57 protein-coding genes and 1 tRNA gene (2 of these 58 cut by a window edge) are annotated in these 57,671 nt (G+C 35.3%); 24 read left to right on the forward strand and 34 right to left on the reverse strand.

What is annotated here, in order from left to right:
* The 3 genes in view from ACIEHO_RS12830 to ACIEHO_RS12840 are tightly spaced (at most 57 nt apart) and all read left to right on the forward strand, a layout consistent with a single transcriptional unit that may run on beyond the window.
* Positions 1-837: the 3' portion of an SLC13 family permease gene (locus ACIEHO_RS12830; protein WP_406972329.1), read on the forward strand. 603 nt of this gene lie to the left of the window's left edge; the window shows 837 of its 1,440 coding nt (coding positions 604-1,440); its start codon lies beyond the left edge, outside the window; it ends in the stop codon at positions 835-837.
* Between the two features lie 57 nt (positions 838-894).
* Positions 895-1,341, forward strand: coding sequence for a Na(+)-translocating NADH-quinone reductase subunit F (locus ACIEHO_RS12835; RefSeq protein ID WP_406972331.1), 447 nt, complete (start codon positions 895-897; stop codon positions 1,339-1,341).
* Between the two features lie 15 nt (positions 1,342-1,356).
* On the forward strand, positions 1,357-1,719 hold the full coding sequence (locus ACIEHO_RS12840; RefSeq protein ID WP_406972333.1) for a nuclear transport factor 2 family protein: 363 nt from the start codon (positions 1,357-1,359) through the stop codon (positions 1,717-1,719).
* Between the two features lie 60 nt (positions 1,720-1,779).
* On the opposite strand, the gene nqrF is transcribed toward ACIEHO_RS12840, so the two are convergent.
* From nqrF to ACIEHO_RS12870, 6 genes are read right to left on the reverse strand one after another with little or no spacing between them, the layout of a single operon-like run.
* Positions 1,780-3,090 carry an NADH:ubiquinone reductase (Na(+)-transporting) subunit F gene (nqrF, locus tag ACIEHO_RS12845; protein ID WP_406972335.1) on the reverse strand — a complete coding sequence of 437 codons (1,311 nt, stop codon included), beginning with the start codon at positions 3,088-3,090 and terminating at the stop codon, positions 1,780-1,782.
* A 1-nt stretch (position 3,091) separates the two neighbouring features.
* Positions 3,092-3,811, reverse strand: a complete 720-nt coding sequence (gene nqrE / locus ACIEHO_RS12850) for an NADH:ubiquinone reductase (Na(+)-transporting) subunit E (RefSeq protein ID WP_406972337.1) — start codon at positions 3,809-3,811, stop codon at positions 3,092-3,094.
* A 33-nt stretch (positions 3,812-3,844) separates the two neighbouring features.
* Entirely contained in the window at positions 3,845-4,492 is a 648-nt protein-coding gene (locus tag ACIEHO_RS12855; RefSeq protein ID WP_406972339.1) for an NADH:ubiquinone reductase (Na(+)-transporting) subunit D, read from the reverse strand.
* Between the two features lie 5 nt (positions 4,493-4,497).
* Positions 4,498-5,250 carry a Na(+)-translocating NADH-quinone reductase subunit C gene (locus ACIEHO_RS12860; RefSeq protein ID WP_406972341.1) on the reverse strand — a complete coding sequence of 251 codons (753 nt, stop codon included), beginning with the start codon at positions 5,248-5,250 and terminating at the stop codon, positions 4,498-4,500.
* 1 nt (position 5,251) lies between these two features.
* Positions 5,252-6,475: an NADH:ubiquinone reductase (Na(+)-transporting) subunit B gene (locus tag ACIEHO_RS12865; RefSeq protein ID WP_406972343.1), complete on the reverse strand. Its 1,224-nt coding sequence runs from the start codon at positions 6,473-6,475 to the stop codon at positions 5,252-5,254.
* Positions 6,475-7,830, reverse strand: coding sequence for a Na(+)-translocating NADH-quinone reductase subunit A (locus ACIEHO_RS12870; RefSeq protein WP_406972345.1), 1,356 nt, complete (start codon positions 7,828-7,830; stop codon positions 6,475-6,477). The genes ACIEHO_RS12865 and ACIEHO_RS12870 overlap by 1 nt, the downstream gene beginning before the upstream one ends.
* A gap of 170 nt (positions 7,831-8,000) precedes the next feature.
* Here ACIEHO_RS12870 and ACIEHO_RS12875 point away from each other — a divergent pair, with 170 nt between their 5' ends.
* Together ACIEHO_RS12875 and apaG are read left to right on the forward strand one after the other, a co-directional pair.
* Positions 8,001-9,251, forward strand: a complete 1,251-nt coding sequence (locus ACIEHO_RS12875) for a type IX secretion system plug protein (protein ID WP_406972347.1) — start codon at positions 8,001-8,003, stop codon at positions 9,249-9,251.
* A 104-nt stretch (positions 9,252-9,355) separates the two neighbouring features.
* On the forward strand, positions 9,356-9,742 hold the full coding sequence (gene apaG / locus ACIEHO_RS12880) for a Co2+/Mg2+ efflux protein ApaG (RefSeq protein WP_406972349.1): 387 nt from the start codon (positions 9,356-9,358) through the stop codon (positions 9,740-9,742).
* Here apaG and ACIEHO_RS12885 read toward each other — a convergent pair.
* Both ACIEHO_RS12885 and ACIEHO_RS12890 read right to left on the reverse strand, forming a co-directional pair.
* Complete coding sequence (locus tag ACIEHO_RS12885; RefSeq protein ID WP_406972351.1) at positions 9,732-10,730, reverse strand: DUF6695 family protein; 999 nt, start codon at positions 10,728-10,730, stop codon at positions 9,732-9,734. The genes apaG and ACIEHO_RS12885 overlap by 11 nt on opposite strands.
* Positions 10,723-11,448, reverse strand: a complete 726-nt coding sequence (locus ACIEHO_RS12890; RefSeq protein WP_406972353.1) for an NRDE family protein — start codon at positions 11,446-11,448, stop codon at positions 10,723-10,725. The genes ACIEHO_RS12885 and ACIEHO_RS12890 overlap by 8 nt, the downstream gene beginning before the upstream one ends.
* A 340-nt stretch (positions 11,449-11,788) precedes the next feature.
* Between ACIEHO_RS12890 and ACIEHO_RS12895 the strand changes: the two genes are divergently transcribed.
* Complete coding sequence (locus ACIEHO_RS12895) at positions 11,789-12,748, forward strand: tetratricopeptide repeat protein (protein WP_406972355.1); 960 nt, start codon at positions 11,789-11,791, stop codon at positions 12,746-12,748.
* A gap of 68 nt (positions 12,749-12,816) precedes the next feature.
* On the opposite strand, the gene rsmG is transcribed toward ACIEHO_RS12895, so the two are convergent.
* Positions 12,817-13,446, reverse strand: a complete 630-nt coding sequence (gene rsmG, locus ACIEHO_RS12900; RefSeq protein ID WP_406972357.1) for a 16S rRNA (guanine(527)-N(7))-methyltransferase RsmG — start codon at positions 13,444-13,446, stop codon at positions 12,817-12,819.
* A 143-nt stretch (positions 13,447-13,589) separates the two neighbouring features.
* On the opposite strand from rsmG, the gene ACIEHO_RS12905 reads away from it, so the two are divergent.
* On the forward strand, positions 13,590-14,690 hold the full coding sequence (locus tag ACIEHO_RS12905; protein WP_406972359.1) for a fatty acid desaturase family protein: 1,101 nt from the start codon (positions 13,590-13,592) through the stop codon (positions 14,688-14,690).
* Between the two features lie 24 nt (positions 14,691-14,714).
* Positions 14,715-15,899: a pyridoxal phosphate-dependent aminotransferase gene (locus ACIEHO_RS12910; RefSeq protein WP_406972361.1), complete on the forward strand. Its 1,185-nt coding sequence runs from the start codon at positions 14,715-14,717 to the stop codon at positions 15,897-15,899.
* 86 nt (positions 15,900-15,985) lie between these two features.
* Here the strand turns inward: ACIEHO_RS12910 and ACIEHO_RS12915 are convergent, their stop codons facing one another.
* From ACIEHO_RS12915 to trkA, 3 genes are all read right to left on the reverse strand, one after another.
* Positions 15,986-16,492, reverse strand: coding sequence for a hypothetical protein (locus ACIEHO_RS12915; RefSeq protein WP_406972363.1), 507 nt, complete (start codon positions 16,490-16,492; stop codon positions 15,986-15,988).
* Positions 16,493-16,571: 79 nt separating this feature from the next.
* Positions 16,572-18,065: a TrkH family potassium uptake protein gene (locus tag ACIEHO_RS12920; RefSeq protein WP_406972365.1), complete on the reverse strand. Its 1,494-nt coding sequence runs from the start codon at positions 18,063-18,065 to the stop codon at positions 16,572-16,574.
* A gap of 6 nt (positions 18,066-18,071) precedes the next feature.
* Positions 18,072-19,421 (reverse strand): Trk system potassium transporter TrkA, encoded by a 1,350-nt coding sequence (trkA, locus tag ACIEHO_RS12925; protein WP_406972367.1) that lies wholly within the window; start codon positions 19,419-19,421, stop codon positions 18,072-18,074.
* A 137-nt stretch (positions 19,422-19,558) separates the two neighbouring features.
* Between trkA and ubiE the strand changes: the two genes are divergently transcribed.
* Positions 19,559-20,287 (forward strand): bifunctional demethylmenaquinone methyltransferase/2-methoxy-6-polyprenyl-1,4-benzoquinol methylase UbiE, encoded by a 729-nt coding sequence (gene ubiE, locus ACIEHO_RS12930; protein ID WP_406972369.1) that lies wholly within the window; start codon positions 19,559-19,561, stop codon positions 20,285-20,287.
* Between the two features lies 1 nt (position 20,288).
* Positions 20,289-21,023 carry a type IX secretion/gliding motility protein PorT/SprT gene (porT, locus tag ACIEHO_RS12935; RefSeq protein WP_406972371.1) on the forward strand — a complete coding sequence of 245 codons (735 nt, stop codon included), beginning with the start codon at positions 20,289-20,291 and terminating at the stop codon, positions 21,021-21,023.
* On the opposite strand, the gene ACIEHO_RS12940 is transcribed toward porT, so the two are convergent.
* Positions 21,024-21,749 (reverse strand): TrmH family RNA methyltransferase, encoded by a 726-nt coding sequence (locus ACIEHO_RS12940; protein WP_406972373.1) that lies wholly within the window; start codon positions 21,747-21,749, stop codon positions 21,024-21,026.
* 168 nt (positions 21,750-21,917) lie between these two features.
* On the opposite strand from ACIEHO_RS12940, the gene tamL reads away from it, so the two are divergent.
* The 3 genes from tamL (at position 21,918) to accD (ending at position 26,892) form a co-directional block, all read left to right on the forward strand.
* Positions 21,918-24,464: a translocation and assembly module lipoprotein TamL gene (gene tamL, locus ACIEHO_RS12945; RefSeq protein WP_406972375.1), complete on the forward strand. Its 2,547-nt coding sequence runs from the start codon at positions 21,918-21,920 to the stop codon at positions 24,462-24,464.
* 172 nt (positions 24,465-24,636) lie between these two features.
* The gene (gene fbaA / locus ACIEHO_RS12950) at positions 24,637-25,704 is read left to right on the forward strand and encodes a class II fructose-bisphosphate aldolase (RefSeq protein WP_406972377.1); all 1,068 of its coding nucleotides are present in this window, start codon (positions 24,637-24,639) and stop codon (positions 25,702-25,704) included.
* A gap of 330 nt (positions 25,705-26,034) precedes the next feature.
* Positions 26,035-26,892 (forward strand): acetyl-CoA carboxylase, carboxyltransferase subunit beta, encoded by an 858-nt coding sequence (gene accD / locus ACIEHO_RS12955; protein WP_406972379.1) that lies wholly within the window; start codon positions 26,035-26,037, stop codon positions 26,890-26,892.
* A gap of 58 nt (positions 26,893-26,950) precedes the next feature.
* On the opposite strand, the gene ACIEHO_RS12960 is transcribed toward accD, so the two are convergent.
* Positions 26,951-27,085, reverse strand: a complete 135-nt coding sequence (locus ACIEHO_RS12960) for a hypothetical protein (protein WP_406972381.1) — start codon at positions 27,083-27,085, stop codon at positions 26,951-26,953.
* 414 nt (positions 27,086-27,499) lie between these two features.
* Between ACIEHO_RS12960 and rpsO the strand changes: the two genes are divergently transcribed.
* The 5 genes from rpsO to ACIEHO_RS12985 all read left to right on the forward strand — a co-directional run bounded on the left by rpsO (position 27,500) and on the right by ACIEHO_RS12985 (position 33,420).
* Positions 27,500-27,769 (forward strand): 30S ribosomal protein S15, encoded by a 270-nt coding sequence (gene rpsO, locus ACIEHO_RS12965; protein ID WP_406972383.1) that lies wholly within the window; start codon positions 27,500-27,502, stop codon positions 27,767-27,769.
* Positions 27,770-27,954: 185 nt separating this feature from the next.
* The gene (locus ACIEHO_RS12970) at positions 27,955-30,207 is read left to right on the forward strand and encodes a polyribonucleotide nucleotidyltransferase (protein WP_406972385.1); all 2,253 of its coding nucleotides are present in this window, start codon (positions 27,955-27,957) and stop codon (positions 30,205-30,207) included.
* A 410-nt stretch (positions 30,208-30,617) separates the two neighbouring features.
* On the forward strand, positions 30,618-31,424 hold the full coding sequence (gene proC / locus ACIEHO_RS12975) for a pyrroline-5-carboxylate reductase (RefSeq protein ID WP_406972387.1): 807 nt from the start codon (positions 30,618-30,620) through the stop codon (positions 31,422-31,424).
* Between the two features lies 1 nt (position 31,425).
* Entirely contained in the window at positions 31,426-32,208 is a 783-nt protein-coding gene (gene proB / locus ACIEHO_RS12980) for a glutamate 5-kinase (RefSeq protein WP_406972389.1), read from the forward strand.
* Between the two features lie 12 nt (positions 32,209-32,220).
* Positions 32,221-33,420, forward strand: a complete 1,200-nt coding sequence (locus tag ACIEHO_RS12985; RefSeq protein ID WP_406972391.1) for a glutamate-5-semialdehyde dehydrogenase — start codon at positions 32,221-32,223, stop codon at positions 33,418-33,420.
* 95 nt (positions 33,421-33,515) lie between these two features.
* On the opposite strand, the gene ACIEHO_RS12990 is transcribed toward ACIEHO_RS12985, so the two are convergent.
* The 9 genes from ACIEHO_RS12990 to ACIEHO_RS13030 form a co-directional block, all read right to left on the reverse strand.
* Complete coding sequence (locus ACIEHO_RS12990; protein ID WP_406972393.1) at positions 33,516-33,914, reverse strand: hypothetical protein; 399 nt, start codon at positions 33,912-33,914, stop codon at positions 33,516-33,518.
* A 14-nt stretch (positions 33,915-33,928) separates the two neighbouring features.
* The gene (locus tag ACIEHO_RS12995) at positions 33,929-34,444 is read right to left on the reverse strand and encodes a glycine zipper family protein (RefSeq protein ID WP_406972395.1); all 516 of its coding nucleotides are present in this window, start codon (positions 34,442-34,444) and stop codon (positions 33,929-33,931) included.
* Between the two features lie 35 nt (positions 34,445-34,479).
* Positions 34,480-34,875, reverse strand: coding sequence for a hypothetical protein (locus tag ACIEHO_RS13000; protein ID WP_406972397.1), 396 nt, complete (start codon positions 34,873-34,875; stop codon positions 34,480-34,482).
* Between the two features lie 48 nt (positions 34,876-34,923).
* Positions 34,924-35,688, reverse strand: coding sequence for a hypothetical protein (locus ACIEHO_RS13005; RefSeq protein ID WP_406972399.1), 765 nt, complete (start codon positions 35,686-35,688; stop codon positions 34,924-34,926).
* 113 nt (positions 35,689-35,801) lie between these two features.
* Positions 35,802-36,572 (reverse strand): SDR family NAD(P)-dependent oxidoreductase, encoded by a 771-nt coding sequence (locus ACIEHO_RS13010; RefSeq protein WP_406972401.1) that lies wholly within the window; start codon positions 36,570-36,572, stop codon positions 35,802-35,804.
* A complete protein-coding gene (locus tag ACIEHO_RS13015) occupies positions 36,569-37,558 on the reverse strand; it encodes an NAD-dependent epimerase/dehydratase family protein (RefSeq protein ID WP_406972403.1) in 990 nt (329 codons plus the stop codon). The genes ACIEHO_RS13010 and ACIEHO_RS13015 overlap by 4 nt, the downstream gene beginning before the upstream one ends.
* On the reverse strand, positions 37,555-38,232 hold the full coding sequence (locus ACIEHO_RS13020) for a CPBP family intramembrane glutamic endopeptidase (protein WP_406972405.1): 678 nt from the start codon (positions 38,230-38,232) through the stop codon (positions 37,555-37,557). The genes ACIEHO_RS13015 and ACIEHO_RS13020 overlap by 4 nt, the downstream gene beginning before the upstream one ends.
* A 2-nt stretch (positions 38,233-38,234) precedes the next feature.
* A complete protein-coding gene (locus tag ACIEHO_RS13025) occupies positions 38,235-38,921 on the reverse strand; it encodes a DUF6134 family protein (protein ID WP_406972407.1) in 687 nt (228 codons plus the stop codon).
* A gap of 121 nt (positions 38,922-39,042) precedes the next feature.
* Positions 39,043-40,176 (reverse strand): helix-turn-helix domain-containing protein, encoded by a 1,134-nt coding sequence (locus tag ACIEHO_RS13030; RefSeq protein WP_406972409.1) that lies wholly within the window; start codon positions 40,174-40,176, stop codon positions 39,043-39,045.
* 457 nt (positions 40,177-40,633) lie between these two features.
* Here ACIEHO_RS13030 and ACIEHO_RS13035 point away from each other — a divergent pair, with 457 nt between their 5' ends.
* From ACIEHO_RS13035 to rpe, 5 genes are all read left to right on the forward strand, one after another.
* Complete coding sequence (locus ACIEHO_RS13035; RefSeq protein ID WP_406972411.1) at positions 40,634-41,635, forward strand: hypothetical protein; 1,002 nt, start codon at positions 40,634-40,636, stop codon at positions 41,633-41,635.
* Positions 41,636-41,702: 67 nt separating this feature from the next.
* Positions 41,703-42,077, forward strand: coding sequence for a hypothetical protein (locus tag ACIEHO_RS13040; protein ID WP_406972413.1), 375 nt, complete (start codon positions 41,703-41,705; stop codon positions 42,075-42,077).
* Between the two features lie 175 nt (positions 42,078-42,252).
* Positions 42,253-43,116 (forward strand): sigma-70 family RNA polymerase sigma factor, encoded by an 864-nt coding sequence (locus ACIEHO_RS13045; RefSeq protein WP_019387909.1) that lies wholly within the window; start codon positions 42,253-42,255, stop codon positions 43,114-43,116.
* A gap of 172 nt (positions 43,117-43,288) precedes the next feature.
* Positions 43,289-43,696, forward strand: coding sequence for a BLUF domain-containing protein (locus ACIEHO_RS13050; RefSeq protein ID WP_406972416.1), 408 nt, complete (start codon positions 43,289-43,291; stop codon positions 43,694-43,696).
* Positions 43,697-43,743: 47 nt separating this feature from the next.
* Positions 43,744-44,406, forward strand: a complete 663-nt coding sequence (gene rpe, locus ACIEHO_RS13055; protein WP_406972418.1) for a ribulose-phosphate 3-epimerase — start codon at positions 43,744-43,746, stop codon at positions 44,404-44,406.
* Here the strand turns inward: rpe and ACIEHO_RS13060 are convergent.
* The 4 genes from ACIEHO_RS13060 to ACIEHO_RS13075 form a co-directional block, all read right to left on the reverse strand.
* Positions 44,403-44,822, reverse strand: a complete 420-nt coding sequence (locus tag ACIEHO_RS13060) for a CBS domain-containing protein (protein WP_406972420.1) — start codon at positions 44,820-44,822, stop codon at positions 44,403-44,405. The two genes, rpe and ACIEHO_RS13060, sit on opposite strands and share 4 nt — an antisense overlap.
* An 88-nt stretch (positions 44,823-44,910) precedes the next feature.
* On the reverse strand, positions 44,911-45,330 hold the full coding sequence (locus ACIEHO_RS13065) for a CBS domain-containing protein (RefSeq protein ID WP_406972422.1): 420 nt from the start codon (positions 45,328-45,330) through the stop codon (positions 44,911-44,913).
* Positions 45,331-45,450: 120 nt separating this feature from the next.
* The gene (locus ACIEHO_RS13070) at positions 45,451-46,344 is read right to left on the reverse strand and encodes an alpha/beta hydrolase (RefSeq protein ID WP_406972424.1); all 894 of its coding nucleotides are present in this window, start codon (positions 46,342-46,344) and stop codon (positions 45,451-45,453) included.
* A gap of 133 nt (positions 46,345-46,477) precedes the next feature.
* Positions 46,478-47,359: a zinc-dependent peptidase gene (locus tag ACIEHO_RS13075; RefSeq protein ID WP_406972426.1), complete on the reverse strand. Its 882-nt coding sequence runs from the start codon at positions 47,357-47,359 to the stop codon at positions 46,478-46,480.
* 343 nt (positions 47,360-47,702) lie between these two features.
* On the opposite strand from ACIEHO_RS13075, the gene ACIEHO_RS13080 reads away from it, so the two are divergent.
* The gene (locus ACIEHO_RS13080; RefSeq protein ID WP_406972428.1) at positions 47,703-50,255 is read left to right on the forward strand and encodes a M1 family aminopeptidase; all 2,553 of its coding nucleotides are present in this window, start codon (positions 47,703-47,705) and stop codon (positions 50,253-50,255) included.
* A 162-nt stretch (positions 50,256-50,417) separates the two neighbouring features.
* On the opposite strand, the gene ACIEHO_RS13085 is transcribed toward ACIEHO_RS13080, so the two are convergent.
* The 7 genes from ACIEHO_RS13085 to murG form a co-directional block, all read right to left on the reverse strand.
* Positions 50,418-50,491: transfer RNA gene (locus ACIEHO_RS13085), tRNA-Arg, on the reverse strand.
* A 38-nt stretch (positions 50,492-50,529) separates the two neighbouring features.
* Complete coding sequence (locus ACIEHO_RS13090; RefSeq protein WP_406972430.1) at positions 50,530-50,982, reverse strand: GatB/YqeY domain-containing protein; 453 nt, start codon at positions 50,980-50,982, stop codon at positions 50,530-50,532.
* Between the two features lie 178 nt (positions 50,983-51,160).
* Positions 51,161-53,155 (reverse strand): cell division protein FtsZ, encoded by a 1,995-nt coding sequence (gene ftsZ, locus ACIEHO_RS13095; RefSeq protein ID WP_406972432.1) that lies wholly within the window; start codon positions 53,153-53,155, stop codon positions 51,161-51,163.
* Positions 53,156-53,211: 56 nt separating this feature from the next.
* Complete coding sequence (ftsA, locus tag ACIEHO_RS13100) at positions 53,212-54,528, reverse strand: cell division protein FtsA (RefSeq protein ID WP_406972434.1); 1,317 nt, start codon at positions 54,526-54,528, stop codon at positions 53,212-53,214.
* Between the two features lie 3 nt (positions 54,529-54,531).
* Positions 54,532-55,224 carry a cell division protein FtsQ/DivIB gene (locus ACIEHO_RS13105; protein WP_406972436.1) on the reverse strand — a complete coding sequence of 231 codons (693 nt, stop codon included), beginning with the start codon at positions 55,222-55,224 and terminating at the stop codon, positions 54,532-54,534.
* 16 nt (positions 55,225-55,240) lie between these two features.
* Positions 55,241-56,593, reverse strand: coding sequence for a UDP-N-acetylmuramate--L-alanine ligase (gene murC / locus ACIEHO_RS13110; protein ID WP_406972438.1), 1,353 nt, complete (start codon positions 56,591-56,593; stop codon positions 55,241-55,243).
* A protein-coding gene (gene murG / locus ACIEHO_RS13115) for an undecaprenyldiphospho-muramoylpentapeptide beta-N-acetylglucosaminyltransferase (protein WP_406972440.1) crosses the window boundary here: on the reverse strand, positions 56,590-57,671 show its 3' portion. 19 nt of this gene lie beyond the right edge of the window; only the last 1,082 of its 1,101 coding nucleotides appear in the window; the start codon falls outside the window, past its right edge; its stop codon occupies positions 56,590-56,592. The genes murC and murG overlap by 4 nt, the downstream gene beginning before the upstream one ends.

A 57,671-nucleotide genomic window follows, 5' to 3' on the forward strand; every position in this document is an offset into this window, starting at 1 on the left:
ATTGGTTTATTGGAAAACGAATATCAAATACAGATATCTTTTTTAAAATGGATGATAATGGGTTTGCCCCTCTCCATTATTTTAATCGCAATTATTTATTTTGTTTTGGTAAAATGGATGTTTCCAAATAGAGATTTGGAATTTAATGCTTCGAAAGACTTCATTGAAATGGAAATAATAAAACTGGGCAAAACTTCTAAAAAGGAAAAACATGTCTTAACCATATTTGGTGTTATTGTGTTTTTGTGGATATTTAGAAGCCTTATCAATTCATTGATTCCCAGTTTGGCCCTTTCAGACACCATGATAAGTATTCTGGGTGCTATTGCCTTATTTGCTGTTCCTTTTAATTTAGCGAAAGGTGATTTTGTTTTGCATTGGAATGATACTCAAAGATTAGCCTGGGGCATTCTAATTTTGTTTGGTGGTGGCTTGGCTTTGGCAAAAGGTATGTCTGCAAGCGGTATAGTTGATGTGGTGGCAAATGTCATTTCAAATAGTAATATCAGCATTTTAGTCATGGCGTCATTACTTATCACCTTAATGCTGTTTATGACCGAACTTATGAGCAATGTGGCTTTAACCGCTGTGTTAGCTCCTGTTGTTGCTGGTATTGCCATTGGGCTAGAAATACCAATTTTGTATTTGCTGATTCCGGTAACCATTGCGAGTAGTTGCGCCTTTATGCTGCCTATGGCCACACCTCCCAATGCTATTGTTTTTGCCAGTGGCTATGTAAAAGTTAATCAAATGGCACGGGTTGGAATTGTGCTCAATTTAATAGCTGTGGTGCTACTTATTTTAATGTTTCAGTTTGTATTACCACTCATATTTTAAACAGCTAGTATTTAGTCTATTGGAGTTTTTTTATTATATTTAGTAGAAAGAAAAGGTATGGAAACCACTAATCGTTTCGAAAACGCCATAAAAAAACTTTACAATGCTTTTTATTCAGGAACTTTAAACCCCGAATGTTGTAAACAATGTGCCGTTGGAAATATTTTGGACAATACGGATAGCTGGAAGCATTTATCTGATAATCATGGTTCCACAAAATTAAATTATGTAGGCAGCGTCCATCAAAATCTCGGAAGGACTTTTAACGGTTACTCCCCATTGGAGTTATTAAAAATTGAAGCTACTTTTTTAAAAGCTTGTGGTTTTGAATTACCCTTTCATCATAAAAACAATAAACCTAAAAACCCAACGGACAATCAAGTTTTATTTGAAGGCTTGTGTGCTGTTGTAAAGTTTTTATGTAAGCTGGATAATATACCCAACGTCTTAGGCTATACAAGTCTATTTGAATATGAAAATAAGCCATTAAACATTCCTATCTAATTTCAAAAGGCAGGTATGGAAAGCAAAATAATTGTAGAACAATGGTTTGAAAAGTGGAACAAAGGAGATTTTCTTAATCTACCCATTTGCGAGTCATTTAAACACACCAGTCCATTTGGAACCATAGTTGGTAAAAAAGCATACATGGATTTGGTAAAACAAAACCAGGATAAGTTTCTAGGCTATACGTTTCAAATTAATGATGCTATTTATGAATTTGATAAGGCTTGTGTGAGGTACAGTGCCAAACAAGGCGAAAACTTAGCTTTAGATGTGAGCGAATGGTACTATTTTAAGGATAATTTAATTGAAAAAATTGTTTCTCATTATCATATAGGCCAAATTCGGGAAGACAGAAGTATTGATAACTACATATAACTAAATACAAAAAAACCAACAGGTCTGTGTTGGTCTTTTTGTATAAAACTCTTTTGATGCTTACCCTCCAAAATCATCAAATCTAATGTTCTCGTCTGGGATACCGAAATCTTCACCCATCTTCTGAACCGCCTTATTCATTAATGGAGGTCCGCAGAAGTACAATTCGATATCTTCAGGCGTATCATGTTTGCTTAAATAATTGTCGATAACACAGTTATGAATGAAGCCTACAAAACCATCACCTTCTTCATCGTGAACATCCTTTTTCACTTTCCAGTTATCTTCTGGTAAAGGTTCTGATAATGCTAAGTAAAATTTAAAGTTAGGGAACTTACGCTCTAACTGATAGAAATGTTCCAAATAGAACAACTCACGCTTAGAACGTCCACCGTACCAATAAGTCACTGTTCTACCCGTTTCTAAGGTTTTAAATAAGTGGTATAAGTGAGAACGCATTGGCGCCATACCGGCACCACCTCCAACATAAAGCATTTCGGAATCACTCTCGTTAATAAAGAACTCTCCATAAGGCCCTGAAATGGTTACCTTATCCCCTTGTTTTCTTGAGAAAATATAAGATGAAGCTATACCTGGATTTACATCCATCCAGCCATTTTTACTACGATCCCATGGCGGCGTTGCAATACGTACATTCAACATAATATCACGACCTTCTGCTGGGTAAGAAGCCATGGAATATGCTCTTTCAACAACCTCATCATTTTTCATTACTAAAGGCCAAAGCCCAAACTTATCCCATTCTTCCTGAAATTTATCTGGTCTTTCGTGCTCTTCTGGATGCGCTGTAATATCTATGTCGGCATACTTTATTTCGCATTGTGGAATTTCAATTTGAATATACCCACCTGCTTTGTAATTCATATCTTCTGGAATACGTACTACAAATTCTTTAATAAACGATGCAACGTTGTAGTTACGAACTACCTCGGCTTCCCATTTTTTAATACCGAAAACTTCTTCAGGAATGGTAATTTCCATGTCCTGTTTCACTTTTACTTGACAAGCCAAACGTGCACCATGTTGTAACTCCTTTCGCGTGAAGTGAGGAGTCTCCGTTGGAAGCGCTTCTCCTCCACCTTCTAATACGTGACATTCACACTGAATACACGTACCACCTCCACCACAAGCCGATGGCAAAAAGATTTTTTGGTTTCCTAAAGTTGATAAAAGAGAGCCTCCCGAGCCTACTTCTATTTCTTTTTCTCCATTAATTTTTATAGTAACTGGACCAGATGGCGATAGTTTTTGCTTTACGAATAATAACAAACCCACCAATAGTAGGGTTACTACTAAAAAGGCCGCTACGGTTGCTAAAATTGTTCCTAATGTACCTGCTGCTAATATCATATTACTCGTTTATTGTAGTCGTGTTTTCAGCTAATTTGTTGTCTTCCTGTTCTTTTACTTGCTCCACTTTTGCCGCTTCGGCTGATTCTTTGCCCTCATCGTCACCGCCAGTTAGCATACCACCAAAACTCATAAAACCAATCGCCATTAAACCTGTAATGATAAACGTAATTCCTAAACCTCTCAACGGTGCAGGAACATTTGAATAACGGATTTTTTCACGAATGGCAGCAATAGCTAAAATAGCCAAGAACCAACCAATACCAGAAGAAACACCGTAGTTGAATGCCAATCCTATAGTTTGAATTTCTCTTGACTGCATGAATAATGAACCACCAAGAATCGCACAGTTTACGGCAATAAGTGGCAAGAATATACCTAAAGAGTTATATAATGACGGAGAAAACTTCTCTACCACAATTTCTACCAATTGCACCATGGTTGCAATAGTTGCAATAAACATAATAAACGACAGGAAACTTAAGTCGTAATCGACATACTCTGCACCCAACCATTTTAAAGCTCCTGGCTGCAAAATATATTGATCTAACAACCAGTTTATAGGTACGGTAACAGCCAATACAAATATTACGGCTGCACCTAGACCCACTGCGGTACTTACTTTTTTAGATACCGCTAGGTAAGAACACATTCCTAAGAATGTGGCAAATACCATATTATCTATGAATATTGATTTGAAAAATAATTCTATATGTTCCATATATCTTAATTATGAATTCAGAATTCTGAATTATTAATGATCTTCTATTAGTGCTTCATTTTTACTACGCTGTACCCAAATAATGATTCCAACTACAATCAATGCCATTGGAGACAACAACATAAATCCGTTGTTTTCATACCCTATAGCATATACTCCCGTTTTCTCGATAGGGTCTCCCAACACTTTAAATCCTAACAACGTACCTGACCCCAAAAGCTCTCTAAAGAAACCGACGATGATAAGAATAACACCATACCCTAATGAGTTTCCTATTCCATCTAAAAACGATTTCCAAGGGCCATTACCTAAGGCAAATGCTTCAAAACGCCCCATGATAATACAGTTAGTAATAATTAACCCAACGAAAACCGAAAGTGTTTTACTCAGTTCGTAAGCAAATGCTTTTAAAACCTGATCAACAATAATTACAAGTGCTGCAACCACTGTAAGTTGAACGATAATTCTAATTTTTGATGGTATGATGTTACGCATTAAAGAAATAACAACGTTACCAACGCCCAATACGAACATTACCGAAATAGCCATTACAATAGAAGCTTTCAACTCTGCTGTAATTGCCAAAGCAGAACAAATACCTAGTACCTGAATAGTAATTGGGTTGTTATCCGCTAAAGGATCGGTTATTAATTTGGCATCTTTTTTTGATAAAAGTCCCATACGTTTTAGTTGTTTTTAAGATTATCGAAATAAGGCTTATAAAGCTTAAGATCGCTTTTTATCATTGCTGTAACGCCATTTCCAGTAATGGTTGCTCCTGCAATAGCATCTACCTCATTATCGGTTTTGTTTTCATTTTTTGGATCGGCATTCCCTTTGGCTACATCAACGCCTTTAAAATTTCCATTTTCTCCTAAAAGGTGCTCTCCGATAAAGTCGTCCATAAAGAAACGCTCTTTAATATTGGCTCCCAAACCAGGAGTTTCACCTTTGTGATCAAAATAAGCACCTTGAATCACCATATTTTCGTCCAATGACACATAACCCCAAATGGCATCCCAAAGGCCTTTTCCGTAAATAGGTGCTACATAATAAGTTTGACCATCCTTTTCTCCAACAAATAGAGGAAGTTTTCTATCCGCAGGATTATCCTTTCCTATGGCCTTTTGTTTTTTGATATCAATAAGATATGCCTCATCGTCTTCAGACACTTCACCACCTTGAATTACCAATTGCTTAGCGATATATTTTTTGAATAATTCTGGTGCTACATCGGTTGACACAAAATTAGCACTGCTCTCATCGTTTTCATTTACACCCATAGCATAAAGGATGTTTTGTTGCTTTTCCAACTCTACATTTTTTGTAATAGTAGGTTTTAGAGATGCCGCGGTAAAGGCTAATAAAGCCCCGACAACGACTACCATTCCAATGGCAAACAATATGGTGTATATATTACTATCAGTTTTATTGCTCATTTTAAGCGGTTTTTGCTTTTAAACGTTTCATTCTTTTCTTCACATTACCTTGAACCACGTAATGGTCAATAGTTGGTGCAAATACATTCATCAATAAGATGGCCAACATAACACCTTCTGGGTATGCTGGATTGAATACACGGATTAAGATGGAAATAAATCCAATTAAAAATCCATAAATCCATTTTCCTTTGTTGGTTTGCGAGGCGGTAACAGGATCGGTTGCCATAAAAACGGTACCAAAGGCAAAACCACCAATCAATAAATGGTGCCAAAATTCGGTACTCATCAATCCGTAAAACTTACTGCTTTCTGTAATCCAACCTGAATCAACAACACTGTTGAAAATCAAGCCCATTACCAAAGCCCCAATTACAGATGACAACATAATTCTCCAGCTTCCTATTTTGGTAAAAATCAGGAACAATCCTCCCAACAAAATTAACAGGGCTGAGGTTTCTCCAACAGACCCCGGTATAATTCCAAAGAACATATCCGCAACGGAATAACCTGCCTCATTACCTTGCGCCAAACTACCTAATACGGTTTCTCCCGAAATAACATCTACATTTGCACCTCCAGCAATTTCCTCAGCACGCTCAACAGCACCATGAACCCAAACTTTATCTCCAGACATCCATGTTGGATATGCAAAAAACAAGAACGCTCTAATGGTTAGTGCAGGATTAAGAATATTCATTCCTGTTCCTCCAAAAACTTCCTTACCAATTACAACACCAAAGGCTACAGCTACAGCCAACATCCAAAGTGGTAGGTCTACTGGAACGATAAGCGGCACAAGCATACCGGTTACCAAATAACCTTCTTCTACTTCGTGTCCTTTTATAACAGCGAATAAAAATTCAATAGCCAAACCAACACCGTAAGAGACAATAACAAGTGGTAATACTTTCCAAAGCCCTACTACCAAGTTATCCCAAGTCCAAAACGATGCACCGAAAAACCCATTAGCCGATTGAATATCTCCTAATGCTAAATGATGTTGATAACCTGCATTGAACATCCCAAAAATCAAACACGGAACCAACGCCATGATTACTGTATTCATGGTACGTTTTAAGTCGTCTGCTGCTTTTATATGCGTTCCACCGTGGGTAGTGTCATCTGGCAGAAATAAGAACGTATGCAATGCATTGAAAGCAGGAGCCATTTTTTTGTTCCTGAACTTTCTTTTTAAAATATGTAATCTCTTTTTCAGTTTCATTATCCTATCTCTTTAAGCATTAAATCTAGGCCTTCTCTTATTATTTTTTGATGTGGCTGTTTTGACACACACACAAATTCTGTTAATGCAAAATCTTCTGGAGCTACCTCGTACATACCAAGCGCTTCCATTTCATCTAAATCCTTGTACATACAAGCTTTTAGAGTTTGCATTGGGTATATATCCAAAGGAAAAACCTCTTCGTAGTTTCCGGTTACTACAAATGCTCTGTGCTCACCATTCGTATTGGTATCTAACTCATACTTTTTATTTGGGTTTAACCACGAAAATGTGAAAGCCCTAGTCGTAGAAATTTTATCAAATATTGGCTTGTTCCAACCAAATAATTCATAATCATCACCTTCAGGAATTACCGAAATCACATTGCTGTAGTAGTCTAGACTACCATCATCTCTAATTTCTTTTCCAGACAAAACATTACCCGAAATAATACGGTCGTTTCCTCTTTGTTCAATTCCGTTATCAAAAACAAAGGTAGAAACTTTACTTCCTATTAGAGTTTTAAAATATCTTGGTTTTTTAACTGAAGACCCCGCCAAAGCAACAATACGTTCGGCATTAAACTTACCAGTCAACAACAATTCACCAATAATCACCAAATCCTGAGGGTTAACCGTCCAAACCGTTTCGCCTTTGTTTACAGGATCAATTTTGTTAATTTGCGTACCAACATTTCCTGATGGATGCGGTCCTGAAACCTTATGTAAGGTTACACCAGACAAACCTGAAAGTGGAGAATTTGAATTTTTACCCACCGAAACATGAACTTTACCTTCGGTCAATTTCCCTAAAGCATTAATTGCAGCTTGCAATTCGGCTTCTTTTCCTTGAAGGACAAAATCTAAATCGGCCGCTAAGGGTGCACTTGCGTAACCAGAAATAAAAATGGCCTTAGGCGCTTTAGCTGGGTTAGCAATTACATCATAAGGACGTTGCTTTATAAATGGCCAACAACCTGATTTTAACAAATGTGTTTTAACATCTTCTGACTTTGCAGATTCCAAATTGAACTTACCAAAGTCCTCAAAAGTTTGCGATTTATCCGCTTCAATCCTGATAGCGTCAATACGTCTTTTTGGCCCTCTAACAATTTCAACTACCTTTCCTGAAACTGGAGAAACAAATTTCACAACTTCATTACTTTTGTTGTAAAACAAAACGCCCCCAGCTTTAACTGAGGTGCCTTCTCTTGCAACAAGTTTTGGTGTAACGCTATGAAAATCTTCTGGTCTTACGGTGCAGTAGTTACTGATAGTCGCTTGTTCAACGGTTTTTTCAGCTTCACCTTTAAGTTTAATGTCCAGACCTTTTTTAATACGAATGTCGTTTGACATATTTATTTTTATTGAATTTAATTGTCTAAAAATCGGTGCAAAAATACGAATTTCTTTAGTAAAAAAACGTATTGTTTTATAGACTTTGTTATTTGTACCAATTCTAAATAAACAAATACACATAAGGCACAGATTTTGTATATATTTACAGATTATAGACCATATTTAACATGAAACAACACCTTATTTTCAGCATTTTCACGTTTATTTTTTCACTTTGTGGATTCGCTCAAATTGAAGAAACCCCTCCGCCAGATTATATAAAAACCATAAATTTTAAAGGGGATACACCAGAAACACAATTACCCATATTAAGGCTAGGTGAATATTTAGTTTTGGAGTTTGATGCGCTGAACGGCAATGAAGATGATTTTTATTATAAAATTGAACATTTTAATTTTGATTGGACACCATCTGTTTTAGTGCGCTCGGAATTTATGGATGGATTCGACAACCAACGCATTCGAAACTACGAAAACTCGTATAACACCTATCAAATCTATTCACACTATAAATTAACAATTCCCAATAATCAGACCAGGGGTTTAAAGGTGTCAGGGAACTATTTGCTTTCTATTTACAACAACAACCAGGAATTGGTTTTCTCTAGAAAATTCATGATTTACGAGAACAAGGCCAATGTTGGTGTAAGCATAAAACGCTCTCGAGACATACAGTTTATCGAAGAAAAACAACGTGTAGACATTGTCATTACACCAAACAATATGAGGCTTAATAACCCAAAACAAACGGTAAAAGCGGTTATTGTACAGAATAACAATTTACATAACGTTATTTCTAACCTAAAACCACAGTACACAATTGGCAATCAACTGATTTATAAATACGATACCGAAACGAGTTTTTGGGGAGGTAATGAGTATTTTTTCTTTGAAAACAAAGATGTAAGAGCCGCCAACACAGGCATTCAATTTATTGATTTAAAAAACCTCTACCACAACTATCTTTACACCAACATTGTTAGAGCCAACAGACCTTATACATACAATCCTGACATTAACGGAAACTATGTTATTCTTAATATTGATGCCGACAACCCCAGTATTGAAGCCGATTACGTTTGGGTTCATTTTTCCTTGGTGGCCCGTGAAAATTTGAAAGACAAAAACATTCATGTTTATGGCAACTTTAATAATTATGTTATCGATGAATCTACAAGATTGGAATACGACGAAGCCAATAACATATTTAAAAAGCCCATTTTGTTAAAACAAGGATTTTACAACTACAAATACGTGGTGGTCAAAAACGATGGCAGTATTGACGAAGGAAGTATTAGCGGCAACTATTACCAAACCGAAAACAACTACAAAGTACTTGTTTATTATAGGGACCTAGGTGCACGATATGACCAAATTATAGGTTTAGGCGAAGGCAACTCGGTTAATATCTCGAATTAAAGCGCATTTCAACTGATTTTTTAACGATAGACGTTAAAATTTAAATAAGTCCACTAATTTTGATTATTTTAGCAGCCAAAACGCTTTGTATATCAATAGTTAACATGGTTCAACAAGTAACAAAAGGCATAAAAATTTCGGTAGAAACCAACTACGAAGGCTCATTTTATAAAAACTATAAAATACAGTACGCCTTTGGCTATACCATAACCATTGAAAACCAGAGCAAAGATTCGGTGCAACTCAACGCACGGCACTGGGAAATCATGGATGCCCTTAACAATATTGAAACTGTTTCTGGAGAAGGTGTTATTGGCAAAAAACCTGTATTAAAACCTGGCGAATCGCACACCTACACTTCAGGTTGCTTGCTTACCTCGCCATTTGGAGCTATGCAAGGCCACTATAACATGGTAAACTTCACCACCACTAAAAAGTTTTTGGTAACTATTCCAACCTTTAAGCTGAGCGCCCCGTTTGCTATAAATTAGGTTTTCGCTCAAAACGATACACGCGTTCATTTTGTTTTACATGAAAGAATTTACAATTAGAGTAATGTACAAACTCAAATGTTGAATGGTAATCAAAACTATCTTCTTCAACTAAAAACCTATCGTACACATCAATATTTCCGTAGGGTGAAATCCTTTTAAAACTAAATTCTGTATTATGCCCGTGATGATGCAACTCGAACCAAGCACCAGCAGCAATACCGGGCAGCCATTGCGCCTTTTCATGCAACCCATCAACACGTTTTGGTTTTAAAGTTCCAACAAAATTAGGCTCATGGTCTTTAAGCCGGTCTAAAAAACATCTGATATTTTCAGTTCTTTGCGTCCCCTTAAATTTTAAAATTTCACCTTTTTCAGAAACTTCATAAATAAAATTTTCGGTATCAGCCAACACCACATTCCCTACAGTACTCGGAGTGAACCATTTAGACTTTTCAAGCTTACTTTTAACACCCGTATCAGTTACTGAAGCAATCAAACTATCAGTAACAAAGCGAGCACAGTTGCAAGCATTTTTTATAAAGGCCGCATAACGTATAAAATGCTTATTTTGCATTTGTGTGATATGCCTTCGGGCCTTTTTATAATCAATAACGGTGCAAACAGAAGCTACCAATTTGCCTTCGCCATGAGTTAGTTTAGGATGGGTGGCCAAAAACTCTAAAATTTCTTTTAGGTTGGTAACTTTTCCGTTTTCAATTTTTGCCCTCAGCGGAAAATCCAATTCATTATCTGTATCCTTACCTCGAACCCGTCCTGTAGGCTCCGGTGTTATATATCGTCCAAAATCGTGATACTCTAAAACACCTGTTTCTTTATTTATCAAAACCAAGGCCGCATGGCCAGCGCGCAAATAGTTCCTTTTGCCAACACCCATAAAGCGTAAAAACGGAGAAAACCATTCTTTCGAAACCATCACAATGGTATCTGGGTAGGCCAATGTTAAAATAATTCCGGTGTTACTCATTAATAGGTTGCGGTAAGTTAAATGATTTTGAAGAGGTTTCGTTTGTTTGGAGACTTTTGAAACGCATATCAATCGCCTCGTTTTGTTTTTCAACTTGTGTAATGCTCGTGGTTTTTACAAATCCGCGATCCATAATGACACCGTATTCGGAGTTTCCATCACCCCCTGTTTTATGAAATTTTTTCAGCGATTCAGCACTTAGTTTATGGTTCTTTTTAAAATCTTCAAACCACTGCAACCGTTCGGCCTTCATTTCCTGAGAATACAAAGTTGAAGATGACCAAATTTTAGGTTCTAAGGGTAAATCGGCAATATGCTTTTTACGTCCATCCCAAACCCATTCTAAAAACTTCAATTCTGAGTTCCAATCGGCTATCACCATAGTAAAAGGTTCAATTCCCGTTAAATCATAATTTTCAATGGCCTCAATAACATTTTGAGCTACCATCATATCTTTGGCTATTACACCTCGGCTCTTCCTATAACCGGTTTTTCTTTGATGAAACTCAAAACCGCCATTTAGCACACAAACAACACGGTTTTTTTCGCTGACACCAATCCATGTTCCTCCGGCAAGCTTATCTTTTGGAAACAGCAATTTAGTATTCTGAAACGTATAAAAATCAGGTTTGAGCGATACCCTGTCGGGTGCTTCATCCCTATTTGTTGTTAAAACAAAGTCTTTATTTCCTTTGGGCATCAATGTAACGGTACACATAAAATCTGTAGTCTTTAAACAACGAAGCAACTTACAAAAAATTTATAAACTAATGCCACACTAGTTTTTGGGCGTTCTATAAATTACGATAGCAAATCTTCTCTTTGAGGTTAACTTTTTTAAAATGCTTTTTTGATATTAGTCCTTATTTGACTTTGCAAAAAATTTCACCTAACTTCGTTAACATTAGATATAATTCATTAAAACGATTTCATATCATGTCACTAAACGAACACGACTAAAAACATTCCCATATTTTAACTCTTCTTATTTTAAGTAACAAAAAAACACTAAATTTATTTCCGCTATAAAACGGCATGTTATTTGTTGCCCATTTGTTATGAAAAAAACCATACTTCTACTACTTATTCTGTTTCCGTTTATCAGTATAGCCCAAGCCAACAAAATCCTTAGGCAGGCGTCACGTTCTTCTGATTTAAACGAAAAAATAAAATTATACACCCAAGTTATAGAGTTGGAACCTAAAAATTTGGATGCTTATTTTTACCGGGCACTTGCCAAAAACGATTTGGGAGACTATGGAGGCGCCATTGTAGATTATTCAAAAATAATTGTAGAACAACCCGACGCCGACACCTATTACAATCGTGGTAATGCAAGGTTCAGTAGTAGAGATTTCGCTGGTGCTAAAGAGGATTATGCCAAAGCCTATATGCTAGACGACAAGTTTATTGATGCGCTTTACAGCCTAGCTTGTGTAAAATATGAACTGGGTGAATACGAAGCAGCCATAAAAGATTTCGACAAGGTTATAAAAGAGGCGCCTGGACACCCAGATACTTACATATTAAGAGCTTCTGCCCACCGTGCCCTAGAAAATTATGAAAGGGCCGCCAAAGATTATACCACTGCCATTTTAATCGAACCTTCTGCCGACGCTTATTATAACAGAGGTGCGTTTTTTATGGACATAAAATATTATCAAAAGGCCAATGATGACTTGAGCAGAGCCATACGATTGAACAAAAACCATGCATTCGCCTATTTTTACCGTGGAGCTTCAAATTTAGTTTTAGGCAAATTTTTAAACGCCGTCGAAGATTTCAACAAAGCCATTGAATTCGATTCTACCGATTTTGATGCTTATTTAGGGTTATCCATATCGTATTACAAACTCAAGGATATTGACAGAGCAAAAGAACATTTCAATAAAGCCAACAGTATTCTTTCAATAAGCCCTGATGTAAACCACATTGATGCTTATAGTAATACTTATTGGCACCAAAACCAGTATTATTATTTTAACAATAACATTGGCAAAATTGCTAAATTAGAATAGTTATTTTATTTGAAATCTTAACATATTCATACGTTGCTCCCGATTTGCAACTGTGAACAACGAAAAAATCAACCTTTATACTTTAACGGCAAGTGAACCACTTTTTTGGTTTCGAAAAATCCTTCAGAATAAAAATCAGTTAAATTATAAATTTTTGTTGTTCTGTAATCTTGAAGTTCTTCGGCTAAATCGCCACCTTTTAAATATAAAATACCGTTTTTAAGTTCGTGCTTTTGTTCTTTCGCTATTTTTCCTTTTACCCATCTTACAAACGTGGGCATAGCAGCCACGGCACGGCTTACAATAAAATCGTATTGACCATCAATTTCTTCAACCCGGCTATGTGTGGTTTTCACATTGGTAAGGCCCAAGCCTTCAACAACCTCGTCAACCACCTTTAGTTTTTTGGCAATACTATCAACCAAATGAAATTGACATTCTGGAAACAAAATAGCCAACGGAATGCCAGGAAATCCTCCGCCAGTACCTACATCCAAAACTTTTGAACCCGATTTAAAACTCAAAACCTTAGCAATACCCAAAGAATGTAATACATGGCGTAAATAAAGTTCGTCAATATCCTTGCGAGACACAACGTTTATTTTCAGATTCCAGTCTTGATAAAGTGATTCTAACATTTTAAATTTTTCAATCTGGTCTTCCGAAAGGTTAGGGAAATACTTTAAAATAAGGTCCATTACTGTTAAATTTTCAACAAAAATATGCTTTTTAAATACATATTTTTACAAAAAATCGTTACAACTTAACTTTGTTTATACCTATCTTTGCCCCTGGGTATGATCAATCGAAATTTTTAAATTAATCATATTAAAATACCAACATGACTAAACAAGCACTTTCGTTTTCAAGAACTGACTCTGCTAAATTTTTTAGAACATTAAATAAACGGGTTAACGATTACTTTAAGGAAAATAAAGTAAAACGCACCGGCAACTGGAAAATATGGGTAAAAACCATAGTAATGTTCTCTTTATTTTTAACACCTTATTTTTTATTATTAACCTTAGATATGCCAGGTTGGGCGCAGCTATTACTAACTATTGTTATGGGTGTGGGCATGGCCGGTGTAGGCATGAATGTAATGCATGATGGCAACCATGGTTCTTTTTCAAATAAAGCTTGGGTGAACCGTTTAATGGGGAGCAGTATTTATATTCTCGCAGGAAATGTTTACAACTGGAAAGTACAACATAACGTACTCCACCATACTTATACAAACGTACACGGACACGACGAAGATTTAGACGCTGGGAGGATTTTAAGATTCACCAAACATTCTGAGTGGAAATGGTACCATAAATTTCAGCATTACTATTCGGTTTTACTATACGGATTGCTAACTATCAATTGGGCGATTACTACCGATTGGCAGCAAATGCGTCGCTACATGAAGCGAAAATTATCTTACGGTAAATTTCCAAACCCCACTTGGAACTGGAGTAAATTGGTAATTTCTAAAGTTATATATATAGCTATTTGGATTGTTGTTCCTATGCTATTTTTAGATATCGCTTGGTGGAAAATTTTAATCGGATTTTTTGTGATGCACTACACCGCTGGCTTAATTTTAAGTGTGGTTTTTCAATTGGCTCACGTTATGGATGAAGCCGAAATGCCATTACCAGAAAAAGACGGTACATTAAAAAATACATGGGCTATTCACCAACTTAAAACTACGATTAACTTTAGTACCAAAAACAAAATTGTTAACTGGTTTACTGGCGGATTGAACCATCAGGTTGAACATCATATTTTTCCGCACATCAGTCATGTGCATTACACTAAGATTTCAAAAATAGTTAGAGAAACAGCTAAAGAATTTAACTTACCATATAACGAATATAAAACAACCCGCAGCGCTATTATTTCTCATTTTAGATATCTGAAAGAGATGGGAAGAAAACCAGCATTGCAAGTCTAATCACAATTTATTTACCTAAATTACATGCAATTACTATCTGATAGAATTTTAAACATGGCTACGTCTGCAACGTTAGCCATGGCAGCCAAAGCAAGAGAATTAAGGGGCGAAGGCAAAGATATTATTGGTTTAAGTCTTGGTGAACCAGACTTTAACACCCCTGATTTCATTAAAGACGCAGCTATACAAGCGATTAACGACAATTACAACTCGTATTCGCCTGTTGATGGTTATGCCGATTTAAAAGAGGCCATTATCACCAAGTTTAAACGCGATAACAATTTAACTTACACACTACCACAAATTGTAGTTTCAACCGGGGCTAAACAATCTTTGGCCAATATCGCTGGAGTTATGCTCAATAAAGGTGATGAAGTTATTTTACCATGCCCATATTGGGTAAGCTACTCGGATATTGTAAAGTTGAATGATGGTACTCCAGTAGAGGTAAAAACGACAATCGACACTGATTTTAAAATGACACCAGAGCAATTGGAGGCTGCTATTACACCAAATACAAAAATGATGTGGTTCAGTTCGCCTTGTAACCCAAGTGGATCTGTTTACAGCAAAGAGGAATTGAGAGGTTTAGCCGATGTTTTGGTGAAACACCCTAATATTTATGTGGTTTCTGATGAAATTTATGAGCATATCAATTATGGCGAAGGTCATGCCAGCATTGCGGAGTTTGATGATATGTACGACCGAACAATAACTGTAAATGGTGTATCGAAAGCGTTTGCAATGACCGGATGGCGTATTGGTTACATTGGTGCTCCAGAAAAAATAGCCAGGGCTTGCAACAAGCTCCAAGGTCAAATTACCAGTGGCGCAAACTGTATTGCACAGCGCGCTGTAATTACCGCTTGTAATGAATCGCCAGAAAAGGTGAAATACATGATAGATGAGTTTAAAGAGCGTCGCGATTTAATTTTAGGATTATTGGGCGACATTGAAGGCTTTAAAACCAATACCCCAGAAGGTGCGTTTTATGTATTCCCTAACGTAACACATTACTTCGGAAAAACATTAAAAGGTAAAAAGATAAACAACGCTACCGATTTTTCTTTGTACTTATTGGAAGAAGCGCTTGTAGCCACCGTAACTGGTGAAGCTTTTGGAAATCCAGATTGTATTAGGATTTCGTATGCGGCTTCCAAAGAACAAATTATTGAAGCGATTAAGCGAATTAAGGAGGCGGTTAGTTAACATTTCTGACTAAATTAAATTAAATAATTATTGAACCTGCCAGATTTTAAAATCTGGCAGGTTTTTATTTCGAATAAAGATGTTAATTAATATCCTTCAAACCGTTCACTAAAGCAGTCAATGCCTTCTGTATGGTTTAAACGTTCTATTTTTTCTGAAGCAGTATTGGCTCTCCAAACTTCTGCGATATCTTTAATTTTCAAACTATCCGTTTTCTTAACAACCGCTATAAGGTTTTCATCACTTTCATCGTTAATTTCACAATATCCGATAGTTACAAACGTAGAATCGTCCCTTTTCAAAATAACCAAAGTATCTAAAACTTTATAAATTCTTTTCGCGGAAGAATCTCTGGAAATTCTATTAAAAAGAATTAAGTTCTGTTTTGAATTTTCTAAATGAAGCACACCGTGCTTAGCCTCAATGTTATTATCATAAATGATGGTATCACTTATTTTGGTATAGGCTGACAAAACTTTAAATTTCTTAAAATTTTGAAACGCTTTTCCGATTACAGAATCGGTGTTATTATCCGTTTTATCAACACAATTTATTAATAATAGGAACGAAGGAATAAAGAGTAGATATTTCACAAGGTTTAATTTGTAATCATATAATGAATCACAAAAATCATTCCGAAGGAATTAAAAGAAGTATATGTTTAGAAGAAACCTATCTATTCCGCCAAAAGAACGGTGTAAACAGAATAAGCACCGTAAAGAGCTCTAAACGGCCAATAAGCATTAAAAACGAAGCCCACCATTGCGCTAAATCAGGCAGCGCCGCATAATTGTTTACAGGCCCAAAATCACCCAAAGCTGGCCCAACATTCCCAAGTGTAGATGCCGACAAACCAATAGCCGATTTAAAATCAAGCCCAAACATAGAAAAGACTAAAGCACCGATTATAAATGACAACATATATAGGATAAAAAATCCAAGAATATTAAATACAATATCGCCCGTAATGGCTCTTTTATTATAACGCACGGGTAAAATGGCACTGGGGTGCAAGGTGCGTTTAAATTCCAGAAACCCATTTTTTATCAGTATAAGGTGGCGCACTACTTTTACACCTCCAGAAGTACTACCGGCTGATCCTCCAAGAAACATCAGTCCAAAAAAGAACACCACCAAAAACGGCGTCCACATGGTATAATCGGCAGTAACAAAACCTGTGGTGGTTATCACCGAAATGACTTGAAATAATCCGTGCCTAAATGCACTTTCACCTTTACCCCAAACCATGGGGTGATCCACTGAAGAAGCTGACACATCTGCTCCAAAATAAATGAGCAAGGCTGCAATAATGGTAAAAATGGCGATAAACTTAAAGTATAGTTTAAATTCTTCATCTTGAATTACTTTTTGCACTTTTCCTTTAAAGGCAAAATAACTGAGCACAAAGTTGGTGCCCGCCAAAAACATAAACAAAATAATTATGTATTGAATCACCGGGCTATCATTCCAATAAGCCACACTGGCATTTTTTGTAGAAAAACCCCCAGTTGACAGAGTACAGAGCGCATGGTTTATGGCATCAAAAAACGACATTCCTGCAACGCTTAACAGCAATGTTTCGATAGCAGTATACCCAAAATAGATGAGCCACAAACGCTTCGCTGTATCCGTAATTCTGGGGTGTAATTTATCGGCACTGGGCCCAGGAGCCTCGGCTGCAAAAAGCTGCATACCACCAATTCCCAATAAAGGCAAAATAGCAATGGCTAAAACGATAATACCCATACCGCCTATCCAATGAGTTAGGCTTCGCCAAAACAAAACACCTTCGGGCATGGCTTCAATATCGTTTAAAATAGAAGCGCCCGTTGTGGTATAGCCCGACATGGTTTCGAAAAAGGCATTGGTAAAACTGGGTATACTTTCTGTTAGGAGATAAGGCAATGTACCAGAAAGCGACATAATTATCCAACCGAAACCTACAACAATATAACCTTCACGTTTATTTATTTCTTTTCTATGGCTTTTGGTAAGTAACATGGCAACCGCCCCTATTGCTGAGGCTATAATTCCTGACAAAACCAACCGCAAGGTCACGCCATCTTGATAGATTAAACTTACTAGGGCTGACAACAGCATAAAGCCACCATTAAAAAGAAATAGCAGTCCTAAGAAATGAAAAATAATTTTGTAGTTAAGTTTCATCTGTTTTTATCGAAACAATCGTTCTACACCTTTAATAGATTGCAACAAGCTACAAACAACCACACGGTCGCCTTCACGAATTTTAAAATCGCCCAAAGCAATAATTCCTTCGCCATTTCTTACTACACCACCAATAATGGCCGATCTAGGGAAATCGATATTCTTAATAAATTTGTTACATACCGCAGAAGTTGGCCTAACTTCAAACTCCAACAACTCGGCGTTCATATTGTTCAGCTTGGTCATGGCCACAACCTCACCTTTTCTTATATATCTAAAAATTGTATTTGCTGCAAGTAGCTTTTTATTAATCAGCGTTTCAATACCAACGGAATGGGATAATTCAAAATAATCCATATTCTCAACCAGCGCCACCGTTTTTTTAACCCCTTTTGATTTTGCAACCAAACAAGACATGATATTGGTTTCAGAATTGGCCCCAACCGCAATAAAAGCATCCATATCACCAATGCTTTCTTCTTCTAATACATCTACATTCTTACCATCGCTTTGTATGACCAAAACATTTGGCAAATCATCTGCAATATCGAAAGCACGCTCTCTATTGGCTTCTAAAAGTTTTACGTTGAATCCCTTTTGGCTTAAATCGCGAGCCGATTTATACCCTATTCGGCTACCTCCCAATATCATTACATTTTTAATATCGGTATTGGCCTTTCCAGTTAGACGACAAAGTTCTTCACCTCCACCTTCAGAAGTTATAAACACCACACTATCCCCCCTTTTAAATTGGGTATCACCACGAGGAATAATCGTGTATTGTGTTCCGAAACGTTGAATTGCTATAGGAACGAAATGAATTTCAGGAAATATTTTAGCAGCTTCCTTTACGGTTTTACCAACGAAAGAAGCCGACCTAGAAAGTGTTAAGCCTGCCATAGTTAGAGCCCCATTTTCAAATTCATAGGTATCGTTAAAAGATGACTGCTTTAGCGACAATTCAATCTCTGAAGCGGCCAAAGACTCTGGGGATATTAACTCATCAATTCCCAATTCCGTAAAACCAACTTCGTCTTTATGACGAATAAATTCTGTGTTGGAAATTCTTGCAATCGTTTTTTTCGACCCCAATTGCTTGCCTAAAACGCAAGCAGTAATATTGGTGGTTTCACTCGAAGTAACCGCAATAAACAAATCAGAAGACTCTACCCGAGCATCCTTTAATATAGCAATTGAAGTGGCGTCGCCACGTATAACTTTAATATCTAAATGCGTATCTGCGTAAGCTAAACTTTCTTTATCAGTGTCTATTAAGGTAATCTCTTGAGACTCGTAAGACAACAGTTTTGCTAAATGAAACCCTACTTCACCAGCTCCAGCAATAATAATTTTCATTATCTATTAATCATAAAAAGTATGACAAATATACTATAAATTAGGTATTGACATATTAATTTACTCTTTTATAATAATATGCATCTTATTATTTTATGCATCTGTAAAAGTTTATATTTGTCGAAAATTTTTCAGATTTGTCAAAAGTTAAGCCCTATAAAAATAGTGATTTAGGTAAAAAAGAACAGGTTACTAAAATGTTCGATACCATTTCTGGAGACTACGACGGTCTTAACCGCGTTATTTCTTTTGGAATAGACATTAAATGGCGAAAAAAAGTGGTAAAAATGGTTGCCCAAAACAACCCTAAGACCATTTTAGATATTGCTACTGGCACCGGCGATTTGGCCATAAATTTAGTTGAAACTAATGCCAATGAAATTGTAGGCTTAGACATAAGTTCTGGTATGTTGGACATAGGAAAAGAAAAAATAAAAAAGAAAGGCTTAGAGTCTAAAATTGAAATGGTTTTGGGCGACAGTGAAAATATGCCTTTTGACGACAATACCTTTGATGCCATTACCGTAGCCTTTGGTGTACGTAACTTCGAAAATTTAGAAATCGGACTGAAAGAAATTTTAAGAGTGCTGAAACCAAATGGTTCTTTTGTTATTTTGGAAACCTCTATCCCCACGAAAACACCATACAAACAAGGCTATAAATTTTACACAAAAAATATTTTACCGCTAATCGGTAAAGTGTTTTCGAAAGATAGAAGTGCCTATCAGTACCTATCTGAATCGGCTTCTGTTTTTCCTTATGGAGAAGCTTTAAACAATATTTTACGCAAAATTGGGTTTATAAATGTTGAAGATTTTCCACAAACTTTTGGTGTGGCCACAATCTATAAATCATCCAAGTCATAACATGAAGTACTTTTTTGTAGTAATATCATTTTTATTTATAACACAAACCACTAGTGCCCAGCTTTTTAAAAAAGAAAAAGTAACGTACGATGCCAACCAAGGTCGCGGATCTACCGATAACAACTTACTGCGTTGGGGCTACTTTTTAGGAATCAGTAATTACGATTTCAACTTTGATTACAATAACGATTTACGTGATGATATTTATGTTAAACGAAGTCCTGGTTTTAACGTAGGACTCATAGGAAATTTACGCATAAACAGTTTTATCGATTTGCGTTTAGAGCCGGGATTATTAATCACAACTCGAGAGCTTAATTATAGCCAAGAATATTTTCAAGGAGTACCCGATGTAAAATCATCAGATTTAATAAGAGAAGTAAAATCTACCTACATCCACGTACCTCTTTTGGTAAAAGTTTCCACTAAACGAATCAATAATTTCAAACCATTTATTGTTGGTGGTTTTTCAACGGCATTAAACCTTTCGAGTAACGAAAAAAACCCAGAAGACAACAGCAATGGGCAATTTAGAACTACTAAAAACTCTATTTTTTACGAGTTAGGTTTTGGTATTGATTTTTACTTGTATAATTTTAAGTTTACACCTTCTATCCGTGGACTTTTCGGAATTAATGATGAGTTAGTAAGAGATGAAGACCCCAGTAGCCCATGGACGAGCAACATAAACAGTATGAAATCGCGCGGGGTGTTTATTAATTTCACCTTTCAGTAATTAACAAGAACCTCTTTTAAATTCACTCAACAAAATGGCTGTTGCCGTTGCTACATTAAGGCTTTCGGCGGCTTGTAAATCTCCAAATCGCGGTATCGCTAATCTTTCTGTTACAATAGCTTCAATTTCTTTTGATATACCATTGGCCTCATTACCCATAACCAGAGCGCCTCGCTTCGGCAAATTGGACGAGTACACATTTTTGCCATCCATAAATGCACCAAAAACCGAGCCGTCGTAGGTGTTTAAAAATACTTTTAAATCTACATAAATTATATTAACCCGCGTTATGGAGCCCATGGTAGCCTGCACTACTTTTGGATTAAAACAATCTACCGTGTGGTTGCTGCAGACCAAATCTTTTATACCAAACCAATCGCAAAGCCTAATAATAGTACCAAGATTCCCTGGATCGCTTACAGCGTCCAAAATCAAAATAAGTCCTTTATTATTAACGGGTTGTTCATTCGGAATTTCAAAAACAGCCAATGCTGTATTCGGTGTCTTTAAAAAACTGATGCGCTTTAGATCTTTTTCTGAGATTACGGTTTCATCTTTGGCATCAATATTGAATGACTTTGTGGTAAATAATGCATGAAGTTTAAGTGATGATTCCAAAAGTTCGCTTATGGTTTTTACACCTTCAGCAACAAATAAACCATATTGTTGTCTAAACTTTTTTTGCTTTAAACTGTTTATTAGTTTGATTTGACTCTTAGTAATCATCGCGTAAATGTAAATTTTTATAAAGAAAAGAAAATAATACGAAGCGCTGAAAATTATACTATTTATTTAAGTCTAAATAGTGTATTTTTGAACAAGTAAAAGGGCTGTTCTAAATTTTTAAGAACGGCAGATTTTGAAAAGAACGTCTTTAAAAAACCCGAATTTCATTTGAAATACCAACTCTTAAAAATATCTATTTTAATCATTTTTACGAGATGTCTTCTATCTTGTGATGCGGCAAGAAGAGTTGCTGAGGACGAACACCTATTGACGAAAAACACGGTAATAGTTAATGAAAAAAAAGACAATACCGTTAACATAAATAATCTCCTTTATCAGAAGGCCAACCGAAAAATTGCTGGCATTCCACTTAGATTACACATATACAACCTTGCCCGCCCAAATAGAGATTCTCTTTTTGAAGCCTGGCTGGACAAAAAGCCAAATCGAAGAGAGCGACTTATTAAAAGATATTCAAAAAAACAGATTGATAAATTAAAAGCTTCTGCAAAAGGTTTCAACAATTGGCTTAAAAGAACTGGAGAACCACCAACTATTGTAGATGAGGAAAAAACAAAAAAATCTGTAAAAAGGCTTCAAGACTATTATATAAACAATGGTTGGTTTAATGTTGAAACTAATTACGACATCAGCAAGAATGATAACAAACGGGCAGAAATAAAATATGAAGTTGAAACAGGAAATCCTTTTGTTCTGGATTCTATTTCGGAAATTATAAAATCCCCAGTAATAAGAGACCTTTACAAGAACATAGAAAGTGATGCCATAATAAAACCTGGAGAGCAATACAGAACCTTGAAATTTGAGCAAGAACGTGAGCGTATTTCCAACGACTTGAGAAACTCCGGTGTTTACCACTTTAATCAAGATTATATTTCTTTTGAAATGGACACTATTGGCACCAATAAAAAAGTAAATGTCGATATTATTGTGCAAGACAGAGCTGTAAGAGCTGCCGATTCCATAAGGCGCGAACCCTTCGAAATTTACAAAATAAGAGATGTAAATATTATTACGGATTACACTTTCGAAAATCGAGGCAAACCCTTTCAAGATTCCATTTACTATAATGGATACAAGCTTTACAGTTATAACAAAATGCGATACCAGCCTAAAGCATTAACCGATGCGGTTTTTATAACGCCTGGAGAAGTTTTTAGAGATATAGACAGAACCCGTACTTACCGACATTTAAATGAACTGCGTACCTTTAAGTACCCCAATATTGAGTATATTGAAAATCCAGACAATACACTTACCGACACCATAAGGCTTACCCCATTAAAAAAATTCAATTTGGGTTTTAGCGCAGATGTGTCGCAAAGTAACATACAATCAGTAGGGCTTTCGTTAAACCCCAGTTTGCTTATAAGAAATATTTTTAGAGGCGCCGAAACCTTACAAATTTCAGCAATTGGATCTATTGGCTCATCTAAAGACGCGCAAGAGGGGGATCCGTTTTTTGACATCAATGAGTTTGGACTAGATGTTAAGCTGACCATCCCAAGGTTATTTTCACCCTTTTATACTGAAAACCTTATCCCTAAATACATGCTACCTAGCACGAGAATTAGTTTAGCCTCAACCAGCCAAACCAATATTGGTCTTGACAAACAAACCTTTAGCGGAATTTTTAACTACAACTGGCACCCTAATGACAATGCCACCAACAGGCTGGACGTGTTTAACGCTCAATATGTTAAAAACTTGAATGTTGACAATTATTTTAACGTTTACAATACCTCGTTTAACAACCTGCAAAACATAGCTCTGAATTCTTACAATACACCATCAGATTTTATTGAACTGAACGAAAATGGCAACCCTGAACTCATCAAATCTAAATCGGATGAGTTTATGGATTTGGTTTTAACAGACAACAACTACCAAAACAGCAACCCTTCAGAATATAAAGAAGTAAATGGAATAAAAGAGAGAAAAGAACGACTTACTGAAAACAACCTAATAATCTCTTCAAGTTTTAACTTAACGTATGACGAGCGGACGAATTTATTTGATGAAGATTTTTTTATCTTTCGTTTTAAACTCGAGTTTGCCGGTAATTTACTGGCCGCTGGATCTGAGCTTTTAGGATTTCAAAAAAACAGCAACAATCGTTTTGAATTGTTCGATGTGGCCTATTCGCAATACGCAAAAACCGAACTTGAATATACTAAGCACTGGGATTTAGGAAAGAAAAACGTATTGGCCATGCGAAGTTTTGTTGGTATTGCCATTCCCTACGGCAACTCTAATAGTATTCCCTTTGCTAGGAGTTTCTTTGCAGGAGGCCCTAACGATAATAGAGCATGGACGGCTTATAGCTTGGGGCCAGGAAGTAGCAACACCACCAACGAATTTAATGAAGCCAACTTAAAATTAGCTTTAGGCGCAGAACAACGTTTTAATATATTTGAAGATTTAAACGGAGCTATTTTTGTTGATGCAGGAAACATCTGGAATGTTCTTGATAATACCACAACTGAAGGTGCTGTTTTCAATAGTTTTAGTTCGTTAAAAGATATTGCCATTGGCTCTGGATTTGGCTTACGATATGATTTTAGTTTTTTTATTTTTAGATTCGATATTGGTTTTAAAACTTACGACCCTTTTTATGGTGACCAAAATCGCTGGTTTAACGATTATAACTTTTCAAATGCCGTTTACAATATTGGTATTAACTATCCTTTCTAAACAAAAGCAAAAATACATCTTACAAAATTGCTTTGATTTTTAATCAAACTAGAAAAACTATAACGTTTTAGTGTTTTTTATTTAGTTTCAAAACTTAAAACCTCAATAATTTATTTAAAAATTGATTACTTTTGAAAACATATTAATTTACTAATCATATAAATAGAAAAACATGGGACACAACATAAAACCAGGAGTAGCGACCGGTGATGAAGTACAAGCTATATTTAATCATGCGAAGGCCAACAACTATGCATTGCCTGCAGTAAACGTTATAGGGTCGGATACTATTAACGGTGTTTTGGAAACAGCACGTGATTTAAACGCTCCGGTTATTATTCAATTTTCTAATGGTGGTGCTGCATTTAATGCTGGAAAAGGACTAAGCAATGATGGTCAAAAAGCAGCTATTGCGGGCGCTATTGCGGGTGCAAAACATGTTCACGCTTTATCTGAAGCCTATGGTGTTCCTGTAATTTTACATACCGATCACTGTGCAAAAAAATTATTACCTTGGATTGATGGCATGCTAGATGCCAGTGAAAAACATTTTGCTGAAACAGGTAAATCCTTGTTCAGTTCGCACATGATAGATCTTTCGGAAGAGCCTATTGAAGAGAATATCGAAATTTGCAAACAATACCTAGAGCGCATGAGCAAAATGGGAATGACTTTAGAAATTGAGCTTGGTATTACTGGTGGTGAAGAAGATGGAGTTGACAACACTGACGTGGATGATTCTAAATTATACACCCAACCAGAAGAAGTAGCCTATGCTTATGAAGAATTAAGCAAAGTAAGTCCTAGATTTACTATTGCCGCTGCTTTTGGTAACGTTCATGGGGTTTACAAACCAGGTAACGTAAAATTAACGCCGAAAATCTTAAAAAATTCGCAAGAGTACATTACTGAAAAGTACGGAGTTGAGCACAACCATATCGATTTTGTTTTCCATGGCGGTTCAGGTTCTTCAGTTGAAGAAATTCGCGAAGGTATTAGCTATGGTGTTATAAAAATGAATATCGATACTGATTTACAATATGCCTTTATGAGCGGAATTAGAGATTATATGGGTTCAAAAGCTGAATATTTAAAATCTCAAATAGGAAATCCAGATGGAGATGATTCTCCAAACAAAAAATACTATGATCCACGTGTTTGGTTACGTGAAGGTGAAAAAACATTTGTTGAGCGTTTGAAAAAAGCTTTTGAAGACTTAAACAACGTTAACACTTTATAAAAACGATTAACATTCGAATTAAAAAGACCTCTTACAAGAGGTCTTTTTTTTTGATATACAATTTAAAAACAGTATCTTACAATAGCAGTTTAAATGAAAAAACAAACAAAACCTTTATAGGTTACCACAAAATCAAAAAAAGACTTAATTTTGTTGTTGGGCTTTTTGCAAACCAAAATTTGCAACTATTTAAATAGTTTGATATTTTTTACATTTTGAATTGATTTCTCATCAATTTAAATAAAGAAGAACTCATCTAAAATAAAGTCCGAACAGTCTAATTAAGAAGCTTCCTTAGTTATTTAAGGAATAAAAAAACAGAACATTAGTATGTCTTGGTTTAAAAGAAAAACAAAAGGAATTACAACAACAACAGAGGAAAAAAAAGACACCCCAAAAGGGCTGTGGTACAAATCGCCTACTGGAAAAATAGTTGATGCAGAGGAACTTGAAAAAAACTTTTATGTAAGCCCCGAAGACGGCTACCACGTTAGAATTGGAAGTAGAGAGTACTTTCAAATACTTTTTGACGACAATAAATTTAAAGAATTGGATGCTAATTTAGAATCTAAAGACCCTTTAAAGTTTGTCGATACAAAAAAATATCCCGACCGTTTAAAAGCGGCTCAAGAAAAGACCAACTTAAAGGACGCCATTAGAACAGCCGTAGGAAAATCTAAAGGAAAGGATTTGGTTGTGGCCTGTATGGATTTTGCTTTTATTGGTGGGTCGATGGGCAGCGTTGTTGGTGAAAAAATAGCCAGAGCAGCCGATTATGCCTTAAAGAAAAAAATTCCGTTGATGGTAATCTCTAAATCCGGAGGTGCACGTATGATGGAAGCGGCATTTTCTCTGATGCAATTGGCTAAAACCTCGGTAAAATTAGCGCAATTGGCAGATGCTCAAATCCCTTACATATCGCTTTGTACCGATCCAACAACTGGAGGAACAACAGCCTCTTTTGCTATGTTGGGTGATATCAATATTAGCGAGCCAGGTGCTTTAATTGGGTTTGCAGGCCCCAGAATTGTAAGGGACACCACAGGTAAAGATTTACCAGAAGGTTTCCAAACTTCGGAATTTTTGCTGGAACATGGTTTTCTCGACTTTATTACACTTCGGAAGGACCTAAAAAACAAGGTTAACCAATATTTAGATTTGATATTGAATCAACCTTTAAGAGCTTAGTAAAAAATATTTTAAACCTGTCTAACAATAAAGACAGGTTTTTTTATGCACTTTTAAATTATATAGAAAATTCTGTGCCTACATCAACCTCGCTATGCACCTCTACTTTACTTCCTAATGACTCGATGTAATTTTTTGTAATGAACAATACTATGCCTATGGCATCTTTGTAAGAATGGAATGTTTTATACATTTGAAAAAGTTTATTTCCATACTTTTCCATATCAATCCCTTTACCGTTATCCTTTTATTTTAGCACTATATATTCAATATTCATATTAAAAAGCTCATTCTGGTAAAGCCCAAAAGTTCGCTCATACTTTCATTAACCTTTATACAATCACCATCTAAAGTCAATATAGCAACGCCTCTATAGGTATTATTAAAAAAATCCAGAGAATCATAGGTATCGGGAAAATCACTTTGGCGGAAAATGATTTCATATAATAAATGAGTTAATTAAAATACTTAAACTATTAATGTATTATCATAGGGAAATATTACTAAAAGTTATGTAAAAAAACTTTTAAACACAAAAAAGTTGTTATATTTGCCGCTCGAAAGAAAGGCTTTCGTGTACATAACAATCATTTACAATAATATTAGCATGTATTTATCAAAAGAAGAAAAAGAGAACCTTTTCGCAAAACACGGTAAAGATAAAAATGACACCGGTAGTGCTGAAGGACAAATTGCGTTATTTACGCACAGAATCAATCACTTAACACAACACCTTAAGAATAATCAAAAAGATTATAACACAGAACGTTCGTTAGTAAGCTTAGTAGGTAAGCGTCGTTCTTTGCTTGACTACCTAACTAAAAAAGATGTCTTAAGATATCGTGCAATAGTAAAAGAATTAGGATTAAGAAAATAAGAAAAAGAGGTCTATATGGCCTCTTTTTTTGTTTTAAAATACAACTCTGCGCAGAGTATAACAGCGTTTTGAAGAAGCTTATCACAGTTTTTCATTGGTCAATTACAACAACTACACACAACAACACACGACCATTGTTTAACATGATTTGGGCATAAAAACGCTCAAATTACAAGAAAAATTTTATGATTCCACAAGTTTTTAAAGAGGTCATTGACCTCGGTGACGGTAGAGAAATTTCTATCGAAACCGGAAAATTAGCAAAACAGGCTCATGGTAGCGTTGTTGTGCAATCTGGAAACTGTATGCTGCTGTGTACAGTAGTTTCCAATTACAAACAGGCAGATGTTGACTTTTTACCTTTAACGGTAGATTACAGAGAAAAATTTGCTGCTGCGGGTAGATACCCTGGTGGTTTCTTTAAAAGAGAAGCTAGACCAAGTGACGGCGAGGTATTAACCATGCGTTTGGTTGACCGCGTTTTGCGTCCGCTTTTCCCAAAAGATTACCACAGTGAAACTCAAGTAATGATTCAATTGATGTCTCATGATGATGATGTTATGCCAGATGCTATGGCAGGATTAGCGGCTTCGGCAGCTATTCAATTATCTGATTTTCCGTTTGAGTGCGCAATTTCTGAAGCCAGAGTAGGCCGTGTAAATGGTGAATTCATTATTAACCCAACCAGAGCTCAATTGGAGCAATCCGACATCGATATGATGATTGGTGCTTCCGCAGATTCTGTGATGATGGTTGAAGGTGAAATGGATGAGATTTCTGAAGAAGAAATGACTGAAGCGATTAAGTTTGCGCATGAAGCTATTAAAGTACAATGTGCTGCTCAGGTTGCTTTAGCTGAAGCCTTTGGCAAAAAAGAAGTACGCGAGTATGAGCCAGAGCGCGAAGATGAAGATTTAGCAAAGAAAATTCATGACATGGCATACGATAAAGTATATGCCGTTGCAAAAGCAGGTTCTGCAAAACATGAAAGAAGTGCTGCATTCGCTGAAATTAAAGAAGAAATAAAAGCAACTTTTTCTGAAGAAGAATTAGAAGATATCGGTGGCTTAATTTCCAAATATTACAGTAAAGCTGAAAAAGCGGCTGTTAGAGATTTAACTTTAAATGAAGGGCTACGTTTAGACGGGCGACAAACTAACGAAATTAGACCAATTTGGTGTGAGGTTGATTATTTACCTTCTACACATGGTTCGGCAATCTTTACACGTGGGGAAACTCAAGCTTTGGCAACTGTAACTTTAGGAACTTCTAGAGAAGCAAACCAAATAGACATGCCATCTTTTGAAGGTGAAGAGCGTTTCTATTTACACTATAACTTCCCTCCTTTTTCAACGGGTGAAGCAAGACCAATTCGTGGAACATCTCGTCGTGAGGTAGGACACGGAAATTTAGCACAACGTGCGCTTAAAGGTATGGTGCCTGAAGATTGCCCATATACAGTTCGTGTAGTTTCTGAGGTATTAGAAAGTAACGGTTCGTCTTCAATGGCAACGGTTTGTTCTGGTACTATGGCGCTTATGGATGCTGGTGTTCAGCTTAAAAAACCAGTTTCTGGTATTGCTATGGGATTAATTTCTGATGCAGATTCTGGAAAGTATGCTGTATTGTCTGATATTTTAGGTGATGAAGATCATTTAGGAGATATGGACTTTAAAGTAACAGGTACTGCTGATGGTATTACGGCTTGCCAAATGGATATTAAAGTAAAAGGCTTATCATACGAGATTTTAGTGAATGCACTAAAACAAGCTCGTGAAGGTCGTTTACACATTTTAGGTAAATTAACTGATACTATTGCTGCGCCTAATGCAGAAGTTAAAGATCACGCACCTACAATGGTTACAAGACGTATTCCTAATGAATTTATTGGTGCATTAATTGGCCCTGGTGGAAAAGTAATTCAAGAATTACAAAAAGAAACCGAGACTACTATTGTTATTAATGAAGACCCTGTTACCGAAGAAGGTATTGTTGAAGTTTTAGGTGTTGGCAGCAAAGGTATTGATGCTGTTATGGCAAAAATAGACTCTTTATTATTTAAGCCTGAAGTTGGAAGCGTTTACGAAGTTAAAGTAATTAAAATGCTTGATTTTGGTGCTGTGGTAGAGTATACCGATGCTCCAGGAAACGAAGTGTTATTGCACGTAAGCGAGTTAGCTTGGGAACGTACCGAAAACGTAAGCGACGTGGTTAACATGGGCGATGTTTTTGATGTAAAATACTTTGGTATAGATTCTAGAACTCGCAAAGAAAAAGTATCTAGAAAAGCCATTTTACCAAAACCGGAAGGTTTTAAAGAAAGACCTCCACGTGATAATAACCGTGGCGGACGTGATAACCGAGGTAGAGATAATCGTGGACGTGATAACCGTCGCGACGACAGAAGACCACCTAGAGGAGACAAAAAAGACGACTAGCCTTTATTAGTCTTAAATTTTATATAGCCTGTTTCATTTTTTGAGACAGGCTTTTTTTCAACTTTAATTTCACACTAAAAAAATTCTTCAGTTTATAATCTTAACAACATAGTCTTTGCAAAAACCCAACAAATCGGTTAGTTAAAGATACCGTAAAGTAAAAAACCCTGTGTTCAATTCGACCTAGTATTACAAAATTGTCACCGACATCATGTCAGTTTTAACGTTTTTAAAATTTTTAAGATTATTATATACTCAAACATTCAAGTATTTTCATTACGATTATTTCAACAAAACTTCAAAAAGCATTAAATTACCAAAAATCTAAAAATCTAAATTTCATTTTGGCACTGTCGCACAAAAATTGCGGCATATATGTCAAAATTAAGTTTATTAACCAAAAAACATTTATGAAAGTATTAGTAATTGGAGCAGGAAATATGGGTTTAACGTACTCTGAGGGCATGGCTAGTTCACCGCTCTTGAGCCAACACAAATTAAAAATATATGACACTGATCCAGAAAAAATTACAACTTTACAGAAAGACGAACGATTTGATGTTTATGACAATCTTAATGACTGTCTATCAGACGCCGATATTGTTTTTATAGCAGTCAAGCCATATCATAGTGATGCTTTATTTGAGGAAATGAAGCCTATGCTTAACAAAGGGCAAATTATAGTTTCTTTAATGGCAGGTGTTACTATAGAAGCCATTCAACAAAAATTAAACGCCAAAAAAGTAGTTAGAACCATGCCTAACTTACCGGCTCAAGTTGGCAAGGGCGTAACTTCTTTTACCGAATCTGATGATGTTTCGAAAGTAGAACTTGTTATAGTACGTAACCTTTTAGATACTACAGGAGCTTCTATACACGTCAGCACCCAGAATTTTATTGATGCCTCGACGGGAATTTCAGGAAGTGGCCCAGCGTATGTATTCTATTTTATGCAATCTATGTTAGAAGCAGCTAAAAAAATGGGGTTTTCAGAACACGATTCTAAAGTTATGGTGACCAACACGTTTGAGGGCGCCGTTGAACTTTATAAACAATCAGACATAACCCCCGAAACCTGGATAAGCCGTGTAGCTTCAAAAGGAGGCACCACTCAGGCAGCGATAGATTCGATGGTAAGTAATAATGTAAATCAGTTCATTCAAGATGGGGCTTTTGCCGCTTTTAATAGAGCTGTTGAACTAGGTAAAACTGAATAAAATGGCAGAAGACAACGATATAAAAAGAATAGTTGTAAAAGTTGGAACAAATGTACTTACTAACAGAGACAACCGGATTTTAGGTCCAGTATTAAGAGAATTAGTGCGACAAATTGCAGTACTTTACGAACGTGGTATTATGGTCATTTTAGTATCATCAGGTTCAGCTATTGCAGGAAGAGAGGTGCTTGGTACAACCAAAACTAAAAATAAATCCATTCGCCGCCAGATTTATTCTTCTGTTGGACAACCCAGACTGATGCGTTATTATTATAATATTTTTGCCGACTATGGCATGCATTGCGCTCAAGTATTAGCCACTAAACGTGATTTTGATCCTGGTTTACATCGTAAAAATATGATTAATTGCTATGAAGGCTTGCTATCGGAAGGTGTTATCCCTATTGCCAATGAAGATGATGCGGTTTCACTCACCATGTCTATGTTCTCTGACAACGATGAGCTGGCCAGTCTGGTTGCCGAGTTGCTTGATGTTGATAGATTGATTATATTATCTGATACTGATGGTTTGTACACTGGGCATCCAGATGATAAAGGCTCTAAGAAGCTAAGACAAGTAAAAGTTGACGAAAACGTTGAAAAATACGTAAAAGCCTCCAATAAAAAAGAAGGTGAAGGCCGTGGTGGTATGGCATCAAAAATAAAAATTGCAAAAGGTACCGCAGAAAAGGATATCCCAACCTTTATCGCCAACGGAAAACGTAAAAATGTAATTGTTGATATTATTGACAATAAAGAAATAGGCACAAAATTTATACACTAAAAACATAAAAACATGAAACTTTTAAGTTCAGATGTAAAAAATAAAGTGCTTCAATCTATGATCAATATCATAGACCGGGAGCGCGACAATATTATAAAAGCTAACCAAAAAGACTTGGACGCTTTTAACAGAGACGATCAGGCTCTTTATGACCGTTTGGTTGTTAACACAGCAAAAGTTGATGGCATGATTCAAGCCATCAAGGAAGTGAAAGATCAAGACGATCCTGTTGGAAAAGAAATCTCGAATGTAATTCTTGACAGCGGATTAAAAATAACCAATAAAACAGCGCCGTTCGGAACGATTTTAATCATTTATGAATCGCGACCCGACGTTACGATTGAAGCAGCCGTTTTAGCTTTTAAAGCCAACAATAAAATTTTACTAAAAGGCGGAAAAGAAGCCATAAATAGTAATTTAATTTTAGAGGAGTGCTGGCATGAAGCCCTTGAAGAAAACGGACTTTCTAAAGATTGGATAAGGCTCTTGCACCTTCAGCGCGATGAAACCCAAGAATTCTTAAGAAACCCTACGGAGCCTTTAGATTTAATTGTACCACGTGGAGGCGAGCGACTTATTAAATTTGTAAAAGACCACGCCAGTTGTGCCGTATTGATAAGTGGCCGTGGAAACAACTTTTTATATGTATCTGAAGATGCCGATTGGAAAAAAACCATCAAGGTTATTGTTAATGCCAAAACCCATAAAATTTCTGGTTGTAATGCTTTGGATAAAGTTTTAGTCAATAAAAACATTCCTAATTACGAAGCCAAACTAAAAGAGCTTCAAAAAGTGTTGCAAAGTGTTAACGTAAACATCCTTGTTGACGAGAATATTGGTAAAACACTTCAAGATGAAAATAAAATACCAAATGAAGACACTTGGTACGAGGAGTTTTTGGCTTTAAAAATTCTTTTGGCCGAAGTTAGCTCATTGGATGAGGCTATTGAAAAAATCAACACTTATTCTGGCGGACATTCAGCAGCAATTCTTACAGAAGACAAAGACAAAGCCAATTTGTTTATGGAGCAGGTAGATAGCGCCGCTGTTTACCACAATGCCTCTACCCGATTTACTGACGGCGGACAAATGGGCGTTGGTGCCGAATTGGCCATTAGTACAGATAAGCTGCACCACCGAGGCCCTCTGGGATTAAAACAGTTAGTCACCAACAAATACTATGTTTTTGGTGATGGACATGTTAGAGTCTAAAACCATAAATCATCTATAAAATCGATACAGAACCACCTAAATTTTAGGTGGTTCTTCGATTAAACGACATGCTATAATTATTGGTATCATAATCATTACTGTGAATCAGAAAATAAGCTTACCAAATCCCATTTAAAGGGCTCTACGGATATTAAAATAGCCGTTACAATTACCACTACAGGTAGTGCAATAGTTAAAATTGTTGACGTTGTTTTATCCTTCTCCTTAATAGATTGGATATACTCCTGATTTAAAGGAAATTTTAAGGTTTTACCATTGATTCTCTTGATACCATAGTAATGGCCATCTTCAACGGTGACCTTGTAAAATTTATCAATCTTGTTGTTTTTGGCCACAACCTTAACCTTAGATTGATTTTGAACAGCTCTATCTAATGTAACATTTGTCGATTTGTACACTGTGCAGCTTTGCAAAATCACAAACAATGCAAATAGCTCAGCGATTAACTTAATTTGTTTTTTTAGTGTTTTCATTATCGTTAGTTTTTTCAATTAAGTCTATTTGAATTCATTGCTTTCATAAAATCATCCCATTTAGAAGGGTCTCCATTTATAATAATGGTCTTTGATTTTTTAGATAAAATTGTAGCTCCCCCTATTAATGCACCTGCTGGCATACCTAAAATAGCACCTATTGCCGCATTATCTCCTCTTGTAAAACTAATCGAAGTTCCAGGAGGATCTGGTTCTACTAAAGTTGCGCCAGAAATTGCCCCGACAGTCGCACCAATTAAAACGCCCATGCCAATATTATGGCCTCCAGATCTTTTTGTTTTTATATAACCAATTTCCTTTACATTAATATTGAAACTACCTGTTGGTCGTTTCAACCGCAGTATTGAATCATTTAAAGAAACTATCCTTCCTTTATTAATTTTTTTGCCCTTAATGTTATACACTCTAACAAATAGCTTTTCAGAATCAACTTGGGAATGCGAATAATTACTTAAAAGCAGTATAACAACCAAAAAAAGACTTACTGATATTGATTTAAAATTTTCCATAATTATATTTAATTTAATTAATAATTCACTTGTTATTACTTTATTTGAAGCGTGTATAATTTTGAAGTTCTACCAGAATCACATAAATGCACACCATCAATAGGGTCTACATCCAGAAAAATTTTCAAATCATAAATCCCGGTTTGTTTAGGAACACCTTCAAAAATTCTTTTATCAAGACCTAAATAAACATTAATCCCCTCAGGCACTGATCCTTCAATTTCAAAATCCCAAACATAAACATCTGTATCAGGAGATTTAGGTATGTACGGAATCAATTCGTCGTAATAGTTTTTTCCCAAATACCCCAATTTCAATTCCTTATTAGGAAGTTCTGAAGGTTTTAAATCTCTTAAACAGTTATTGGCGGCTTCACAATTAAAAAGAGTAAAGCTTACTGCCAAAACAACGATATATACCTTGCTTCTCATGTATCTATTATCCTACTTGCAAGTTGTTCGTTTCATATTATTATCTTTTTACAATTGATAGGCAAGTCCAATTTTCGCAGAGCGAATTTCATTTTGCCCCGTTTCATGAATAAAACTAATGGCGTATTTCTTCAACCTCAACCCTATTGTTAATCCACTAAAACTAGTATCGCCGTCAAAAATATCTGTTTCTTCAATACCTATTAATCCTCCCACATAAAAGCCAACTGTAATTGCTTTTTCTGAAGACTGTTTAAAAGCGTATTCTGAATATAAATGATATGTAAACATCGATTTTTGATTTACAACAATTAAATCAGGATCATTTTCTTTTAACAAGTCTGTTATCTTCTTTTGGTAATCTCCAAACTCATTGTTATATGCCAGTTCCAATCCGATGAAGCGATAATCAATTTTTGGTCTTGTATAGGTATAGTTGGCTCCCGTTTTTGAATAAATGTTATAAAAGCTTTTCTTTTCTCCATCACTCACTAAACCATCATAGCCCTCAACAAACTTGTAGCTTCCCATTGATGCTCCTAAACCGTAATAACAATTGTAAAATCTGCCCGTAGTATTGCGGTGTATATTCAATGAAGCTATGGTTTTTGTATCATCAAAGGCTCTTGCATCCTGCATATGGCGACCAAAACTTAGGTTTCCGGAAACATAAGTTTCGCTTGTCTTTTTATCAACATAATGCTGTTTTTCGGTGTAAGACTTTAAAGCCCCGTATGAGGCCGTTGTATAGACTCTTTCAGTGCCACATGACATTAATAATAGTGTTGATATGATTTGAATTATAGTTTTCATGATTAAAACGGTACTAACTATTAATGATTCAAAACTATAGTAGGTATAAGTAATTTATGTCCCAGTTGATATTCGATAGATGATTTAGGACACACTTTTAATATGACCTTAACTTAGGCAACATTGCTTGTAAGCCTGTTCTTTATTTTCGAAGGAATTATAGAATCAAGAAACATAAATATTTTATTTAGAAACCCTGGAACAATAAGTTCTTTGTGCTTTAAAAACTGATCTAATGTTTCGTTTGCAGCGTCTTCTGGGTTTAATATTGACTTGCGTGGAATCCAACCCAATTTTCTGTTCTGCAGGCATAGGCCCGTTGTAGTATTCATACCTCCTGGACATACAATAGACACCCAAACACCATACTTTTTAAGCTCCTTCCCTAAACTTTTTGAAAACGAAAGTAAATAGGCTTTGGTACCACTATAAACTTGTTTTTTGGGAAGATGGAAGAAACTGGCCATACTACTCACGTTCAAAATACCTGAAGGTGCATTGGCTTTAAAATCATCTAAAAACAATTTGGTTAAAATGGTTGGTGTTGTAACATTGACTTGAATCTGCTTCAAAAAATAATCTTCAGATAAATTTTCAAACAATCCTTTACTTAATACCCCTGCATTATTTATTAAATATTTAACTGAGGCTCTACGCTTTTTTATATCGTCATAAAGTAAATTACAGTTGTCCACGGTACTTAAATCCAACTCGAAAGCGATAACTTTAATATTAAAATTAGCTTTAAGAAACTCGCCTAATTCCTGAAGTCCAGAATGAGGTAATGACACAATTATTAGGTTCATACCTAGTTTAGCACACTTTATGGACAAGGACTTACCAAACCCCGTACTCGCACCTGTTATTAATGTATATGTTTTCATGATGATGATGATTTTAAATGTTTAATTGTTCTTTGAAGTCCAACATCCAAAGGTGTGGCTTGATACTTCAATTCTGCCATGGCTTTATCGGATGTTGAAACTCGATTTACAAAAAGAAAGTCCAGCACCTTTGGCGTAATTGATGGCACCGCTCTTATAAGGGCATAAAGCAAATTTGCTATAGAAAAAAATGCCTTTACACTGCCGTAATGAATCTTTAGTATTTTGATATTGCTATGAGTCAATTTTTTAATGAGTAAAAACAAGTTTCTATAACTAATATTTTCACCTCCAATAATAAATTTCCCATAGTACCTCTGGCTTTTCATAGCCAAAAGATGAGCATTTACTACATCATCAATAAACACATAGTTTGAAATGCTTTCCAATTTGTTTGGAACCACGAGAAAATCCTTTTGCATGAACATCGTAATCAGTTTGTTCACTCCTGTTGAAAAAGTACTCAACCCCGGCCCATAAACCTTTGACACATTTAAGACAACACATGAAAGTCCTCCTTTCACATACTTTTTAACGACATCCTCTGCCATGCTTTTGGTCAGTTCATAGTCATTAGCAAATGACGCAATCCTAGGTTGTGTTTCCGTTATGGGAACTTCTTTGTAGGATGGCCCAAAAACCGATAGTGTACTGGTATATATCACTTTTTTGACTTTGTGCATTTGTGACGCCTTTAAAACATTTTCTGTACCCAGTACATTTGTACAGTAAAAATTATCGACGCTCTTGCATTTTAAATTGGTAAAAGCGGCGGTATGGAATACATAATTGCAACCTTTCACTGCTTTTTCCACAGAATTAAAATCGCATATATCGCCTTTTACCATGGCAATATTTTTATGCTTCGGAATTTTTTCTGAATTCAGATCCCTTACCAGCGCGACAACTTTAAAATTTTCGCCCGCCAGCCTTAGTGCTAATTCGTGGCCAACATAACCTGTTGCTCCTGTTACAAATACTTTCATGATATGGTTTTGTTTTTTAAGGTTAAATAATAAAACACTGAAATTTCATAAACGGCCGAAAGCGCAAGGTGAATTAAGAATGCGCACCAAACATTGTTTGTGAAATAAGTAAATAGGCAGAGAATAATTCCGAACGGAATAGCTCCTAAAATTTCTTTTTTGGAATCGAAAATATGAATGAGAACATATAAAGCCGTACTGTAAAATATAGCCAGAAATAGATTGGTAAACTCAAGAAACTCAAATAGAATAACCCCTCTGAAAAAATATTCGTAACACAATAAGAACACAAACCTTATGATAAAATAAGTCCATGCATTTGAAAAACTATAAAATTTAACTTGGGCTTCCTGAAGATCTTCCTGTTTTTTAACACCAAAATAAGATGCCGTAGCAGAAAGAAATACCACCACGAAGAACAACAATAAAATATGCAGTCTTGGAATTTCAATCGAACTAATTAGATAATTTAATTCTGGTGTCTGGATGAATGCAAGAATGCCAAAAAGGACAATGCCCAGTAAATGTTTTAAATTTAGCATGCGCAAACCATTGGCCGAAAGCAATGCTGTGTATAAATTGCTAATTCCTATTTTTTTGTAAACTGAACTAGCAATAAAATACAAGGTGAAACAAGCACCAATAAACGTCCATATGTATGCTGAGTTACTCATGATTATGCAGGAATTAAGATGACATTAAAAAGTTTACTTACCGCTTCCACTTTAATACATTTTCCGTTTTTGTAATGGAAAACATTGTGCTTGCCATATTCAAAATCAACCTTATACGTTCCATCTCCCAAAGGCTTCACCGCCACCATTTTCTTTAAATTATCACAAAAAACGGTTTCAACTCCTATAGGCTCATTGAAATAAAGTGTAATGAGGTTTCGTTTAATCAAACTAGTGTTTGAGGCCCCAGATAGACCAGTGATATTGAGATTATACCGCCCATCTTTAAATACAATTTTATGGTTCACTTTTGTTTTATTATTGAGCGTTCGAAAAACTGATGAATAAACCAATACACCATTTTTAAAGATTGATTTTTCTTGCCCGATAACATTAAACTTGAATAAGAATTTGGCCTGAATATGGCTTTTTAAATGGTAAATTGTAGAATCTCCAATACCATTTTTATTTATGTTTATGGTTCCTATAACCTTGTTGTTCTTAACAACGTGGTACGTAAGCGCTTTGCTCCTATCTGTATCATTAAAAGCGAGAGAACTTAAAATGGCTACCAAAAAGAAAACCGATTTTAACCTTAAGGCTATCTTTTTAAGATTCCCCCTGATTTTATTCGGGTTATTATTTTTTCTAAATCTTTTAAGAAGGTAAAAAATGAGTGCTGGTATCATGACTAATAGTTTTGATTATTTTAACTAATCGTAAAATTATTAGTAACAAGACGTATTAATATCCGAGAAGGTCTATTGTGTATTAATTAGGATGTCCAACGATAATCTCGGACTATATTCGCTAAAATTGGTCTCTAAAACTACTTGGTGTTTGTGAAGTAAATTTCTTAAAAGCAGAATAAAAGGTTGATTTTGAGTTAAACCCACATTCTAACCCAATGGCAACTATGGTATATTCACTAAATTCATCATTAGACAGAAATTTTTTGGCCTGCTCAACTCTTAGAGAATTTATAAAATCAGAAAAATTATATTGACTATAACTATTAATCAATTTAGACAAATGGCTTTTGCTAATTCCCATTTCATCTGTTATGGTTTCCATACTTAGCAATGGGTTGAGGTACAATTTATTTTTAACAATGTGGTCTTTAATCGATTCAAATTCCTTTTGGTGCTTTTCATTGATAAAGTCGTCTTTTTGATCGGACAAATAATCTTCGCGATTAGAGGAAATCAAGACTTCATTATTGGCAATGGTACTTCTTAAAAAAATACGATCTTGCACCACATTATACTTGTAGAACCCTTGATAACCTATCCAATACAACAAAAAAGAAGTACCTAACCTTAAAGGGTAATAAGCTGTTTCATCACCTATCGTGTTTTTAATAATAATAGCTGTTACCCACAATAAAATAACCACCGACCCTAACCTGATGAACCATTTTATCCATTTTAGGTCATCGAACGCCAAAATATAATCAAGCATTTCATGCTTCCTTAAAACAAGAACACTAGCATTTATAAACAAGAAAATGCAATAGAAAACATTACAAATTTCCTCTATGCTCGTATATTTTTCAATCAAATCCGCCTCTTTGTTTGAATCGTAATACACAATGGAAATTATACAGAGTCGGATAATGATTTCTAAAATAAAGATAACCAAAGATGGCTTTATAAAATCATTAACGCGTTTTTCAACTCTTAAAAAATTTGCAGTAAACGCATAAAACATGGGGAAGATCAATAAATACCATGGCACTTCTAAATGCTTAATCACAAATAATGAACAAATATAACCCTGGTCAATCAACCATGCTTGTAAGTTATTTAGTGAAATAAACAACACGATTAAATTTAGAAATATAATAACCTTGTCGTATTTCTTTTTAACAAAGATGGTAACCAGATTAAATCCAAAACCTTGGATTACACCTGAAATCAACAAAAAATTGATGATTTTCACCATAAAAAGGAAATTAATTGGTTAGTTCTAACGAATTTAGAAAAAAAGACCGAGTTTTACATAGTAAATGTTGGCAATGCCCAATTTTTTTTTCGGTAATAGAAAATTCTAAGAAAACATTAATATAGTAAAATGATGAGTAATTTGTTCAGGAAAGAAACGGTAATTTTTGCTTTTTAATCTAGCATAATTGGGTTTTAGACGCCCTTAACCTTTCCGAAGATTTTTGCTTAAATAAAATTTTATGACTTTTCCTTACAACCACGTAACAGATATATTTATCCAAAAGTTTGAATATCATTGAATTTGAATATGTAGCTGTTGTTTTCACAATTATTTAAATATACAATAAATATACTTGCAATATTCGAGAAACCTTTTAGGGAATTATCCAAAAATCCAATAAATTTTTATTAAATTTCACAAAATCTATTAAAACCTACTTGCGATTTCTCAAAAAATGCAAGAACTATTTATTAAACACCTCAAAGAAAAAGCCGGAGACAATACTTCTTTCGTTGAAGAAGTTGCCAGTATTTTGGATGTGGGATACGATGCTGCTTACAGGCGAATTAATTTAAAGACAAGTCTTTCCCTTGACGAAAGCGTTAAACTTGCCAGACATTACAAAATTTCACTTAATAAATTATTTGAAGTAGGTAACCAAAATACTATAGTAGCTGATTTATCTCCACCAATACGTGATATTAAAGGACTTGAAAATTGGCTAGACCAATCATATAATAATCTTTATCCTTTAACTAAGCTTAAAAGTGCCTCTATCATTTATTCAGCAAAGGACATTCCTCTTTTTCATACGCTTAAAGATTCTTTTCTATCTAGATACAAAATGTATGTATGGCTGAAAGATTTAGACCCAAATATGACAAGAAACAAAGTTACTTTTGATGATTTCATAAAAAACATGCCAGAGACATTACTTGAGAGCGCATTTAAATTGGGGCAAGTTTATAAAGACATTAATATTACTGAAATTTGGAATAACACGACCATTAATAACACATTACAGCAAGTACTTTATTACTTTGACTCTAGTTCACTGTCAAAAGAATTGGCTTTACTTATATGTAATGACATTGAAGATATTATTAGACTAATTGAAAAACAAGCTATTCAGCAATCTTTATTTGGTTCTAAAAATAAAGCTATTTATAATTTATACTTTAGTGAAATTCATACTATGAGTAATACTATTATGGTAAAAACACCTTACCAAAAAGTATTTTTCACCCCTTTTACCATAATTAGTTATTTTAAAATAGAGCACCAACCTACTTGTGAACTTATGCATGAGTTTTTTGAAAAACAAATGAGTATTTCTAAACTCTTAGTAAATGCAGGTGAGAAAGATAGGTCATTGTTTTTTAACCGTATGATTCATAAAATCAATAGACTTCGCGAACGAATTGTTTTAGATAATGATGCTTTTGATTTTGAATAACAATTTCACAAACGTTAAATGATGTTAAAAATTTGCTTTTAACCTCATTTTTAATATCTTACAAGTTATGATTCAAGAAGACAAAGAAAAATATACAGACGTTTTAGAAGATTCTATAGCTTATTTAGAAAATCACGGTTACGAAAATATTAAAGCCGATACAGATGGTTACGAAACACCAAAATCATATATTAAAGCAGGTAGTGACATTTCTGTTACCCCAGATTTGGTTGCTGTTAAAGAAGGTAGAAAATACTATTTTGATATTAGCCTTAAATCAGAAAGACCCAAGCTTCTAAAATCAAAATGGCTTTTCTTGAACACGCTGAGCAACTTGAAGCAGCACCGCTTTAAATTAATCACCAAGCGTGGCCACTACAAATTTTCTCAAGATATGATGGACGCCATCAATCTAAACGACAAGAAATTAATTAAAATTTAAATTAATTACTGATTTTTTGTTCTTATCAAAAATCATTGTGACCCATCCCTTTTTTAGGTGTCTAAAAAATTGACAGAGTAAAAAAACATTATCTTTTTGTAACATTTAGTTTAGTTTTTACGTATAACTACTAAAGGCCCTTTTATTCACATTTAAATTAACAGGAGAAAATTAGATGAGACAACTTAAAATTACGAAGCAGGTTACCAATAGAGAAACCGCTTCGTTAGACAAATACCTGCAAGAAATTGGTAAAGTTGATTTAATTACCGCAGACGAAGAAGTTGAATTAGCTCAGCGTATTAAAGCTGGTGACCAAATAGCTTTGGAAAAATTAACGAAAGCTAATTTACGTTTCGTTGTATCGGTAGCGAAGCAATATCAAAATCAAGGTTTAACCCTACCAGATTTAATTAATGAGGGTAATTTAGGTTTGATTAAAGCAGCACAACGATTTGACGAAACCCGTGGTTTCAAATTTATATCGTATGCCGTTTGGTGGATTCGTCAATCCATTCTTCAGGCTTTGGCCGAACAATCGCGTATTGTGCGTTTGCCATTGAACAAAATTGGTTCTATTAATAAAATCAATAAAACCTTTGCGTTCTTAGAGCAAAGTCATGAACGTCCGCCTTCAGCAGAAGAGATTGCTAAAGAATTGGACATGACTATTAACGACGTTAAAGAATCGATGAAAAATTCTGGTCGTCACGTTAGTATGGATGCACCCTTAGTTGAAGGAGAGGATTCAAACCTTTACGACGTACTAAATAGTGGTGAGTCTCCAAATCCGGATAAAGAATTATTACATGAATCCTTACGCACAGAAATTGAACGTGCTCTGGAAACCTTAACGCCTCGTGAAGCTGATGTTATCCGTTTATATTTTGGCCTAGGAAACCAGCACCCAATGACCTTGGAAGAAATTGGAGAAACATTCGATTTAACTCGTGAGCGTGTTAGACAGATAAAAGAAAAAGCTATACGTAGATTAAAACATACGTCTAGAAGTAAAATATTAAAAACATATTTAGGATAGTTTCACACTGAAATTACGACTAAATTAAAATAACAACAGTTACACAAATAACTGTTCGTTTTTTGATTGATGAAAGAACCCCCGGCTGATTACCGGGGGTTTATTTTTTATTTTCAATAAATTTCCTTTGTATTATTTTTTTAACTTCGTGACTAATCAACCTTAACCACCAATGATCAAAACTATTTGCTATATAAGCGATTCAATCAAACATGAATCCATAGATAAATTAAAGTCACTATACCAAAAAGCTAGTGTAAACAACAAAAAACAAAACATAACAGGTGTACTTATTTACAAAAACAGTAATTTTCTTCAAGTTTTAGAGGGAGAAGCCAGTTCGGTTGATCAAACTTTCAATAAAATACAAGAAGACAAGAGACACCGCAATATTTTTAAGGTTATAAGCACGCAGATAGAACAACGTATTTTTGAAGATTACAACTTCGGTTTCACAATTGTTGACAACAAACAGGCCTTAAATGATCTTTATCAATATCTTGAATGGCTACGAGAAGCCGATAGCCCATACGCCAATAAAGTTATTTTAATGGTCGAAAACTTTATTAACAGTAATTAAGTCAAAAAAAAACTGTTATTTTTACCAAATAATAATAACCCACTTTAATGAATTCTAAATTAATAGCTCCTTCATTGCTTGCAGCGGATTTTGGCAACCTGCAACGCGACATTGAAATGGTCAATAATAGCGATGCCGACTGGTTTCATATTGATGTAATGGACGGCCATTTCGTTCCCAATATTTCTTATGGCATGCCAGTAATACAAGCTATAAAGAAACATGCCACTAAGCCGCTCGACGTTCATTTAATGATTGAAAAACCCGAGCGATACATTGAAGAATTTGCTAAAGTTGGGGCAGATATTATTACCGTACACTACGAATCTACCGTACATTTACACCGAACACTAACCCAAATTGAAAACGCGGGATGCAAAGCTGGAGTTGTTTTAAACTTAACTACGCCCGTTTCAGTATTAGAAGATATTTTACCTAAATGCTACATGGTTCTACTCATGTCAATAAACCCAGGGTTTGGAGGTCAAAAATTTGAAGATATTACTTACGAAAGAATAAAAAAGCTTCGTACAATGGCCAATGAACAAGGCCTGAATACCCGAATTGAAATTGATGGTGGGGTTAGCAACAAAAACATAAAACAACTCGCTGATGCTGGCGCAGACACCTTTGTTGCCGGCAGTTACATTTTTAAGAGCAAAACACCTTCTGAGACTATTAAAGATTTAAAGGCTATAGCCAACTCTTAAAGTTGTTTGTAGTAATATTTAAGCAAATCTGTTGTAGTAACAATACCTACCAAATCGCCATTGTCTACAACTGGTAAGGCATGAAACTCGCGATTTGATAAAATCTTAGTAACTTCCTTTATACTGGTATCGCTGGTAACAGTAACCACGTCTTTCACCATGACTTGCTCAATGGTAAAGTTGTTATAAACAACCGAATCAACCGAACCGTTCTCATCTATTGATTCTTCAGCCTGACTAATTCGCATCAAATCAGTAAAGCTTAATATACCAATAATAGATTCCTCGTATACAACAGGAATATGCTTAATCTTATGAAGATTAAAAAGTTTCTCTGCCCGCTCTAAGTCATCTGATTTCGTAAGTGCTATAATATTTTTTGTCATTATAGAAGAAACTGGTACAAAAGTTCTCATAGTTGTAATTTTAAAAATTCAAATAACGTGATATCGCAAAATGACAACATTAATTAAGTGTCATTTTAAAACGTAAACAATTCTAATCTTAGAATTGTTTAAGCAAATACTTGATTAGGTCGGTTGTTGTAACAATTCCCACCAAAGTATTATTATCCACAACTGGTAAAGCATGGAATTCTTGAGTAGCCAAAATTTTAGCCACTTCCTTTATCGAATTGGAAGTAGAAACAGTAACTATATTTCGCTTCATAACCTGCCCAATAGTAAAGGTATTATAGACCATAACATCGGCAGGCACATCGACCTCATCTGTAACATCGGCAAAACTTAATCGAAGTAAATCGGTATAGCTTAACATACCTATAACCATTTTGTTTTTTACAACTGGTATATGCCTAATAGTGTGATGCTTAAATAAATACTCTGCTTTTTCTAAGGAATCTTTCTGGTTCAATGTAATAACATGCTCTGTCATTATCAATGAAATTGGTTCTTTTCGTATCATCTCAATTATATTTCAGCTTAGTATGTTTAAAATTACTAATCTAAAACCTGATAATGTATGATAAAAGTCATACCATAAAATCAAATTCTATTCACAATTAATTTACCCGAACAAAAACCTTTAAGGACTATTTCTTTTGGTTTGAATAATTTTTGTTTGTACGATGTTATTATTTAAAACAGTACGTTCAAAAAATTTAAAAACCTCATCTAACTCGCTAAACGGAATTCCTGCAACTTCATGGCCACCTTCCTTTACAATATTGAAATAAAAAGCGGTTTCAAGTTCATCTAATTTTTTTGCAATAACATTTGAGCCGTCCATAAATATATAGCCATCTCTAGTCGGCTCACAGTAATGATGTGGTGCATTATCAAAAGGGACTAATTTATCATTTGTACCATGGAACAGCACCGAAGGTACGGCATTGTCTTTGGTTAAATAACTAGCATCAACAACTCCACCGGCACAAGAAAACACACCTGCGAATTTTAAATGACTATAATCTTCCAATTCATCTACAAAGTAGTTGCGCATAAAAACTGCGTTTAAAACGGTTTCTGCACCAGCACTGCTACCTCCTGCTATAATTTTTGTGGTATCAATTTGAAGTTCCTCAGCATGCTCTACAATAAATTTGGTGGCATCCAAATAATCAATAACAGCTTGTTTAAAGGTTTCCTGTTTCTCATGCTTACTGCAGTTGCAACCAAAACCATTTTCCGCCCCCTTTCTTAATAAGCGATATGAAATAGAAATTCCAACATACCCATTATTAGAAGCATATTTGCAGAATTCCTCAATATTCTTATTATCTCGTGAACCTGCTGAGAACCCACCGCCATGCATCCAAAGTTGAACCGGTAATTTTTTAGACTTCTTTATTTTTCTTGGAGCATACACATCTAATTTCAAAGTGTCATCTCCTTTAACAGCATAAGTATAAGTTGTTTTTTTTTGAGCTGATAGGCACCAAATTCCTCCAAGGATGAATAATAAAATAATACGCTTCATTTAATCTAATTTTTACTGGAATATACTAAATATAAATGTTTAACCTTAACATTGAAGCTAAGGATAAAACAGCCTTTAATTTTACCAACATATATTATATAGTAAACTTGTTATAATATACAATTCAAAAATATTAAGTAATCAATTTATAAACTGGAAAATTAAAGTTTAGCATTTGCTTTAGCTTACTATATACCTGAGGAAACAAACTATCGAACTCTTCAGGAGCCTCAATAAAAGTTTCTATTATAACGGCCAGTAATTCAGAATCATTCGTCCAAGCATAACTTCTAATAAAATTTGAGTTTACCAATTTGCTTTTCAGCTGCTGGTTCGTGGTAAGTTCTTCCCTAAGTTCATTAAACGTATCTACAAACAATATAGAATTAATATCTTCCTGTTTTATACTATTATAGTGTATGGCATGAGCAAATTCATGAATTCCCAGGTTTAACTTGTCATCTTCTATTCTAAAACCCTCTACGAAATTATCCCATGACAGCACTAATGTTTCAAACCTTGCATTATACTCTCCTTTATGGTATGCGTTATTTATTTTTGAATAGTACTCTTTTGGGTAAACAAAAATATGTTTCAGATAATCAATTATATAATTTCTAAATCCAAAAGTTAGCATTACGGCAGTAGCTGAAACCAGTACCCTCACCTCTTCCGTAATTACAAAACCATCCTTTCCTTGAAAATCCTTTTCTTTAATAAAAGTAGCTACGCGATGCCTAAAATAAATTTTATATTTCTTATCTAACCTATTATAAAATGTAAAATGTTCCTCTAATAATCTGATTTGTTTTGGCGCGAGCTTTCTTTTTATTAAATAAAAATGTACAAATATTGGCCGCTTAGCAAATGAGGCATAGACCATCTCCATAGCATCTAAAACCGTTGTTATTAATTTCCTTATATATAAAAATAGAAGTACAATGACACCACAGATTAGAACTCCAAGTATAATACTTCCTACATATGAATCAATAACAGTTCGTAGTATTAGCATAGACTAAAAAAGCACCTTGATTGAATATTTAATAAATATTGAAATGATTACGTATTATCATTAACCGTTAAAGTTATGTTTTTTTAGGAGATAAAAAATTTCACTTTAACTTAACACTTAAAAAAAGAGAAATATTGACAGCACCGTATATAAAAAATTGCTAGTTTTAAAATTAGTTAATCGTTTGGTGACTCACGATTTTCCTAATACAAACACGTTTTACAACATTAAGAGTGACCTATAAATATTCGCTTAGTCATCCTGAGATATCTGATATTTAAGAAATTTAAGAAAGAATTATATTTTATCACAATCACCAAATGTTAAATAATCTAAAATGCCCATGAAATACCTTTTTTTTGTTTTCTCTCTAATCGCTATATTTTCATGCAACACCAAACCTGAAAAAGACACTTTATTAGTGGAGGGTGTTTCTTCAGATTTGGCAACTTTAAGAAAACATCAGGTGTCTGATCTTGTTTACCATTTATCATTTCATATCCCACTTGACAAAGAGGAATCAATTCCGTCAAAACTAGAGTTGAATCTAAATTTAAACGATAAAAAAAATCATTTGTATTTAGATTTTAACGAAGACAAATCTAATTTGAAGAAAGTACTGGCAAATGGAGATTCGATTCCGGTAAACCATCAAAAAGAGCATCTTATTATAGATAAAAAGTATTTAAAAAATGGCTCCAATATTATTGTAGTTGTATTTGATGCTGGCGAAAAATCGTTAAACAGAAATGAGGACTATTTGTACACCTTGTTGGTGCCAGACCGAGCCAGCACACTTTTTCCATGCTTTGACCAACCAGATTTAAAAGCCAAATACAAACTGGAAATCACTGCTCCAAAAGCGTGGAATGTTTTAACTGGCGCAGCATTGAATCAAAAAGAAGAGGGAGTTGATTTCACAAGGCATGTTTACAAAATGTCTGATAAAATGAGTACTTATCTATTTTCGTTCGTGGCGGGAGTATTTAACGAAGTTGAAAAGAAACCACGAGACAGGGCAATGACTTTACTTTTCAGGGAAAACGATGAAGCAAAAATTAATGCCAGCATTGATGACATTTTTAACCTGCACCAAGAATCTGTTGAATTTTTAGAAGATTACACACAGTACGATTTTCCGTTTCAAAAAATGGATTTTGCCTCAATTCCAGGGTTTCAATATGGAGGAATGGAACATGTTGGAGCAATTCAATATAGAGAATCTTCATTGTTTTTGGATGAAAGCACCACGCAAGAACGCCTATTAAATAGGGCGCGATTGATAGCTCACGAAACCTCGCATATGTGGTATGGCGATTTAGTGACCATGAAATGGTTTGATGATGTTTGGTTAAAAGAAGTATTTGCCAATTTTATAGCCGATAAAATTGTAAAGGGTTCTTTCCCTGAAATAAATCATGATTTACGCTTTTTAACATCACATTATCCCAGCGCTTATAGTGAAGACCGCACACAGGGCGCCACTCCGATTCGTCAGAAATTGAATAACTTAAAAAATGCTGGAACACTTTATGGAAATATTATATACCATAAAGCGCCAATTATGATGCGCCAGCTTGAAGCCATTATGGGCGAGCAACCCTTTAACAATGGCATGCGCAATTATATTAAGAAGTACGCCAATGATAATGCCGATTGGAATGATTTGGTGGATTTGCTTGATAAAGAAACCCCTATAGACTTAAATAAGTGGAGCGAGATTTGGGTAAACCAATCCGGGCGTCCGTTAATTTCTGATAGTATTACTTACAAAGGTGGTAAAATTGACAGTTTTGAAATTTATCAATCAGCAGAAGATGGAAAAGATAAATTATGGGCTCAAGCTTTTGATTTAGGCCTTATATATAAAGATTCGGTCCATATGGTTTCGGTGAACATAAAAGGCCGAAAAATAAAATTAAATAAGGTTAAAGGCATGCCTAAACCTGAAGCTTTAATATATAATTATAACGGCTTGGGTTATGGGGTGTTTCCTATTGATGTTTCAAATTTGAGAATTATAGATATTAAAGATGAAGTGGCCCGCGGATATTGTTATATAAATTTATATGAAAACATGTTAAATGGTAATGTGTCGCCGAAGGTCACTCTTAATGAGTTAATAAAAGGTTTTAAATTTGAGGATGAAGACCTCATTATTAATTTGGTTTCACGAAAGATAGGAAGTGTTTTTTGGAAATACTTATCTGCCAATGACCGCGAAAAAATGCTAGAACCTCTTGAAACCATTTTAAAATCTCGCTTGAATGAAAACCTGAGCCCAAGCATCAAAAAAACTGTGTTTTATTTATACCAGAGCATAGCTTATTCTGAAGGCGGCAAGGCCTTTTTGTATGATATTTGGAATAAAACTACAAAGATTGATAATCTAAGACTAAATGAAAACGATTATACGGGTTTGGCCACAACGTTGGCCATTTATAATCACGAAAAAGCACAAGAAATTTTAAATCAAGCACAAAACGACATTACAAATACCGATAGAAAAGAGCGCTTTAAGTTTTTGCTTCCAGCCTTGTCAAATAGTGAATCCATTCGAGATGGTTTTATGAAATCGCTCTCAAAACCAGAAAATAGAGAAAAAGAATCATGGGTACTTTCTGCCTTAAGCTATATTCATCATCCATTGCGGCAAGATTCGGCTAAAAAGCATTTAAGGTTTTGTTTGGATTTAGTTGAAGAAATACAACGAACGGGTGATATATTTTTCCCAAAAGCTTGGCTCGATGCTACCATTGGTCGCTATTCTTCCGAAGATGCCTATCAGGTTCTACAAGAATTTTTAAATGACAATCCAGATTTTAGTCCAGTTCTTAAAAATAAATTATTACAATCTACAGACGGGCTGTACCGTGCTCAAAAAATACGAGAGTGATAGTTTTTAAAACTTTACCTGCTAAAGACAAAATTTATAGCATTTATTATAAAGGACGGGATAAAATTTTTATCATCTTGTAACAGGATAAAAACTATCACAAATTGGTCAAAAACAAAAACCCTAAAACATTAATAAATAATGAATTAGGATTTATGCTTGTGACCCCGGAGGGATTCAAACCCCCAACCCTCAGAGCCGAAATCTGATGCGCTATTCAGTTGCGCCACGGGGCCATTATAAATTCACAGCAATAATTTACCGTGAACAATATTTAATTTGACAATTTTACTTTTACAATAGACGATATGGTTTTCCCATCGGCTTGCCCAGCAAGTTCCTTACTAACCATACCCATTACCTTGCCCATATCTTTCATGCCCTCTGCTCCGGTTTGCTCAATGATGGCGACAACTACCTTTTCAATTTCCTCTTCCGTTAAAGCCTCAGGTAAAAATTGCGAGATAATATCAGCTTCAGTTAATTCTGGAGCTGCTAAATCTTCACGGTTTTGCTCTAAATAAACAGCCGCGCTGTCTCGTCTTTGCTTTACTTGCTTTTGAAGTATTTTAAGCTCTTGCTCTTCTGTCAATTCTTCTTTTGCACCGCTCTCTGTCTGCGCCAATAATATAGCCGATTTAACGGCACGTAAGGCCGCCAAAGCTGTTTGGTCTTTTGATTTCATGGCTTCTTTTAAAGCCGCCATTACATCTTGCTGTAAACTCATATTTTTAAAGGCTAATGTTGCTGCGAAGATAAAAATAGATTTCTGCCTCGGCAAGAATGCTTTATTATTTTATTTCAAAAAATTCGAAATAGAAATAATAAAACCTAAAAACAAAAAAACCCGAAAAGTGAGGGACTTTTCGGGTTAGAATAAACATAGCGGCTAAATTCTAATGCAATTAGTCTACGTTATCATGCAAAAATGAATTATTGCTTCTTAACTTTATATCATCGTTATCATCTGTGCCTATACTTATTCTAGACATATCGTTTTCCGACGAATGTCTAGTATCACTTAAATCCAAGCCTTGACGCTTATAAGCAGGCACCTTTTCAATATCATCAATTTTTGCATTGTTGAATTTATAATTGAAATCCTTCATTTTTCGTCTACGTTCTGCCGCTCTTTCTTTTAGCAGTTCCGAAATAGGCATATTCATCGGATCTATATCATCTTCTGGCCCCTGCTCTTTCACAGGTTCCTTTACCACTTTCTTTTCAAAAATGACTTCTTGATCAGCCTTTTCCTGTACTTTTGTTGGTTGAGATTGTTTACCATTCATTGATGATTCAACTTCAGCATAATCATCTAAAACATAACGAACATCCCCCTCTTCAGTAGTCTCATTGATAGTAATTAACTCAGTATAATTGTTAACTTTTATGTCCTTTACTTCATCTTCATCTAAATCGTACGACACCACGTCATCTTGTTTTGATTTTTTTTCTTCCTTGTAATCAGAAATAGGTAAATCAAAAGTTAATGTAATTTGCTGCTCTTCTTCAATTTGGTCTGAAAACACTTCTGCATTCTTGGTTTCATCAGGTTCGGCCCCCATTCTAGTTACCGGTTTAATGATAAAATCGTCCTCCTCTTCCATATTAGCGCTTACTTCTTCGTAAACCACATCAATGTTTTTAATGATTTCTGAAGTAGAAATTAAATTGAAGCCTTTTAAAGAATTATCCAGACTCTGCTTTTTAGCTGAAGGTTTTGAGAAATTATTAAGTTCATCTTCGTCCGCTTCTAAATCCAAGGTATGCCTTACAACAGGTGGCTCCTTTTTCTCTTCCAGCTCTATACTTGGCGCAATAATAACAGGCTCTTTTTCCTTAGGCTGCAATTCTTGGTCTTCTCCGAGCGAATGCACTACTTTTTTAACTTCGGTATTCGAAATTTCGTCTTGTTGTTCAATGTTAAACCCCGTTGCTATAATGGTAACACCAATAGACTCATCTAAAGATTCATCTTCACCCACACCCATTATTATATTAGCACCGTGACCTGCCTCATTTTGAATATGATCATTAATCTCACCAATTTCATCAATGGTAATTTCTTGTGTGCCAGAAACGATTAACAGCAATACATTTTTAGCCCCAGTAATCTTGTTGTCGTTAAGTAATGGCGAATCCAAAGCCTTTCTAATAGCTTCTTGAGCACGGTTTTGACCTGATGCCAGAGCGGAACCCATAATGGCAGTTCCACTGTTACTCAACACGGTTTTGGCATCGCGTAAATCAATATTTTGTGTGTAGTGGTGCGTAATAACTTCGGCAATACCACGAGCAGCGGTAGATAGCACTTCGTCTGCTTTTGAGAACCCAGCTTTAAAGCCAAGGTTACCATAAACCTCGCGAAGTTTGTTATTGTTAATTACAATTAAAGAATCTACTACATCTCTTAACTTTTCAATACCTTTTTGCGATTGTTCAATACGCATTCTACCCTCAAACTGAAACGGCATGGTTACGATACCTACCGTTAAAATATCAAGATCTTTGGCCATTTTTGCAATAACAGGCGCAGCTCCAGTACCTGTTCCACCACCCATGCCAGCAGTGATGAACACCATTTTAGTGTTGGTATCGAGCATTTGCGAAATATCTTCGAAACTTTCTATAGCGGCTTGCTCTCCGATTTCCGGATTTGCACCAGCGCCCAAACCTTCGGTTAAGTTAACGCCTAATTGGATTTTATTTGAAACACCACTGTTTTGCAGTGCTTGCGAATCTGTATTACAGATGTAAAAATCAACACCTTTAATACCTTGTTGGAACATGTGGTTAATGGCATTACTCCCACCGCCACCAACACCGATAACTTTAATGACACTTGACTGGTTTTTGGGTAAATCAAATGCGATACTGTCGAATTCTTTTTTGCTGCTCATAAAATTCTTATTTTCCGGGGTTTTATACTATATTTTAATTTCAATGGATTTAATTATTATTCTGCGTTATCTAAAAAATCTTTAACGCGTTCGGTTAACTTATCAAGGAATGATCGACGCTCCTTAATTGGTTTTTCTTTAATTTCTTCATCTCCTAACTCGCTTTCTTCATTTTCAACCTCCTCTAGCTGTTGCTGCTCTATTTTCTTTCTTTCGTTACGCTTCAGGCCATCTAAAACCAATCCTACGGCTGTTGCAAACAATGGGCTCGTAATATCATCATCACTGTCACCTGCTAAATGCTCGTTTGGATAGCCTATTCTGGTATCCATACCTGTTATGTATTCTACCAATTGCTTTAAATGTTTTAACTGGCTACCACCACCAGTTAGCACAATCCCTGCAATCAATTTTTTCTTTTGTTCTTCGTGCCCGTAATTTTTAATTTCAACATACACTTGTTCTATTATTTCTACTACACGTGCATGAATAATTTTGGACAAATTTTTCAAAGTAATTTCCTTTGGTTCCCGGCCTCTTAAACCTGGAATGGAAACAATTTCGTTATCCTTATTTTCTCCTGGCCAAGCCGAACCGAATTTAATCTTTAAAAGTTCTGCTTGCTTTTCTATGATGGAGCAGCCTTCTTTGATATCTTCGGTAATAACATTTCCTCCGAATGGAATCACCGCGGTATGACGAATTATCCCATCTCTAAAAATAGCCAAGTCGGTTGTTCCGCCTCCAATATCAATCAACGCCACTCCCGCCTCTTTTTCTTCTTGGCTTAAAACAGCATTGGCTGATGCCAAAGGTTCGAGGGTAATACCTTCTAAATTCAGACCAGAACTTTGTATACAACGACCAATATTTCTTATGGATGACACTTGACCTACGACCACATGGAAATTGGCTTCCAAACGTCCGCCGTACATCCCTATGGGTTCTTTTATTTCAGCCTGCCCGTCCACCTTGTACTCCTGAGGAAGCACATGAATAATTTCTTCACCAGGAAGCATCACCAACTTGTGTACTTGGTTAATTAACCTATCTATATCGTCATCATCAATTACCGTTTCAGAATTTGAACGCGTTATATAATCGCTATGTTGAAGACTTCTTATATGCTGGCCTGCAATCCCTACAGTAACATCTTCAATTTTTATATCTGCAGCAGCTTCGGCTTCTTGTACAGCCTGTTGAATAGATTGTATGGTTTGCGTGATGTTGTTTACCACCCCGCGGTGCACTCCCAAACTTTTTGACCTACCTATACCAAAAATTTCGACTTTGCCGTATTCATTTTTACGCCCAATCATCGCCACAATTTTTGTGGTCCCTATGTCTAATCCTACTGCTAAATTATGCTCCATAGTTTAAATTTTAGTACATATAACTTGGTTCTCAAATTGTAAATTAACCTTACCATAATTATTCAACGTTTTGTCTTTTAGGTTTTTATTGTAAAAAGCTTTTAGGTTATTAATTTTTTTATCCAAAAAATCTACACTCCCCAACTGTACTAAAAATGAACACTGCCTAAGTCTTAGATAAAGCTGTTTATTTATATCTTGATGAATTTCAATAACGTGTTTTTTTAAAAACTCATCTTTCTTAACCTTACGAGCTATTTTATAGACGTTGGTTAAATTATTTTTTTCTACATAACCAGTAACCAATGGTACTCTAGCGGAATAATTGCCGGACAATGGCATAAAGGAACCTTCGTCGTCAACGTAATAAGACGCATTTGTACTTACTCTGGCAATAGGTGTTTTTTGTTCTACTTCAGCATTAAGCATTCCATTTACAGCCACATACACTTCTGCAGTCTTTATCATTGGATTAGATTTGAGGGCATTTTCTAACTCATTCAAAACTAAAGTTTCTTTGGGTACGTTTTTAACAGCACCAGAATTTTGTATTAACAATTTACTAACAGCCTCATTGGTAATAAACAGGTTGTTTTCTCCAATAAATTGGATATTTGGCTGAGAAATTTCCCTGGCTCCGTTTCTTTTGGTTGCAAAAGCAAACAAAAAGACCACTAAGCCCAGTAATACTAACATTTTTATGTAGTTCCAGTTAATTCGCAACACTAAATTCTTTTTTAATTCGTTTTACTTCCTCTCCAATATCGCCTGCACCAATAGTCAATACAACTTGGGGCTTACTTTTATGTATTTCTGAAACCAATTCTTTTTTACTAACCAATTTCTTGTTTTTACCCTTCACTTTTCCTAACAACCATTCGGAATTTACCCCTTCTATTGGTAATTCCCTTGCGGGATAAATATCAAGCAATAACAAGGCGTCAAATTTTGATAAGCTTTCGGCAAAACCGTCCACAAAATCACGGGTTCGACTGTATAAATGTGGCTGAAAAACCGCCAGCACTTTTTTATCAGGATACATCTCCCTAACAGCTTGATGAACAGCATTTATTTCTTCGGGGTGATGGGCATAATCGTCAATAAAAACCAATTCATCAGTTTTTATATGCGTTGTAAATCGCCGTTTTACGCCTTTATAAGATGCTAAAGCTTTGGCGAGCTGTTGGTGTGGGCAACCATATTCTACAGCCATCGCCAAGGCTATTAAAGCATTCGACAAATTATGTCTACCAGGTAGGTTAAACTCTATATTTTTAAGTACCTTTTTTGGTGTTTTTACATCAAAAACGTAAGCACCATTTTCTATTGTTATATTTTGGGCGGTATAGTCCGAATTGTCTTCAATTCCATAGGTTATACCGTTTAAAGGCAAACCGTTTTTGACAAACAGTTTACCATTTGGTTTTATTTTTTTCGAGAAATCTTCAAATGACTTAGTTAAAGATTCGGCATCTCCATATATATCTAAATGATCGGCATCCATTGAGGTAATTCCAGCAAAATTTGGTGACAAAGCCAAAAAAGAACGGTCGAATTCATCTGCCTCAACCACTGTAACTTCTGTACCACTTAAAATCAAATTCGAATTATAGTTTTCACTAACGCCACCTAAAAATGCGGTTAATGGCACATTACATTCATACATTAAATGCCCCAAAATACTGGTTGTGGTGGTTTTTCCATGCGTTCCTGCCACAGCCAAACAAAACGTGTTTTCGGTTATTAAACCCAATAATTTTGAACGTTTCATCACCTGAAACCCATTATCAATAAAGTGATTTAGTTCTTTATGTTGTTTGGGTACAGCCGGCGTATAAACCACTAAAGTTCTTTCAATATTTAGAAATACTGAAGGGATATATTCAACGGCATCTTCAAAATGAACTTTAATACCTAAATCTACCAACCCATCAACAATATCGGTTGAAGCTTTATCATAACCAGCCACATTTTTATTGTTAGCCTGAAAATAACGCGCCAAAGCACTCATTCCGATACCCCCAATACCGATAAAATAAACGTTATGTATCTGGTTTAAATTCATTTCTTCACTTTCAAAAGTTTTTCTACTTCGTCTGCTATATCCTTTGTGGCATTCACCAATGCCAGTTTTTTTATATTTTTACCTAGTTCTTCCTGTTTTTCTGAAGAGGCCACCAACTGCGAAAAGTTATTCTCAAAATCAGCGTCCAAATCTTCCTCCTTGATAATCATTGCTGCCTTTTTATCTACAATAGCCATAGCGTTCTTGGTTTGATGATCTTCGGCCACGTTAGGCGACGGGATAAAAATAACCGGCTTACCGACAATGCAAAGCTCTGATACCGAACTAGCCCCCGCTCTTGAGATTACCAAGTCTGCAGCAGCGTAAGCTAAATCCATATCGTTTAAAAACTCAAAAACTTGCACATTTTTGGTATGATTGTAAATTTTGTATTGCTGATAATACAGCTTTCCACACTGCCAAATAATTTGAATATTTTGAGTATCTAAAAAGTCCAATTCCTTTTCAATTAACTGATTTATTCGTCTAGACCCCAAACTACCACCAATCACCAAAAGTGTATGTTTTCCATGTTGTAGACCAAAAAAATCTTTAGCTTCAACTGTTTTGTTTTCAATACTCAGCAAACCTTGACGCACTGGGTTTCCAGTTTTCACAATCTTTTCCTTTGGAAAAAATCGTTCTAAATTATCATATGCTACACAAATCTTTTTGGCTTTTTTTGCTAAGAGCCTATTTGTTATTCCAGGATATGAGTTTTGCTCCTGAATTAGTGCTGGCACTCCATTAGAAGCTGCCATTTGCAACAATGGCCCACTAGCAAAACCGCCAGTACCTATTGCGATATCTGGTTTAAAGTTTTTGACTATTTTTCGAGCGCTTAGCAAACTACTCAATACCTTAAACGGAAAACTGAAGTTTTTCAAAGTTAGCTTTCTCTGAATACCTGAAATCCATAAGCCTTTAATTTCGTAACCTGCCTGCGGTACTTTTTCCATTTCCATGCGGTCTTTGGCTCCAACAAATAAAAATTCGGCATCTGGATAGCGCGATTTTAGCTCATTTGCAATAGCAATGGCTGGGTAAATATGACCTCCAGTTCCTCCTCCAGACAATA

The sequence above is a fragment of the Flavisericum labens genome, from assembly GCF_045446075.1.
Lineage (GTDB): Bacteria > Bacteroidota > Bacteroidia > Flavobacteriales > Flavobacteriaceae > Flavisericum > Flavisericum labens.

Excerpts from the sequence above, each read along its gene's own strand:
- ACIEHO_RS12835 (WP_406972331.1), top strand. The coding sequence starts at position 895 with ATGGAAACCACTAATCGTTTCGAAAACGCCATAAAAAAACTTTACAAT.
- ACIEHO_RS12840 (WP_406972333.1), top strand. The coding sequence starts at position 1,357 with ATGGAAAGCAAAATAATTGTAGAACAATGGTTTGAAAAGTGGAACAAA.
- nqrF (WP_406972335.1), bottom strand. The coding sequence starts at position 3,090 with ATGATATTAGCAGCAGGTACATTAGGAACAATTTTAGCAACCGTAGCG.
- nqrE (WP_406972337.1), bottom strand. The coding sequence starts at position 3,811 with ATGGAACATATAGAATTATTTTTCAAATCAATATTCATAGATAATATG.
- ACIEHO_RS12855 (WP_406972339.1), bottom strand. The coding sequence starts at position 4,492 with ATGGGACTTTTATCAAAAAAAGATGCCAAATTAATAACCGATCCTTTA.
- ACIEHO_RS12860 (WP_406972341.1), bottom strand. The coding sequence starts at position 5,250 with ATGAGCAATAAAACTGATAGTAATATATACACCATATTGTTTGCCATT.
- ACIEHO_RS12865 (WP_406972343.1), bottom strand. The coding sequence starts at position 6,475 with ATGAAACTGAAAAAGAGATTACATATTTTAAAAAGAAAGTTCAGGAAC.
- ACIEHO_RS12870 (WP_406972345.1), bottom strand. The coding sequence starts at position 7,830 with ATGTCAAACGACATTCGTATTAAAAAAGGTCTGGACATTAAACTTAAA.
- ACIEHO_RS12875 (WP_406972347.1), top strand. The coding sequence starts at position 8,001 with ATGAAACAACACCTTATTTTCAGCATTTTCACGTTTATTTTTTCACTT.
- apaG (WP_406972349.1), top strand. The coding sequence starts at position 9,356 with ATGGTTCAACAAGTAACAAAAGGCATAAAAATTTCGGTAGAAACCAAC.
- ACIEHO_RS12885 (WP_406972351.1), bottom strand. The coding sequence starts at position 10,730 with ATGAGTAACACCGGAATTATTTTAACATTGGCCTACCCAGATACCATT.
- ACIEHO_RS12890 (WP_406972353.1), bottom strand. The coding sequence starts at position 11,448 with ATGTGTACCGTTACATTGATGCCCAAAGGAAATAAAGACTTTGTTTTA.
- ACIEHO_RS12895 (WP_406972355.1), top strand. The coding sequence starts at position 11,789 with ATGAAAAAAACCATACTTCTACTACTTATTCTGTTTCCGTTTATCAGT.
- rsmG (WP_406972357.1), bottom strand. The coding sequence starts at position 13,446 with ATGGACCTTATTTTAAAGTATTTCCCTAACCTTTCGGAAGACCAGATT.
- ACIEHO_RS12905 (WP_406972359.1), top strand. The coding sequence starts at position 13,590 with ATGACTAAACAAGCACTTTCGTTTTCAAGAACTGACTCTGCTAAATTT.
- ACIEHO_RS12910 (WP_406972361.1), top strand. The coding sequence starts at position 14,715 with ATGCAATTACTATCTGATAGAATTTTAAACATGGCTACGTCTGCAACG.
- ACIEHO_RS12920 (WP_406972365.1), bottom strand. The coding sequence starts at position 18,065 with ATGAAACTTAACTACAAAATTATTTTTCATTTCTTAGGACTGCTATTT.
- trkA (WP_406972367.1), bottom strand. The coding sequence starts at position 19,421 with ATGAAAATTATTATTGCTGGAGCTGGTGAAGTAGGGTTTCATTTAGCA.
- porT (WP_406972371.1), top strand. The coding sequence starts at position 20,289 with ATGAAGTACTTTTTTGTAGTAATATCATTTTTATTTATAACACAAACC.
- ACIEHO_RS12940 (WP_406972373.1), bottom strand. The coding sequence starts at position 21,749 with ATGATTACTAAGAGTCAAATCAAACTAATAAACAGTTTAAAGCAAAAA.
- fbaA (WP_406972377.1), top strand. The coding sequence starts at position 24,637 with ATGGGACACAACATAAAACCAGGAGTAGCGACCGGTGATGAAGTACAA.
- accD (WP_406972379.1), top strand. The coding sequence starts at position 26,035 with ATGTCTTGGTTTAAAAGAAAAACAAAAGGAATTACAACAACAACAGAG.
- ACIEHO_RS12960 (WP_406972381.1), bottom strand. The coding sequence starts at position 27,085 with ATGTATAAAACATTCCATTCTTACAAAGATGCCATAGGCATAGTATTG.
- rpsO (WP_406972383.1), top strand. The coding sequence starts at position 27,500 with ATGTATTTATCAAAAGAAGAAAAAGAGAACCTTTTCGCAAAACACGGT.
- ACIEHO_RS12970 (WP_406972385.1), top strand. The coding sequence starts at position 27,955 with ATGATTCCACAAGTTTTTAAAGAGGTCATTGACCTCGGTGACGGTAGA.
- proC (WP_406972387.1), top strand. The coding sequence starts at position 30,618 with ATGAAAGTATTAGTAATTGGAGCAGGAAATATGGGTTTAACGTACTCT.
- proB (WP_406972389.1), top strand. The coding sequence starts at position 31,426 with ATGGCAGAAGACAACGATATAAAAAGAATAGTTGTAAAAGTTGGAACA.
- ACIEHO_RS12985 (WP_406972391.1), top strand. The coding sequence starts at position 32,221 with ATGAAACTTTTAAGTTCAGATGTAAAAAATAAAGTGCTTCAATCTATG.
- ACIEHO_RS12990 (WP_406972393.1), bottom strand. The coding sequence starts at position 33,914 with ATGAAAACACTAAAAAAACAAATTAAGTTAATCGCTGAGCTATTTGCA.
- ACIEHO_RS12995 (WP_406972395.1), bottom strand. The coding sequence starts at position 34,444 with ATGGAAAATTTTAAATCAATATCAGTAAGTCTTTTTTTGGTTGTTATA.
- ACIEHO_RS13000 (WP_406972397.1), bottom strand. The coding sequence starts at position 34,875 with ATGAGAAGCAAGGTATATATCGTTGTTTTGGCAGTAAGCTTTACTCTT.
- ACIEHO_RS13005 (WP_406972399.1), bottom strand. The coding sequence starts at position 35,688 with ATGAAAACTATAATTCAAATCATATCAACACTATTATTAATGTCATGT.
- ACIEHO_RS13010 (WP_406972401.1), bottom strand. The coding sequence starts at position 36,572 with ATGAAAACATATACATTAATAACAGGTGCGAGTACGGGGTTTGGTAAG.
- ACIEHO_RS13015 (WP_406972403.1), bottom strand. The coding sequence starts at position 37,558 with ATGAAAGTATTTGTAACAGGAGCAACAGGTTATGTTGGCCACGAATTA.
- ACIEHO_RS13020 (WP_406972405.1), bottom strand. The coding sequence starts at position 38,232 with ATGAGTAACTCAGCATACATATGGACGTTTATTGGTGCTTGTTTCACC.
- ACIEHO_RS13025 (WP_406972407.1), bottom strand. The coding sequence starts at position 38,921 with ATGATACCAGCACTCATTTTTTACCTTCTTAAAAGATTTAGAAAAAAT.
- ACIEHO_RS13030 (WP_406972409.1), bottom strand. The coding sequence starts at position 40,176 with ATGGTGAAAATCATCAATTTTTTGTTGATTTCAGGTGTAATCCAAGGT.
- ACIEHO_RS13035 (WP_406972411.1), top strand. The coding sequence starts at position 40,634 with ATGCAAGAACTATTTATTAAACACCTCAAAGAAAAAGCCGGAGACAAT.
- ACIEHO_RS13040 (WP_406972413.1), top strand. The coding sequence starts at position 41,703 with ATGATTCAAGAAGACAAAGAAAAATATACAGACGTTTTAGAAGATTCT.
- ACIEHO_RS13045 (WP_019387909.1), top strand. The coding sequence starts at position 42,253 with ATGAGACAACTTAAAATTACGAAGCAGGTTACCAATAGAGAAACCGCT.
- ACIEHO_RS13050 (WP_406972416.1), top strand. The coding sequence starts at position 43,289 with ATGATCAAAACTATTTGCTATATAAGCGATTCAATCAAACATGAATCC.
- rpe (WP_406972418.1), top strand. The coding sequence starts at position 43,744 with ATGAATTCTAAATTAATAGCTCCTTCATTGCTTGCAGCGGATTTTGGC.
- ACIEHO_RS13060 (WP_406972420.1), bottom strand. The coding sequence starts at position 44,822 with ATGAGAACTTTTGTACCAGTTTCTTCTATAATGACAAAAAATATTATA.
- ACIEHO_RS13065 (WP_406972422.1), bottom strand. The coding sequence starts at position 45,330 with ATGATACGAAAAGAACCAATTTCATTGATAATGACAGAGCATGTTATT.
- ACIEHO_RS13070 (WP_406972424.1), bottom strand. The coding sequence starts at position 46,344 with ATGAAGCGTATTATTTTATTATTCATCCTTGGAGGAATTTGGTGCCTA.
- ACIEHO_RS13075 (WP_406972426.1), bottom strand. The coding sequence starts at position 47,359 with ATGCTAATACTACGAACTGTTATTGATTCATATGTAGGAAGTATTATA.
- ACIEHO_RS13080 (WP_406972428.1), top strand. The coding sequence starts at position 47,703 with ATGAAATACCTTTTTTTTGTTTTCTCTCTAATCGCTATATTTTCATGC.
- ACIEHO_RS13090 (WP_406972430.1), bottom strand. The coding sequence starts at position 50,982 with ATGAGTTTACAGCAAGATGTAATGGCGGCTTTAAAAGAAGCCATGAAA.
- ftsZ (WP_406972432.1), bottom strand. The coding sequence starts at position 53,155 with ATGAGCAGCAAAAAAGAATTCGACAGTATCGCATTTGATTTACCCAAA.
- ftsA (WP_406972434.1), bottom strand. The coding sequence starts at position 54,528 with ATGGAGCATAATTTAGCAGTAGGATTAGACATAGGGACCACAAAAATT.
- ACIEHO_RS13105 (WP_406972436.1), bottom strand. The coding sequence starts at position 55,224 with ATGTTAGTATTACTGGGCTTAGTGGTCTTTTTGTTTGCTTTTGCAACC.
- murC (WP_406972438.1), bottom strand. The coding sequence starts at position 56,593 with ATGAATTTAAACCAGATACATAACGTTTATTTTATCGGTATTGGGGGT.